Origin of the sequence: Virgibacillus oceani (assembly GCF_041521345.1) — a bacterium.
GTDB classification, from domain to species: domain Bacteria; phylum Bacillota; class Bacilli; order Bacillales; family Amphibacillaceae; genus Virgibacillus_N; species Virgibacillus_N oceani_A.
Genome location: NZ_JBGOHB010000008.1, coordinates 57,672 through 115,342, shown reverse-complemented (window position 1 = coordinate 115,342; position 57,671 = coordinate 57,672). Strand labels below are relative to the sequence as shown.

Annotated in this window: 51 protein-coding genes and 1 pseudogene (1 of these 52 only partly in view); 40 read left to right on the top strand and 12 right to left on the bottom strand. The window is 36.9% G+C overall.

Annotated features, from left to right (window positions below; all coding sequences use genetic code 11):
- The 7 genes from ACDX78_RS08145 to ACDX78_RS08115 all read left to right on the top strand — a co-directional run.
- On the top strand, positions 1-388 hold the 3' portion of the coding sequence (locus tag ACDX78_RS08145; RefSeq protein ID WP_486026856.1) for a TRAP transporter small permease. Its footprint begins 104 nt before the window's first position; only the last 388 of its 492 coding nucleotides appear in the window; the start codon falls outside the window, past its left edge; it ends in the stop codon at positions 386-388.
- A gap of 13 nt (positions 389-401) precedes the next feature.
- Positions 402-1,679 carry a TRAP transporter large permease gene (locus tag ACDX78_RS08140; RefSeq protein ID WP_486026854.1) on the top strand — a complete coding sequence of 426 codons (1,278 nt, stop codon included), beginning with the start codon at positions 402-404 and terminating at the stop codon, positions 1,677-1,679.
- Between the two features lie 149 nt (positions 1,680-1,828).
- Positions 1,829-2,869 (top strand): zinc-dependent dehydrogenase, encoded by a 1,041-nt coding sequence (locus ACDX78_RS08135; protein ID WP_486026852.1) that lies wholly within the window; start codon positions 1,829-1,831, stop codon positions 2,867-2,869.
- Between the two features lie 22 nt (positions 2,870-2,891).
- Complete coding sequence (locus ACDX78_RS08130; RefSeq protein ID WP_486026851.1) at positions 2,892-3,719, top strand: class I fructose-bisphosphate aldolase; 828 nt, start codon at positions 2,892-2,894, stop codon at positions 3,717-3,719.
- 41 nt (positions 3,720-3,760) lie between these two features.
- Entirely contained in the window at positions 3,761-5,227 is a 1,467-nt protein-coding gene (locus ACDX78_RS08125) for a xylulokinase (protein ID WP_486026849.1), read from the top strand.
- A gap of 26 nt (positions 5,228-5,253) precedes the next feature.
- The gene (locus ACDX78_RS08120; RefSeq protein ID WP_486026848.1) at positions 5,254-6,213 is read left to right on the top strand and encodes a 2-hydroxyacid dehydrogenase; all 960 of its coding nucleotides are present in this window, start codon (positions 5,254-5,256) and stop codon (positions 6,211-6,213) included.
- Between the two features lie 25 nt (positions 6,214-6,238).
- Positions 6,239-7,183: a ribose-phosphate diphosphokinase gene (locus tag ACDX78_RS08115; RefSeq protein WP_486026846.1), complete on the top strand. Its 945-nt coding sequence runs from the start codon at positions 6,239-6,241 to the stop codon at positions 7,181-7,183.
- Positions 7,184-7,743: 560 nt separating this feature from the next.
- Here ACDX78_RS08115 and ACDX78_RS08110 read toward each other — a convergent pair.
- Positions 7,744-8,055 carry a helix-turn-helix domain-containing protein gene (locus tag ACDX78_RS08110; RefSeq protein ID WP_486026845.1) on the bottom strand — a complete coding sequence of 104 codons (312 nt, stop codon included), beginning with the start codon at positions 8,053-8,055 and terminating at the stop codon, positions 7,744-7,746.
- A gap of 828 nt (positions 8,056-8,883) precedes the next feature.
- Entirely contained in the window at positions 8,884-9,042 is a 159-nt protein-coding gene (locus ACDX78_RS08105) for a hypothetical protein (protein WP_486026843.1), read from the bottom strand.
- A gap of 337 nt (positions 9,043-9,379) precedes the next feature.
- Here ACDX78_RS08105 and ACDX78_RS08100 point away from each other — a divergent pair, with 337 nt between their 5' ends.
- From ACDX78_RS08100 to ACDX78_RS08055, 10 genes are all read left to right on the top strand, one after another.
- Complete coding sequence (locus ACDX78_RS08100; RefSeq protein WP_486026841.1) at positions 9,380-9,862, top strand: TRAP transporter small permease; 483 nt, start codon at positions 9,380-9,382, stop codon at positions 9,860-9,862.
- A gap of 48 nt (positions 9,863-9,910) precedes the next feature.
- Positions 9,911-11,191, top strand: coding sequence for a TRAP transporter large permease (locus ACDX78_RS08095; protein WP_486026840.1), 1,281 nt, complete (start codon positions 9,911-9,913; stop codon positions 11,189-11,191).
- Between the two features lie 124 nt (positions 11,192-11,315).
- Positions 11,316-12,377, top strand: a complete 1,062-nt coding sequence (locus ACDX78_RS08090; protein WP_486026838.1) for a TRAP transporter substrate-binding protein — start codon at positions 11,316-11,318, stop codon at positions 12,375-12,377.
- A gap of 98 nt (positions 12,378-12,475) precedes the next feature.
- A complete protein-coding gene (locus ACDX78_RS08085) occupies positions 12,476-14,548 on the top strand; it encodes a hydantoinase/oxoprolinase family protein (RefSeq protein ID WP_486026836.1) in 2,073 nt (690 codons plus the stop codon).
- Position 14,549: 1 nt separating this feature from the next.
- Positions 14,550-16,223, top strand: a complete 1,674-nt coding sequence (locus tag ACDX78_RS08080; RefSeq protein WP_486026835.1) for a hydantoinase B/oxoprolinase family protein — start codon at positions 14,550-14,552, stop codon at positions 16,221-16,223.
- 196 nt (positions 16,224-16,419) lie between these two features.
- Entirely contained in the window at positions 16,420-17,544 is a 1,125-nt protein-coding gene (locus tag ACDX78_RS08075) for a tyramine oxidase subunit B (RefSeq protein ID WP_486026833.1), read from the top strand.
- A gap of 296 nt (positions 17,545-17,840) precedes the next feature.
- Complete coding sequence (locus ACDX78_RS08070; RefSeq protein WP_486026831.1) at positions 17,841-18,212, top strand: magnesium chelatase domain-containing protein; 372 nt, start codon at positions 17,841-17,843, stop codon at positions 18,210-18,212.
- Positions 18,194-19,222: an ATP-binding protein gene (locus tag ACDX78_RS08065; RefSeq protein ID WP_486026829.1), complete on the top strand. Its 1,029-nt coding sequence runs from the start codon at positions 18,194-18,196 to the stop codon at positions 19,220-19,222. Before ACDX78_RS08070 ends, ACDX78_RS08065 begins: the two co-directional genes overlap by 19 nt.
- A 15-nt stretch (positions 19,223-19,237) precedes the next feature.
- Positions 19,238-19,372 carry a magnesium chelatase subunit ChlI family protein gene (locus ACDX78_RS08060; protein ID WP_486026828.1) on the top strand — a complete coding sequence of 45 codons (135 nt, stop codon included), beginning with the start codon at positions 19,238-19,240 and terminating at the stop codon, positions 19,370-19,372.
- A gap of 123 nt (positions 19,373-19,495) precedes the next feature.
- Positions 19,496-20,173: a transposase gene (locus ACDX78_RS08055; protein WP_486026827.1), complete on the top strand. Its 678-nt coding sequence runs from the start codon at positions 19,496-19,498 to the stop codon at positions 20,171-20,173.
- A 450-nt stretch (positions 20,174-20,623) separates the two neighbouring features.
- On the opposite strand, the gene hutG is transcribed toward ACDX78_RS08055, so the two are convergent.
- The 6 genes from hutG to ACDX78_RS08025 all read right to left on the bottom strand — a co-directional run bounded on the left by hutG (position 20,624) and on the right by ACDX78_RS08025 (position 28,338).
- Entirely contained in the window at positions 20,624-21,580 is a 957-nt protein-coding gene (hutG, locus tag ACDX78_RS08050) for a formimidoylglutamase (RefSeq protein WP_486026825.1), read from the bottom strand.
- The gene (gene hutI, locus ACDX78_RS08045) at positions 21,577-22,833 is read right to left on the bottom strand and encodes an imidazolonepropionase (RefSeq protein WP_486026823.1); all 1,257 of its coding nucleotides are present in this window, start codon (positions 22,831-22,833) and stop codon (positions 21,577-21,579) included. Before hutI ends, hutG begins: the two co-directional genes overlap by 4 nt.
- Before the next feature lie 15 nt (positions 22,834-22,848).
- A complete protein-coding gene (gene hutU / locus ACDX78_RS08040) occupies positions 22,849-24,504 on the bottom strand; it encodes a urocanate hydratase (protein WP_486026822.1) in 1,656 nt (551 codons plus the stop codon).
- Positions 24,497-26,026, bottom strand: coding sequence for a histidine ammonia-lyase (gene hutH, locus ACDX78_RS08035; RefSeq protein WP_486026820.1), 1,530 nt, complete (start codon positions 26,024-26,026; stop codon positions 24,497-24,499). Before hutH ends, hutU begins: the two co-directional genes overlap by 8 nt.
- Positions 26,027-26,509: 483 nt before the next feature.
- Positions 26,510-26,950 (bottom strand): hut operon transcriptional regulator HutP, encoded by a 441-nt coding sequence (gene hutP / locus ACDX78_RS08030; protein WP_486026818.1) that lies wholly within the window; start codon positions 26,948-26,950, stop codon positions 26,510-26,512.
- Between the two features lie 68 nt (positions 26,951-27,018).
- Positions 27,019-28,338, bottom strand: a complete 1,320-nt coding sequence (locus tag ACDX78_RS08025) for a Na+/H+ antiporter family protein (protein WP_486026816.1) — start codon at positions 28,336-28,338, stop codon at positions 27,019-27,021.
- Positions 28,339-29,878: 1,540 nt separating this feature from the next.
- On the opposite strand from ACDX78_RS08025, the gene ACDX78_RS08020 reads away from it, so the two are divergent.
- From ACDX78_RS08020 to ACDX78_RS08005, 4 genes are all read left to right on the top strand, one after another.
- Positions 29,879-30,037, top strand: coding sequence for a hypothetical protein (locus ACDX78_RS08020; RefSeq protein WP_486026814.1), 159 nt, complete (start codon positions 29,879-29,881; stop codon positions 30,035-30,037).
- Between the two features lie 36 nt (positions 30,038-30,073).
- On the top strand, positions 30,074-30,334 hold the full coding sequence (locus ACDX78_RS08015; RefSeq protein ID WP_486026813.1) for a signal peptidase I: 261 nt from the start codon (positions 30,074-30,076) through the stop codon (positions 30,332-30,334).
- Positions 30,335-30,510: 176 nt separating this feature from the next.
- A complete protein-coding gene (locus ACDX78_RS08010) occupies positions 30,511-31,098 on the top strand; it encodes a TasA family protein (protein ID WP_486026811.1) in 588 nt (195 codons plus the stop codon).
- A 340-nt stretch (positions 31,099-31,438) separates the two neighbouring features.
- On the top strand, positions 31,439-32,830 hold the full coding sequence (locus ACDX78_RS08005; protein WP_486026810.1) for a M14 family zinc carboxypeptidase: 1,392 nt from the start codon (positions 31,439-31,441) through the stop codon (positions 32,828-32,830).
- A gap of 255 nt (positions 32,831-33,085) precedes the next feature.
- Here ACDX78_RS08005 and ACDX78_RS08000 read toward each other — a convergent pair whose 3' ends face one another.
- On the bottom strand, positions 33,086-33,784 hold the full coding sequence (locus ACDX78_RS08000; protein ID WP_486026808.1) for an N-acetylmuramoyl-L-alanine amidase: 699 nt from the start codon (positions 33,782-33,784) through the stop codon (positions 33,086-33,088).
- Between the two features lie 408 nt (positions 33,785-34,192).
- On the opposite strand from ACDX78_RS08000, the gene ACDX78_RS07995 reads away from it, so the two are divergent.
- The 11 genes from ACDX78_RS07995 to solA all read left to right on the top strand — a co-directional run bounded on the left by ACDX78_RS07995 (position 34,193) and on the right by solA (position 46,765).
- Complete coding sequence (locus ACDX78_RS07995) at positions 34,193-34,363, top strand: hypothetical protein (RefSeq protein WP_486026806.1); 171 nt, start codon at positions 34,193-34,195, stop codon at positions 34,361-34,363.
- A gap of 83 nt (positions 34,364-34,446) precedes the next feature.
- Entirely contained in the window at positions 34,447-34,836 is a 390-nt protein-coding gene (locus ACDX78_RS07990) for a DUF4277 domain-containing protein (RefSeq protein WP_486026804.1), read from the top strand.
- Complete coding sequence (locus ACDX78_RS07985) at positions 34,721-36,160, top strand: IS1634 family transposase (RefSeq protein ID WP_486026912.1); 1,440 nt, start codon at positions 34,721-34,723, stop codon at positions 36,158-36,160. Before ACDX78_RS07990 ends, ACDX78_RS07985 begins: the two co-directional genes overlap by 116 nt.
- Positions 36,161-36,320: 160 nt before the next feature.
- The gene (locus ACDX78_RS07980) at positions 36,321-36,578 is read left to right on the top strand and encodes a hypothetical protein (RefSeq protein WP_486026911.1); all 258 of its coding nucleotides are present in this window, start codon (positions 36,321-36,323) and stop codon (positions 36,576-36,578) included.
- Between the two features lie 1,275 nt (positions 36,579-37,853).
- The gene (locus ACDX78_RS07975; RefSeq protein WP_486026802.1) at positions 37,854-39,404 is read left to right on the top strand and encodes an ABC transporter substrate-binding protein; all 1,551 of its coding nucleotides are present in this window, start codon (positions 37,854-37,856) and stop codon (positions 39,402-39,404) included.
- 557 nt (positions 39,405-39,961) lie between these two features.
- On the top strand, positions 39,962-40,879 hold the full coding sequence (locus tag ACDX78_RS07970) for an ABC transporter permease (RefSeq protein ID WP_486026800.1): 918 nt from the start codon (positions 39,962-39,964) through the stop codon (positions 40,877-40,879).
- Between the two features lie 10 nt (positions 40,880-40,889).
- Complete coding sequence (locus tag ACDX78_RS07965) at positions 40,890-41,804, top strand: ABC transporter permease (protein WP_486026799.1); 915 nt, start codon at positions 40,890-40,892, stop codon at positions 41,802-41,804.
- Positions 41,805-41,845: 41 nt separating this feature from the next.
- Complete coding sequence (locus ACDX78_RS07960) at positions 41,846-42,844, top strand: ABC transporter ATP-binding protein (protein WP_486026797.1); 999 nt, start codon at positions 41,846-41,848, stop codon at positions 42,842-42,844.
- 1 nt (position 42,845) lies between these two features.
- Positions 42,846-43,850, top strand: coding sequence for an ABC transporter ATP-binding protein (locus tag ACDX78_RS07955; RefSeq protein WP_486026796.1), 1,005 nt, complete (start codon positions 42,846-42,848; stop codon positions 43,848-43,850).
- A gap of 423 nt (positions 43,851-44,273) precedes the next feature.
- Entirely contained in the window at positions 44,274-45,341 is a 1,068-nt protein-coding gene (locus tag ACDX78_RS07950; protein WP_486026794.1) for a threonine aldolase family protein, read from the top strand.
- A gap of 278 nt (positions 45,342-45,619) precedes the next feature.
- The gene (gene solA, locus ACDX78_RS07945; protein WP_486026792.1) at positions 45,620-46,765 is read left to right on the top strand and encodes an N-methyl-L-tryptophan oxidase; all 1,146 of its coding nucleotides are present in this window, start codon (positions 45,620-45,622) and stop codon (positions 46,763-46,765) included.
- Positions 46,766-47,191: 426 nt separating this feature from the next.
- On the opposite strand, the gene ACDX78_RS07940 is transcribed toward solA, so the two are convergent.
- Positions 47,192-47,500 (bottom strand): hypothetical protein, encoded by a 309-nt coding sequence (locus ACDX78_RS07940; RefSeq protein WP_486026791.1) that lies wholly within the window; start codon positions 47,498-47,500, stop codon positions 47,192-47,194.
- 517 nt (positions 47,501-48,017) lie between these two features.
- Here ACDX78_RS07940 and ACDX78_RS07935 point away from each other — a divergent pair.
- From ACDX78_RS07935 to ACDX78_RS07925, 3 genes are all read left to right on the top strand, one after another.
- On the top strand, positions 48,018-48,758 hold the full coding sequence (locus tag ACDX78_RS07935) for a GntR family transcriptional regulator (RefSeq protein WP_486026790.1): 741 nt from the start codon (positions 48,018-48,020) through the stop codon (positions 48,756-48,758).
- Positions 48,759-49,556: 798 nt separating this feature from the next.
- The gene (locus ACDX78_RS07930) at positions 49,557-50,738 is read left to right on the top strand and encodes a pyridoxal-phosphate-dependent aminotransferase family protein (protein WP_486026789.1); all 1,182 of its coding nucleotides are present in this window, start codon (positions 49,557-49,559) and stop codon (positions 50,736-50,738) included.
- 3 nt (positions 50,739-50,741) lie between these two features.
- Positions 50,742-50,933, top strand: coding sequence for a hypothetical protein (locus ACDX78_RS07925; RefSeq protein ID WP_486026787.1), 192 nt, complete (start codon positions 50,742-50,744; stop codon positions 50,931-50,933).
- Positions 50,934-51,215: 282 nt separating this feature from the next.
- Here ACDX78_RS07925 and ACDX78_RS07920 read toward each other — a convergent pair whose 3' ends face one another.
- Positions 51,216-51,599, bottom strand: coding sequence for a helix-turn-helix domain-containing protein (locus ACDX78_RS07920; protein ID WP_486026785.1), 384 nt, complete (start codon positions 51,597-51,599; stop codon positions 51,216-51,218).
- 352 nt (positions 51,600-51,951) lie between these two features.
- Between ACDX78_RS07920 and ACDX78_RS07915 the strand changes: the two genes are divergently transcribed.
- The 4 genes from ACDX78_RS07915 to ACDX78_RS07900 all read left to right on the top strand — a co-directional run bounded on the left by ACDX78_RS07915 (position 51,952) and on the right by ACDX78_RS07900 (position 55,966).
- Positions 51,952-52,980: a TRAP transporter substrate-binding protein gene (locus ACDX78_RS07915; RefSeq protein WP_486026783.1), complete on the top strand. Its 1,029-nt coding sequence runs from the start codon at positions 51,952-51,954 to the stop codon at positions 52,978-52,980.
- A 24-nt stretch (positions 52,981-53,004) separates the two neighbouring features.
- A complete protein-coding gene (locus tag ACDX78_RS07910) occupies positions 53,005-53,475 on the top strand; it encodes a TRAP transporter small permease (RefSeq protein WP_486026782.1) in 471 nt (156 codons plus the stop codon).
- Positions 53,476-53,498: 23 nt separating this feature from the next.
- Complete coding sequence (locus ACDX78_RS07905; protein ID WP_486026780.1) at positions 53,499-54,773, top strand: TRAP transporter large permease; 1,275 nt, start codon at positions 53,499-53,501, stop codon at positions 54,771-54,773.
- 83 nt (positions 54,774-54,856) lie between these two features.
- Positions 54,857-55,966: a M24 family metallopeptidase gene (locus tag ACDX78_RS07900; RefSeq protein ID WP_486026778.1), complete on the top strand. Its 1,110-nt coding sequence runs from the start codon at positions 54,857-54,859 to the stop codon at positions 55,964-55,966.
- Positions 55,967-56,335: 369 nt separating this feature from the next.
- On the opposite strand, the pseudogene ACDX78_RS07895 reads toward ACDX78_RS07900, so the two are convergent.
- Positions 56,336-56,484 (bottom strand): annotated as a pseudogene (locus tag ACDX78_RS07895) (IS5/IS1182 family transposase); the annotation flags it as partial.
- A gap of 297 nt (positions 56,485-56,781) precedes the next feature.
- On the opposite strand from ACDX78_RS07895, the gene ACDX78_RS07890 reads away from it, so the two are divergent.
- Positions 56,782-57,555, top strand: a complete 774-nt coding sequence (locus ACDX78_RS07890; RefSeq protein ID WP_486026776.1) for a creatininase family protein — start codon at positions 56,782-56,784, stop codon at positions 57,553-57,555.
- Positions 57,556-57,671: the final 116 nt, after the last annotated feature.

Genomic DNA, 57,671 nt, shown 5'->3' with positions numbered 1-57,671 from the left:
TATTTTACAGGTTTTTGGCAGGTTGATAGGAAGTCCTGCTCCATGGACAGAGGAAATGACTCGATATATTTTTATTTGGATGATTTTTCTCGGAATGGGGATAGGATTCCGTAAAGCAGAGTCTCCAAGGGTAACGTTTGTACTTAAATTGATGCCGACATCAATGCAACATGTAGGGAGATGGATTTATGCCATTGCAACTATTGGTTTTCTTGTATTCATGGTTATATATGGAATCGACCTTGTAATGCAACAAATCAATATGAACGAAATTAGTTCTGTACTATTAATTCCAATGTGGATTATTGGCATTAGTATTCCAATTTCAGCACTTCTTGGGATAATCAATACGGTCCAATCTTTAATTTATCATCGTGATTTAATTTAAGGGGTGAATACAGGTGTCTATCTTTTTATTAATATTGTTTTTTATTCTATTATTCATAGGAATACCAATTGCAGCATCTCTTGGTATTTCTGTTGTGTTAACTATTTTACTTTTTACCGATGTCCCCTTAAGCATTGTTATACAATCCATGTATAGTTCTATGAATAGTTTTGTAATGGTTGCCGTGCCGCTTTTCATTTTAGCTGGAATTATTATGGACGAGGGTGGAATTGCAAAACGGATTTTTGAATTTGCGAAAAGTGCTGTTGGCTGGATGCGTGGAGGACTTGGTCATGTAAACGTATTTGCAAGTTTAATATTTTCTGGTATGGCAGGGTCTTCGATTGCTGATGTGGCAAGTACTGGCCGTATGACAATCAATGCCATGGCGAGTAATGGTTATCCACTAAAATATTCAACAGGTTTAACCCTGATTTCTTCCATGCTAGCATCTGTTATACCACCTAGTATATTAATGGTAGTAGCTGCTTCTACAGCTGGAGTATCAGTAGGTACAGCTTTAATTGGCGGAATAATTCCCGGTATAATTTTAGCTGTCTTTTATATGATCTACAATTACTTTTACTGTAAAAAACATGATATAGGGGCACCGGTTAAGTTTGAACTAAGTGTACTGGGTAAACAGTTTGTGAAAGCGGTCCCGGCTTTACTTGCTCCAGTTATTTTAATTGGCGGTATTATGAGCGGAGTTTTCACACCTACAGAAGCTGCAGCAGTTGCGGTGCTTTATGCATTAATTGTGACATTATTTGTTTATAAGGATATTACCTTTAAACAGTTGCCTAACATGTTTTTCAGAACAACGAACATGACAGGTACGATTTTATTTATTGCAGTAACAGCACAACCCGCGAGCTGGGTATTTGAATATGATGGACTCCCGACTCGTATTGCTACATCAATTACAAACTTTAGTGAAAGTCCAATTATCATTTTATTGCTTCTGTTTGTTTTCTTAATTATTATTGGTATGTTTATGGATGCTACTGCAGCTATCTTTCTACTTGTTCCGATTTTAATGCCGACAGTAACCGCTGTAGGTATAGATCCAGTGTTTTTTGTGATTTTTATGGTTATGTTACTTTCCTTTGGATTAATAACACCGCCTGTCGGGGTAGTTTTATATACTGCTAGTAGTGTAACCGGGTTATCCGTAGAGGAAGTTTCCAAGACTACAATTCGATGGATTATTTTAACATTCTTGATTCTATTGATTTTTATTTTCTTCCCGCAATTAATCACAGTACCACTGGAATGGTTTAGTATATAGCGTGTATCATAAGAATCCAATAATTTATATACAAGTCAGTTTATGAATATAATTTTCGTATTTTGTTTTATAAATTTGAAGGAAATCACCAACAAGTGTATAATAAATTTGGTGAAGAAACTTTACAAAAAATGAGGGGTGAGATTAAAATGAAAGCAGCTGTATTTTATGGTCCGAATGACATGAGATTAGAAGAAATAGCGACACCAGAAATTACGGAAGATGAATTATTAGTTAAAGTAAATATAGCCGCTGTATGTGGCACTGATGTAAGGATATATCAAGGTAAGAAGACAAAAGGGGTTCGGACTCCATCAATTATTGGTCATGAATTGGCTGGAACCGTTGTTGAAGTTGGGAAGAATATAAACGATTTCACAGTTGGAGAACGCGTTGGTGTGGCACCAGTTATCCCTTGTGGTAATTGTTATTACTGTCAAAATGCAATGGAAAATGTTTGTGCAAATCGTACTGCCATAGGTTATGAATATGATGGTGGTTTTGCAGAATATGTTCGTATTCCAAAGACTGCACTTCAATCCAAAAATATTTTAAAGATTCCTGAGCATATTACATTTGATGATGCCGTTGTCACAGAACCATTAGCTTGTTGTTTAAACGGTATAGAAAAAGCAAATGTGAAGATAAATGATGTAGTGGTTATTATTGGAGGAGGTCCGATTGGTTTATTGCACGTACAGCTAGCAAAAATAGCAGGTGCAAAGACAGTTATTTTAAGTGAATTAGTAGAGCATCGCCGGGAAAAAGCAAAAATTGCCGGGGCAGATATTGTAGTAAATCCTAGTAAAGATTCCCTTGATGAAGTTGTATTAGATGCAACAGACCAACTTGGAGCAGACGTTGTAATTATGGCGATTGGTGTGCCGCAATTAATCAATGAAAATCTCGTTTTACTGAAAAAAGGCGGCACTTTGAATCTGTTTGCCGGGTTTACTAAAGGTGTCTTAGCTGAAATAGATCCAAATATTATTCATTACAATGAAATTAATGTTAATGGAACCTCTTCCTTAACACGTGCTTATTTTCAAGAGGCTTTATCTTTGATTGAATCCGGAAAGATCAATACGGAAGTAGTTACAACACCCGGTTTTACACTGGAAACAATTCAGGAAGCGATTGAATCCGTGCGTGATGGAATTGGAATGAAGTCAATTATCCAAATAAATTAATATACAAAAGGAGAGTTTTCACATGTTATTAGGTAAACAAGTTCGTTTAAATCGTTTGTTACATGAAGATGGTCGTCTGCTGGCCGTTGCGGTAGATCAAGCAACAGCTCGGGGTGTTTTTGATGAGTTAATGCCGATTGATAGAAAAATCAGCGAAATTGTTGCCGGTGGGCCTGATGCAATGACAATGCACAAAGGGATTGCAGATGCTTGTTTTCACCGTCATGCAGGCAAAACAGGCTTGATTTTTAAAGCATCAACATTTTCACCATACCAACCAAATTCAGATGTTCCTACTGCGACTGTCGAAGAAGCTCTTCGCTATGGTGCTGATGCTATTTCTATGGGGGCTATCGTTGGTGGAGAGGATCAACCGGAACAATTGTACAATCTGTCAAAACTTGCTGGTGATGCACATGCGCAAGGCCTGCCCGTGATTGCACATATATACCCTCGGGGAAATTTGATCCCTGAAGAGGAAAGAAATGATTGGAGAAATACTGCTTATGCTGTACGCACGGGAGCTGAATTAGGGGTAGATATTGTTAAAACAAAGTATACCGGAGATCCGGAAACTTTCCATAAAGTAGTTTCTTCTACCCCAGCACGTGTTGTGTGTGCAGGTGGAGATATTGGTGACAATATTGAGGATTATTTCCAGATGGTGTACGATGTCATTGATGCTGGCGGCACAGGTATTACTTTTGGCCGTATTGTATGGAATCGCCCAAATCCAACAGCTGTGGTAAAAGCATTTAAACATATTATCCATAATAATGGAACAGTGAAAGAAGCGGCAGAACTGCATGAACAATTATTAAATGAGTCCGGCACTGCTTCAGAAAAATAAAATACCAGCGAGCTGAATTATAAATGAAAAGGTGATACAACATGTCTCACATCATCGGAATTGATATAGGAACAAGCGGAATTAAAGTAGGGGCAATGGATCAAGAGGCTGACCTTGCTTTTATCACAAAACAATCGAATTCTCTCCTATATCCGAAAAATGGATGGGTAGAGATTGATTTTCAAGTTGTATGGAATAAAACAAAAAAGCTTATTGAAGAAACGATGAATAAGGTGAGTGAAATTGGCGGAGAAGTGGACGCTATTTCACTCTCCACTTTTTGTAATTCTTCCATTCATATGGATGAACAAGGCAATCCTTTAGGTAATGGTATTATCTATTTGGACAGGAGAAGTATTGACCAGGCGAAACAAATACGGGAAAATATTGGGGATGAGACGATCTACAATGTCACCCGCAATCGATTGGAGCCTGGGATGTATACGGTTACGTCACTTTTATGGATGAAAGAGACCCACCCTGAAATTTATGAGAACACTTATAAATGGGGAAATTTATCTACATATATATTATATAAACTTACAGGCGAATTTGTAATGGACTGGACACAAGCATCTTATACAGGGCTTTATGATGTCATTAATTATGAGTGGTCTGATGATATAGGTGAGACATTGGGAATAAATAAGCATATTTTACCTGAAGTAGTATCGCCATTTGAAGTTATTGGAAATTATAAAGGAATTTCTGTTGTTGCCGGGGCTGCGGATACGGCATGTTCCAGTTTTTCATTAAGTTTAGCACCAAATCAAATGTTTGAATCAGTAGGCACATCCAACGTGCTAACCTTATGCACAAGTAATCCGGATTTTTTAGATACGCGTTTTTTAAACCGCTGTTATGTTTGGCCGGGTCAATGGTTATCCCATGGTGCCATGTCTACGCCGGGGGCAGCCGTTAATTGGTTCTATAACAACTTTTTAGAAAATGAAGGATCAAAAGCTTTACTGGAAGCATTGCCGGATGACTCGGAAATTGGTGCGAATGGTGTTTTCTTTTTGCCCTATATGCTCGGGGAAAGAAGTCCAATTTGGGATCCTAATGCTCGCGGTGTCTTTGCCGGATTACAGCTTACTACATCAAAAGCAGATATGTTACGTGCCATCTTTGAAGGTACTGCCTTTGGATTAAGACAAATAGATGAAATCATTAAAAAAAATTATCAATTGCAGTTTAAAAAGTTTCAGTCCATTGGAGGCGGTTCAAAAAATAAGGCTTGGGCCCAAATAAAAGCGAATGTACTGAAGAAAGAAATTGAAATCAAAGAAGTTTCCGAGACCGGTGTGTATGGTTCTTGCTTAATTGCGGCACAGGCAATTAGTTATTTTGATAACGCGGACCATAACGGATCGATTATCAAGAATAAAACAATATCACAAGTACTGCCTGATGAGTCAACTTATGAGAAGTATGAAGATCTGTATAACAAATTTAATTTGTTATATCCATCGATGAAAGATTTCTTTCAAGCTGCAGCAAATAATTGAAATTAATAGAAAAGAGGTGTGTTGTCTTGTTACCTAAAGTATATGTTACGAGGAAATTGCCGGAATCTGTTATCAATAAATTAGAAGCTTCCTTTGAAGTAACTATGTGGGAGGAAGATTCGCCTGTTCCCCGTGAAATACTTTTAAAGGAAATAGAAGATGTGGAAGGATTGTTTTGCCTTTTAACAGAAAGTATTGATGAGGAAGTCTTTGCGCGCGCAAAAAACTTAAAAGTTGTTGCTAATATGGCAGTTGGTTATAACAATATTGAGGTAGAGGAAGCAGCCAAGCGGGGGATTCAAGTTACTAATACACCTGGGGTGCTTACAGAGACTACTGCTGACTTAACTTTTTCTTTATTAATGGCAACTGCCAGAAGAATTGTGGAGGCTTCAGATTATTTACGTCATGGCAAGTGGGAAACCTGGTCCCCGATGCAATTAACAGGACAGGACATTCATGGTGCAACTCTTGGAGTTATAGGAATGGGAAGAATTGCACAAGCTTTAGTGAAACGTGCAAAGGGTTTTGATATGAATGTGATTTATTATAACCGATCCCAAAAACCTGACCTTGAAACAGAATATGAAATGCAATTTACAGATTTGGATACATTGCTAAAAGAATCGGATTTTGTATGTATATTAATTCCATTTAGCCCAGAAGCATATCATCTTATTGGGAAAAAAGAATTATTAATGATGAAAAAATCTGCTATACTCATAAATACAGCCAGAGGTGGGATAGTAGATGAGGATGCACTTTTTTATGCATTAAAAAATAATCATATTTGGGCGGCCGGATTAGATGTATTTGAAGAAGAGCCCATAAGTCTAGATCACCCTTTGCTGGAATTGCCTAATGTGGTCACGCTGCCGCATATTGGCAGTGCAAGTAAAAATACACGATTAAAAATGGCGAATTTAGCAGTTGATAATCTGCAAAGTGTTTTAACGGGGAGAAACCCAATAACACCAGTGAATTAACTTAACTTTTGGAGGGTAAAAACGAATGAGTTATAATTCAAATCTGAGAATTTTTTCATTAAACTCAAATAGACAGCTTGCACAAGAGATTGCAGAGATACTTGGGGTGGAATTGGGTAAAAGCACTGTATCGCGTTTTAGTGATGGTGAAATTCAGATTAATATCGACGAAAGTGTTCGAGGCAGTGACGTTTATGTTGTTCAGTCCACTTCAGCACCTGCCAACGAGCATTTAATGGAATTAATTGTTATGATTGATGCATTAAAACGAGCATCAGCAAAAACGATTAATGTGTTAATTCCATATTATGGATATGCGCGTCAGGATCGGAAAGCACGATCCCGGGAGCCGATTACTTCCAAACTGATAGCGGACTTATTGGAAACATCCGGTGCTCACCGTGTCATTACACTGGATTTGCACGCTCCACAAATTCAAGGTTTCTTTGACATACCAGTTGATCAGCTGCTTGGGGTTACAATTCTATCAGAGTATTTTAAAGAAAAACAGATGGATGATGTGGTAATTGTTGCTCCTGATAACGGCGGAGTCATTCGTGCCCGGAAAATTGCTAGTATTTTAGATGTACCAATTGCCTTTATTGATAAGCGTCGTCCGGAACCAAATGTTTCAGAAGTGATGAATATTATAGGGGACATTGATGGGAAACGTGCTATTATTATTGATGATATCATCGATACTGCAGGCACATTAACATTGGCAGCCGATGCACTAATGGAGAATGGTAGTATAGAAGTATATGCATGTTGTACACATCCTGTACTATCAGGACGTGCAATTGAAAGGATAGAGAACTCTGTAATAAAAGAATTGGTCGTTACCAACTCTATCTTTTTGCCGGAAGAAAAAAGAATAGATAAAATTAAAGTACTATCAATTGCTTCCCTTCTAGCAGAAGCCTTACTACGCATTCATAACAATGTTTCAGTCAGTGAATTATTTGATTAAGCAGTGTTTAAAGCATGAGTCCAATATTAAATTGTGCTCATGCTTTTTTTACAGGGTTCTTTACAATAGAATTGCTGCAGTCGACCAGCTTGTTTGGCATGCGATGAAGCGGGCATTGGATCGTGGTAAAGCAAACTGGGGCTAAGATCTGGTTTAAACTGCAAATGGATTAGAGAAGGAGTGGATATCGTTGGGTCAAGTGGTATATAACGGAAACTTTAGCGAAGAAGGAAATATATATGTACTTGCTGCCGGTCAACTCACTACTGGCATCAATATGTGAGACTGCACCTGACGAAAAGAAGGTTATTTTTTCTCTAACTTCATCTAATAGATTATTTGCATAAATATGAATTGTAGTTCTTAGTTTGGAGAGGTATACAGGGAAGGCTGGCTTTTCAGTGGAGAAGGTTAATCGAGGTTTTATAAAAGTAGTAGAAGTTTGTTTCATTTCAATTGCCAGGTCATCAATAAAACGAGATCGTTTAATAGCTGATAATAAAAGAGGCTGAGTTAAAAGTAGTAACCTTTGACTTAGCCTCTTTTAGGTGTATTCATATTTAATCTTTCATCAGCTGCAAAAATTCATTCAGTTTTCTTCGAGCTTCTGGACTTAGCGTCTTTAAGGTATCAATCAGTTGAATTAAATCCTCCGGCAAATCCTCATCGCCTGCAAAGAAAGTCGATAAGTCTGTACCAAGTGCTGCGAGTATTCTTTCCAGTAAATCGATATCAGGAATCGCTCGGCCATTTTCAAAACGACTAATATACGACTGCGAGATACTTACTTTATCAGCCACTTCCTGTGTTGTCATTTTTTTAGATTTTCTATATGCCTTTAGTTGGTTGCCAATTCTATTACTGTTTACCATATGAGACTCCTTTGATATTGGTTGCTATAAGTCTAGTTTAGCTGGATTCGGGAAAAAGGATAGAAATAATTATAATTTAGAACTAATAGTTATAAAGTTATTGACAAATAGAACTATGTGTCATAAAATACTGATTAATAGCATTTTTACAAAATAATAATGCACTTATAGGCTTAATGAATCAAGTATATTTACGGGTTATTTTTTGCTTATTCATCAAAGTTGCAAAATAAAAATTTTAAATATTTATTTTAATCGAATTATTTTTAGGGAGGGGATAACTAAATAATTATATAGGCTCTCGGAACCTCTAAAGAGAAATTATTCGATTTTCTAAAATGAATGGAGATAGAGTGAATCTGATGGGGAGGTGATCATTTTCATAGTATTTTCAAAAAAGCATGCGAAATAAGCCTAACCTATTATTTTTATTAAAAGACAATTAGAAGACTGTACCTATAATATGGTCTTTCAAAAATGCAAAATCATCTATTTGAGGGCTATCCAAGTATCCATGATTGGCGTGCAATCACCGGCAACTTTGAGTTGTTCCGTGTTGCCAAGCAGTCCCAGATTAGCTGAGACATTACGAATCTTGCGTCTGAAAAAAATTGAATACACGATCGGATGGAAGTTCCATATTCTGATCCAGTTTAGGAATGGTAAAATCCATCAGTCGCTTAACGCGACCGGGTTTTATTGGTAACTTCTTGCCTCCTTTTCTTTTTTGGGGTTTACGTCGGGATTTTTTACTTTTCTTTTTATGGGTCACATTCTTTTTTTCGCTTGCCACTCAGAATAAAGAGGCACGTGATGAAGTTCATTTACTCATTCCGTAACTCCAATAGTTGGATTCGTTAAAATCATCAAGAGATAGGAACGAAGCATAAATTCAGGACCCCGTGGCAAAGATCCTCTTGCGTTGTACAAATCATTTAGCGTTACAGTGATTTGGGAAAGATCAGTGATCCCCAGTTTGGTGGTCACTGGCCTATCCTTGTTTTACCAGTTAGTACACCACCATAATAGAGGGTATGAAGTTGTTGTCATGAAATTTTGATATGATTCATGCGAAACAAAAACCGGTTCAATAAAAACACCTCAATCTTGGTTAGTAAGGAAAAAATCTCCCTTCAACCGCGATTATTGGGACATTTTTGAAATAATTTAAGGCGATTTTTCAACAATCTATTTCTAGTTTGAAGAATTGATCAAATAAAAACTTCTACAAAGTAGGAGGAAATTAAATGAATGGGTCAGGGAAACCCGTGTCCCGTATAACTCGGCGAATGCCGAGAGTTTATATAATTGAAAGGAGGATTATATGAGTTATGTAAAAAATGCTATTAATCATTTATCGACAATAATTGAAAAATTGTTGCTGTTATTATCAATTACCGTTTTAATTTTATTGATCACTTCGGTAAGCTTACAAGTTTTTGTTCGGTACATATTACAAGACTCGTTGCCATGGGTTCAGGAAGTTTCTAGTGGGTTGTTGATTTGGTTAACTTTTATAGGGTCTGCCTATTTAGTTAGAGGAAATCTGCATTTAAGCGTTGATATGTTTATAAAAAAAATACCTCAACGTATAAACCAGGTTATCACACGCATAATCTATTTACTTAACCTTGTGTTTGTCATTGTTCTTGCAGTGGTTTCGTTTCAGTTATTTAATACACAAGTCAACGCTCCGCTTGGGGTTTTGGGAATTCCGAGGGCTTATTACTTTGCACTTCCTATTTTGTTATTTTCCATTACAACTCCTATTTATTTGTTAGAGTCTATGCTGAATAAAAAATCTTAAAATCATTGGTGTGAATTTTGGTGAAATGATAAAAGGGGGAGTATATCGTTGGTCATATTAGTATTAATTGGTTCTTTCTTAATTCTCTTGTTACTAGGTTGTTCACTTGGCTTTGCAATGGGGATATCTACATTATTATATATGATTTTGTTTGATGGGACTGCTCTAATCATGTTGGCGCAGAGATTAACCGAGGGAGTTTATTCATTTCCTTTATTAGCAATTCCGTACTTTATTCTAGCAGGTGTACTCATGAATCATTTTGGGATAACCGATAGAATATTTACTTTTGCGAGAACTTTGGTAGGTCATATTACAGGAGGGTTAGGTCATGTAAATGTTTTGGCAAGCATGATGTTTGCCGGTATGTCGGGTTCTGCACTAGCTGACGCAGGAGGTTTGGGAGCGGTTGAGATAAGAGCTATGCGTGAAGCCGGGTACTCCAAACGGTTTAGTGCTGCCATTACTGCATCTTCTTCCTGTATTGGACCGATCATTCCTCCAAGTATTATTATGATTGTTTATGCCGTTTTGGCTGAGGTTTCTGTTGCAGATATGTTTGCTGGGGGAATTATTCCAGGCATTTTAATGGGATTGACTTTAATGGTCACGATTTATATAATGGCAAAATTCAATATAGAGACGTGCCCAAAGGATTCAAAATCAACGATGAAAAAGGTTTTAAAAGCGTTTAAGGGTGCTATCTTACCGCTTATGACACCGATGATACTTGTTTCAGGAATACTTTTTGGTGTTTTCACTCCTACGGAAGGTGGAGCAATTGCGATTCTTTATACGATAGTAGTTGGTATTTATTATAAAACGTTTACGTTGAAAGTGTTATTGAATTCAATGATTGAAACGATAAAAACGTCCGCTCAAGTGCTTTTTTTCATGGCATCAGCAAGTGCCTTTTTATGGGTGTTAACGATTGAACATGTTCCATCTATAATTGTTAATAGTTTATTATCCCTTTCTGAAAATAAATTTATCATCTTATTTTTATTAGTCATTGCCTTGATGGTCATTGGAATGTTTATGGCGATTGATGCTGCGCTTATATTGCTCGTCCCGGTTCTTTTAGCACTTGCCGAGGCACTGTCCCTTGACTTGGTTCATGTGGGGGTATTTGTAATTGTCGCGTTAATGATCGGTTTAATCAGTCCGCCAGTAGGCCCAGCATTATTTATTGTAAGTAGCATAGCAAAGATCGAATATGGAGAACTTGCAAAAGCATCTCTTCCATTTATCATTCCGTTAATTGTAGTTGTATTTTTAGTTGCTTACATTCCTGCTTTAGTAACATTTTTGCCTAGCATAATCCCTTAATAGTGTAGTTGCAAAGGGCGTAGAGAGGAAAAAGGTGCTATACAAGGGGGGATTATATAGATTCTATGGCAATGTGAGTGATGGTTTGAGTAATAAGCGAAAATATTAATAGGAGGGCTAAAAAATGAGAGAGTATATTTTAAAGGTTCCGTTAGTCATTTGTTTTATCTTGTTGATTTTATTTACAGTAGGATGTTCTTCGGATAGTGCGGCTGACAATGCTCAAAATGATTCGAATGAAGAAGGAAGTGGGGAAGAAAGCGGACAAGGAGAAGCGATTACGATGACAGCTGGTTCCATTAATAACCCGACTTCCGTTGCCTCGATCGTAGCAAATGAAATGGTAGATTCCATTGCGGAAGCGACAGATGGGAACGTTCAAATTGAATATTACGATTCAGAACAACTAGGTAATGGAGAGGCGCAATTAGAAAATTTAAGAACGGGTCTTCAAGATATGGCTGTTAGTGATCCTGGTTGGTTGTCAGCATTGGATAAGGATATTAACGTATTGGGTATGCCTTATGCTTTTAGAGACATAGATCATATGGAAGCGTTTTTAAACTCACCGTTATTTGATGAAATTAAAAATGGAATAATAGAAGAATGGGGAATAAGAATACTTGCGACAAACTGGTATCGTGCTCCAAGAGTTCTCCAGACTACAGAGTTAGTCGAAACTCCTGAGGATGTGGAAGGTTTGGCATGGAGAGTTCCGGATATACCTATATTTGTCGAGCACGCAAATCAAATGGGTGCTACACCAACCCCGATTGCCTATGGAGAAGTGTATATGGCTTTTCAACAAAATTTGGTAAAAGGGCATGATCCTACATTGGAAGAAGTATACCCTATGAAGTTTCATGAAGTAGCACCTTATATGTTGGAAACGGAAAGTACTTACGGGAATATCTTTATCTTAATAAGCGAAGAATCCTATCAAAAGCTTAGTAGTGAACAACAAGATATTCTTATCGAAGAAACTGAAAATGCTGGTGATCTGCATGTTGAACTCATTGAAGAACAACTAAATGAGCATAGAGAAATAATGATGGAAGAAGGAGCAACATTTACAGCGGGAGATCGCGATGCATTTCGTGAAAAAGTCATTCCTATGGTTGAGAAAATGGAAGAAGATGGATTATGGAGTGAAGGGCTTTTTGAAAAAATACAAGAAATTGAATAAATCTAGATTAACCTACGTTATTGTGGGAGAACAGAATTGGACGTGCCTTTAATAGGTAGCTATATAAAACTAGATAAATAATAAGGAGAAGAATACAGATGGGATATCGTTTAGGAATTGATACTGGAGGAACTTTTACAGATATTGCTTTATTGGATGAGAAAAGTGGGTCATTTTTCGTGGACAAGGTACCTTCTACACCACATAACCCATCAGAGGCAGTTATAAATGGCATACACCGTATTTTGAAAAAGCGAGGAATAGATGAAAAGGATATAGCCTATTTTATTCATGGATCCACAGTAGCTACAAATGCATTATTGGAGAAAAAAGGAGCAAAAACGGCTCTGATTACAACGAAAGGATTTCAGGATGTACTGGAAATTGGCAGACAATCACGCCCGAAGCTTTATGACATTAGGGCAAGAAATCCAGAGCCTTTAGTTTCGCGGCAATATCGTTTTGAAGTAGATGAAAGAGTATTGTTTAGTGGTGAAGTGTTAACTTCTTTGCAGGAAGAACAAGTGAGAGATATTGGAATAAAAATGCAAAATGAAGGTATAGAAGCAGTTGCTGTCTGTCTTATGAATTCTTATGTTAATGATACACATGAAAAAATGATCAAGGAAATACTTGAAGAATTTACTGGATTTTACGTAACCATTTCTAGTGAGGTTTTACCTGAGTATAAGGAATACGAACGAACAAGTACGATTGTTAGTAATGCTTACGTCATGCCAAAAATGCAAGGGTACATTAAACATTTAGAAGATTCATTGGAAGAGATGGAGATCCCGTCAGAACTATATGTTATGCAATCCAATGGTGGGATTATCAAGGCAGAGACCGCTCGTGAAGTACCTGTAAGAACACTTCTTTCCGGACCTGCGGGTGGATCTGTTACTGGTACTCTTTTAACGGAAATGACACAATTTGAAAATATAATAACGATTGACATGGGTGGAACAAGTCTTGATACGAGTTTAATAAAAGATGGAAAAGCACAACATACGACGTTATCTAAAGTTGGTGAATATCCGATAAAAATGCCAATGGTAGATATGCATACGATAGGTTCAGGTGGTGGAAGTCTAGCATGGATAGATTCTGGAGGTGCCTTACGTGTTGGTCCAGAAAGTGCTAGTTCAAACCCGGGACCCGTCTGTTATAACTTGGGAGGTACGGAATTAACAGTGACGGACGCCAATGTGATTCTAGGCAGGTTGAACCCGAAATATCTATTGGGTGGAGAAATGGAAATCAATTTAGATAAAGCCAGAAAACTAATGGAAGAAAAGATCGCCCAACCACTTGGCATGTCTATTGAAGAAGCGGCGATAGGTATTTTGAAGGTCGTAAATGCAAATATTGTTCGAGGAATTCGAGTTATTTCACTGGAAAAAGGACATGATCCAAGAGATTTTTCATTAGTAGCATTTGGAGGAGCAGGACCAGGTCATGCGGTAGATTTAGGAATGGAAATTGGCAGCAAACAAGTTATCATCCCTCGTCATCCAGGTGTTGCCTGTGCCGTAGGTATGTTAACAGCAGATGTAAGACATGACTATGTGCGGACGATGGTTACAACGATCGCAGCATTAGACTTGAATACTTTAAAAGCCGCTGTAGATGACCTTTGGACGGAATCTGTCGACCAATTACAGCATGAAGGATTTTCACTGGATGAAAATATTATTCTACAAGGTTATTTAGATTTACGGTATATCCACCAAGCCTATGAAATATCTGTTCCGGTAGACATTAACAATATTGGTATGAAGAACATTGAAGATTCAATTGTGAGATTTCACCAAATGCATGAGTCGATGTATGGGTTTAGTCGTGAGGAAGAAGAAGTGGAATTAGTAAATATTCGTTTAGTAGCTACCGGCAAATTTGAAAAAGTTAATTTTGAGGGAGAGAGCAATTTTTCAAAGGGACAAGCGGAGGCTGAATCGGACGAAAAACGAAAAGTATTTTTCGATGATCAATTTATTAGCACACCTGTTTACAAAAGAGAAAGTTTACTTGAAGGTGAAATGATTATAGGACCGGCAATTATCGAGCAATTGGATTCTACGATCGTTATTTACCCTTTACAAGAAGCTGCTCTGGATGCTTTTGGTAATTTAATTATTCATTTAAATAATGAGAATGAAGGAGTTTTATAAAATGATGTCGGAAAAAATTGATGCCGTAACGTTAGAAGTTATGAGGAATGCATTTCAATCCATTGCCGAGGAAATGGGTGTAACATTGGTTCGAACTGCGTTATCTACTAATATTAAAGACCGTATGGACTGTTCTACGGCTATATATACAGGGGATGGTAAGTTAATTGCACAGGCAGAACATGTCCCTTTGCATTTAGGTTTGATGCCTTCCGTAATAACTGAAACTCTAAAGATATTCCCTTCAGAACAATTGAAGGAAGGGGATGTAATTTTAATTAACGATCCATACATAAGTGGTTCTCACTTACCGGATATTTTTTTAATATCACCAATTTTTTACGAAGGAAGATTGGTCGCATTAGCCGCTAATATTGCTCACCATATTGATGTTGGCGGAATGGCACCTGGGAGCATGTCTGTTAAAGCAACCGAATTATACCAGGAAGGTTTGAGGTTGCCGGCAATTCGACTATGTAAGGAAGGGGTTATGGATGAAGAAATTTTACGTTTAATACAAAAGAATGTTCGAACGGATAAGGAAGTAATCGGTGATCTGTACGCTCAACTAGCAGCGAATAATGTTGGAGAAGATCGACTAAAAGAAATGTTTTCTCATTATTCCATGGACTATGTCATTGCATGTATTCATGAAGTGATGGACTATTCTGATCGCCGTCTTCGCTCAGCAATCAAGGATGTTAAAAACGGTGAGTATAAATTTGAAGATTTTCTTGAAGGAGATGGAATTACCGAAGAGTTCATTAAAATTGCAGTTACGGTGAAAGTGGATAACGAGAGCATGGAGGTTGATTTTACCGGAACGAATCCCCAAGTAAAAGGGCCGAATAATTCCACGCAAGGTGTAACACAGGCCTGTGTTTTTTATGCCATTAAGTCGTTGTTAGATCCTGAAATTCCATCCAATGATGGGACTTACCGATCCGTCTGTATTCATGCTCCTAGAGGAACGGTAGTAAATCCGAATCCACCGGCTCCTGTTTCAAATGCAAATGGAAACACGGCTCAAAGAATGGCAGATGTGATGATTGGTGCTCTTGCAAAAGTTTTACCAGAAAGAGCAATGGCCGCATGTACCGGATCAATGAACAGCTTTGTTATTGGAGGAATTGACCCACAAACAGAAAAATCTTTTTCCTATGTTGAAACGATGGGTGGAGGACAAGGCGCAACCAACGGACTAGATGGAATGGATGGCGTACACACAAATATGACAAACACAAAAAATACCCCTGTGGAGGTAATTGAGCAATCGTATCCATTGTTTATTAAATCTTATGCGTTAGTAGATGGTAGTGGTGGTTATGGTGAATACCGTGGTGGAATGGGAATAAGACGTGAAATTGAGATTTTAAGTGACAATTCAGTGGTTACATTAAGTACGGAACGCCAAAAAATTGCACCATGGGGATTATTTGCTGGAGGTAATGGAAAGACATCTCAGAGTCTTTTAATTACGGCGGATGGCAAGAAGACTCCGTTGTCATCAAAAGTGACAATGAATGTGGAAAAAGGGAGTACTGTTATATTAAAAACTGCCGGTGGCGGTGGTTATGGAGAAGTTGAAAAGCGACAGCAGGAATGTATCGAAGAAGATATTACTTCAAGAAAAATTGACCAAATGGAAGCTGCTGAAAATTATAATTATCAATAATGGGTAAAGGTGTAGGTACTAATGTGGAGGGGATAAATGGGAATCAACCCCTCTACTGGAGGTGAATCCAAAAAGTTGAAAAAATGCAGCAAGCATATTCAAAACAAGATATAGGTTCCAGGAACATTGATCAAACGAAAGCTATAGAATAATACAATTTTTTTATAGATAAATTGAAGAAAGGCGTGGATATTGCGTGGATAACAGAAATAAATTCCTATATTTAAAGGAAGAGGATATGATTAAAGCTGGTGTTTTGGATGTTGCAAATTGTGTTCGAGTGATTGACGAAACTTTTCGCTTGGTCGGTGAAGGGGACTATTTAATGGGAGGTCCCAGAGAAAATGAACATGGGATGATGATTTGGTTACCGGATTCACCAAGAACGGAGAGAATGCCCGTAACCGGGCCGGATAGGCGCTTTATGTCACTGATAGCTTATTTGGGGGGAAGGTTCCATGTGTTCGGTAATAAGTGGTATGGTTCAAATGTTGAAAATCGTAGTAAAAATTTACCCCGTTCCATTCATACGGTTACTTTGAATGACCCTGATACATCCGAGCCGTTATCCATTATGTCCGGAAACTTAATCAGTGCGATGAGAACTGGAGCTGTTCCTGGTGTAGCTGCTAAATATTTAGCACATGAAAATTCAAAGGTTGTTGGGATTATTGGAACCGGTGTTATTAATCGTTCCAGTTTGCTTTCCATATGTGAAACACAAAAACAATTGGAAAAGGTGAAAATATTTGACTTGAACATGGGGCGTGCAGAGAGTTTTAAAAGAGAAATAAGTGAACAACTTGCTGACATGGATATAGAGGTTTGCTCTTCCTTGGAAGATTGCATCGTTGGTTCTGACATTATAAATATTGCAACATCCGGGGTTGTAAAGCCTGAAATCCGTACAGAGTGGCTGAAAGAAGGTGTATTATTAACCTTAACAGGAGCCGCAAAGTTATCGGAGGATTGTTATATAAACAGCAAAATAGTCGCTGATAATTGGAACATGCATGAGGCGTGGCTGCAAGATGGAAAAGAACATCCAAAAGGTGTTAACAGTGTAGTTGATTGGGCACCAACAGGAGAGTTACTTCTACTGTATAATGAAGGGAAAATTAGAAAAGAAAGCATATCCAACTTGGGCGATATTGCTTTAACAGGAAACAGCCCTCGTACTGGTGATAAAGATAAAGTGATTTTTGTAACAGGTGGCTTGGCTGTCGAGGATGTTGCTTGGGCTTATGAGGTCTATCAAAATGCATTAAATAATGAGATAGGACAGACATTATCGTTATGGGATAGGCCGCATTGGGTGTAGGTTATTGTTTATTTGAAGAGGACCACAGGGACAGGCACCCTGGTCCACAATTTTAGTAGTACAGGCTGAGTGTTCTTATACTCGGTCTATTTTTTTTGGACTTTTAACTTTAATATCTTTTTAAATTGTACCAAAATTGTATTTTGGCTCTATTCGTAGTGCTAAAAACTCAATTTTCTCTCCAATAATATTGAAAATTACTCACTCTATACATATCTAATTTTAGATTTTGGGTTTTTGACATTGGTTCTGCGTTCGATTAATTTATACCTATCTAACTTACTTAAAAATAGGGGTTGAAAAAATGCAACAGTGATTTCCAGTATTGGCTTAAAAGGTATGGAGGGATACCGTGTTCAAGTGGAGGTGCAACTCGTTCCTGGAATAGAAAGTGTGAGTATTGTTGGTCTTCCAGATGCCTCGGTAAAAGAATCGAAGGACAGGCTGATTGCTGTATTGTATGTGAAATACGGGATAAGAAAATAGTTATTAATCTATCGCCTGGAGAACAGAAGAAGAATAGTCCGATTTTTGACTTGGCAATGGCGATTGGGGTGATGAAGGAGGCAGAAGAGATAACGGATGAAATTCCCGACAATGTTGCATTGTTAGGTGTGCTTTCGCTGGATGGATCAATTAAATCGGTAGAATGCTCCCGGCTATCATAGCTGCTAAAAAAGAAGGTTTCGATACGCTGTATCTGCCTAAGATGAAAGATATGCCCCTGGAATCCATTCATGGTATAGAGCTCAGGTTTGTTGAAACGCTCGAAGAAGTGATTGAATCTTTTTCCGGACAGTTGTCTGTTTTTACTATTACCCCAACTACCTTAAAAGCAACCTCTGAGATAAAGCTTCCTACCTATGATAAAGATTTCAAACATGTTTTAGGACATCAGAAAGCAAAACGAGCGTTGGAAATTGCGGCTGCTGGTGGGCACAATGTTCTGATGGTAAGTCTACCTGGTTGTGGGAAGAGCTTGCTTTCTGAAACATTCTCATCGATTTTACCGCCATTAAAACAAGAAAGTCGATTTGATATGATGGGCATTTATCAATTGGCTGGAATGAGACCATCAAATGCTTCTATTCCTCCGTATAGATCCCCACACATTTTCGCATCTGCTGTATCCCTTATAGGTGGTGGGACGTATCCAAAGCCTGGTGAAGTATCTCTTGCACATCGTGGTGTGCTTTTCCTGGATGAGATGGCCGAATTCTCCAAGCGAACATCAGATATGCTGCGCCAGCCAATGGAATCTGGAGTAGTTATGATTAGCCGGGTAGCATCCACTGTCACATACCCTGCCGATTTTTTTCTCATTGGTGTTATGAACCCTTGTCATTACGGATATTTAGGTTCTAAGTATCGCTACTGTACATGCAGTTCCAAGAAGATTACTGCGTATAATAACCGAATTTCCGGTCCCATTATGGATCGGATAGATATTTTACTCAGATTAGACACCGTTTCATTAGAGAATGAGTCTGCAGATAATGAAACTTCAAAAACTGTTCGTGGACGGGTGATATTAGCAAGAGAAAGGCAATATCAAAGATATAGAAAGGAGACATGCAATGCCACTGCAGATAATGAGGAATTAACGGAATGTACGAAAATGGAATTAACAAAAAGGCAGGAAAAGATGATGCGTAGCTGGGCAAGTAAATATAACTGAAGCACACGGGTTCAAATGAAAATAAGAAGGCTTGCCAGGACGATTTCTGATTTGAAGGGAAAGGAAAACATTGAAAATAAAGCAATATGGGAAGCGGTTACCATGAGGCGTGTGCAATCTATCCATACCCAAAAAGGGATGGTGAAATAGCAGCAAACCCCAAATGTTTTCCACCCGAGGTGATTTGTTAATGCCAAGAGGTCCTAGAAAAAAACCATAGTAGTATCTATCATATCATGCTAAGAGGTATTAATAGACAGGCGATCTTTGAAGATGATGAGGACAAGATTTTTAGAGACATTAAAAAAATACAAAACCATTAGTGAATATCAAATGTATGGCTTCTGCTTAATGGACAATCACATCCATTTATTATTAAAGGAGACGGGGGAAAGTCTTTCAGAAATCATCAAGCGAATTAGTTCCAGTTATGTGTATAGGTATAACATGAAATACGGTCGGTCTGGACATTTATTTCAAGAAAGGTTCAAATCGGAGAACGTAGGGTCAACTGCATATTCTTTAACCGTACTCAGGTACATTCATCAAAATCCAGTAAAAGCAGGACTAGTGAGAAATGTATTTGAAAGCAGGTGGACAAGTGTCAACGAATATATTCATCGAGTACAAATCGTGGATATAGATATGGGTTTGGATTTATTTTCACCTGATAGGAACAAAGCAATTGGATTATATATCGAATATATGAACCAACCAAATAATGATCAATGCCTGGAGGATATCGTCAAAATAAGAAGATCGGATGCTGAAGTGAGAGAACTTTTATATCAATTAGGAATTCAGAATAAGAGTACACTGCAGCAAGTGGATAAAGAAACCAGGGATGCGGTACTTGGAAAATTGAAGGCACTGAAAGGCGTATCACAAAGGCAATTTTCACGAATAACAGGAATATCTAAGACAGTAATTCAGCGTGCTGGGGGGTCATAGATTCGTACGTACAAGAATTCATAAGAGCATGGACCATAGGCCCAGGTGGACTGATTGGACTGGGGAACCTGTCCCTGTGGTCCCTTTTTCACGCAACCGGTGGCTCAAAATTACGCCTAAGTGGCTCATTTCATCCGCAATAAACAGATCTAAATTTATGGATCAAAAGGTAATTGAACTAGACTGTTTGCGTCCAACCGCTTTGCATTACCATATGAATTTTAAAAAAGCCGATATTCTTTGTGAACATAATATAATGAATGGACTCAAAGAATGCCGGCCTTAATCTTTTTTTAATCATTAAGAAAGAAAAATCTTAGTTGTCCTCTTACCCTGTTATTAGACGAGAATTTTTACTTCATAGCAGCACTTTAAATAGTAAAGTAAACCGTGTGGATTTGAACTAACTAGATTGTCCAACAGTAGGGTATGAATTAAATCAGGATTGGCTTAACCATCCTTTGTCGTAGACAATTTCCCTTTCATAAATTGCAGCATCACATAAGCCGCTACCCTGCTCGTCATATTACGAAAGTCAATCGTTGGATCAATCTCCACAATATCTATTGCTTTCACTTTTTCCTGTTTACCTGCAAATAAAATCCCATCCAATAAAGTTTTCGAATCCATGCCTCCCGGCCCAATCGCCGGACAACCCGGTGCAAAAGCCTGATCAAGCACATCCATATCAACTGATACATATAAACAATCGGTTTGTTCAGAAAGCCTTTGAATCTCCTTTTCCATTATTTTTATCAGGGTCATATCTTCAACATCTTTCATTGTATAAACCGTAACCCCTTGCGCTTTGGCATATTCATCATAAGCAAAAGCATTCATGAAATCACGGATTCCTATTTGCACTAGATGTTCTCCTTTAATCACCTGATCCTCCATCAGACGTCTAAATGGAGTCCCATTTGTCGGGCCTCCGTCCTCTGTATTACGCAGATCATGGTGAGCATCAAACTGAATAACACCTACTGTTTTTTCTTCTGCTAATGCTTTAATGGAGCCATAACTGATGGAGTGATCACCGCCCAGTATCATCCAATGATTAGCAGCTCCTGTAGCAAATACATCTGTTAAGCTATCCTCCACCCGTTTATGGTTTCCAATGACATCTGTTGGATCCATCATCATATCACCAAAATCCAAAATGCTGTCCGTTAGTTCCAAATTTTCTTCACCGGAATAGGTGGAATAGCTTTGCAATGCGGCACGGATCGTCTCCGGAGCAAAAGAGGCACCCGAATGGCTGATGGAAGGCTTGGAAAAGGGTACACCAACCAAGCCAAACTCTCCCATTTTCCCATTGTTCCAGTGTGTAAGTAGTTCTTTTGCTTTTGTTGTATAACGGTCTTTAAAAATCGCTTCACCGGCAGGTTTTAGATGGCGCAACTTCATGATCCAATCTCCTGCCTTTCATATAAAATAACCCCACTTTTTATAACTGTATTTGTATGGTTCACCCCATAATGATACGGAATATACATATGGTTTGGCGCATCCCAGATCACAATATCTGCATCACCGCTTTTACGGATGCTCCCAGCCTCATCTCCTTTGCCAATGGCGTGGGCTGCATTAACGGTAACTGAATGCCATATCTCGGCCGGGGACATTCTTAATTTCAGAGCGGCAAGCGTCATGATAAATTGCAGGTTTTCTGTTACGGAACTTCCCGGGTTAAAATCAGTAGAAATTGCAATGGCAGCACCAGCATCAATCATTTTCCGCGCTCTTGCATAGGTTTCTTTTCCGAGATAAAAACTTGTTCCCGGCAGGATAACCCCGATGGTATTCGATTCACTTAATTGTTTAATCCCTTCATCTGTTGCAACAGCCAAATGATCACCGCTTATGGCTCCCATTTCCACTGCCAGCTGCGTCCCTCCAAGCGGATCAATTTCATCTGCATGGATTTTCACATCAATTCCTTTATCCTTCGCCTTTTGTAAAAACTTTCTTGATTGTTCCACCGTAAACACACCGGTTTCTGTGAAAATATCTACAAATTCTGCTAGATTCTCCGCTTTGATTTCATCGAATAACGCAGCCATTTCATCCAAAAATGCATCCGGATCTTCTTTATATTCTTTTGGAATGGCATGGGCTCCTAAGTAAGTGGATACGATATCAAGTGCATGATTCTCTTTTGCCTCTTTAACTACCCGAAGCTGCTTCAGCTCAGTTTCTTTATTCAACCCGTAGCCGCTTTTGGCTTCCACTGTTGTTATCCCGTAAGTTGCCATGCGGTCAAGGTGGAACAGTGCTTTTTCCAGCAATTCTTCCTCTGTTGCTTCCCTTGTTGCTTCCACGGTAGATAAAATACCGCCGCCCTGCTTTAAAATCTCCAAATATGGAACACCCTGCTGTTTCAGTGCCATCTCGCCTTCGCGGGAACCGCCAAAAACAAGGTGGGTATGCGCTTCGACAAGTCCAGGCGTGACAAGTCTTCCTTTTGCGTCGATCGCTCTTTCTGCTTTCATACCAGCAGCATCTTCCGAGCGGCCAACCCACGCCACTTTTCCGTTCTTAATTGCAATGGCCATATTTTCATGCACCTGTAAGTCATTCATTTCCGTTCCTTTTACCGGCCCGATTTTATCCATTGTTAAAAGCTCTCCAATGTTCGTTATTAGTATATCAACTTGCATATTCCAATCTCCTTTCTATTTATCCTGCATTGGCAGTCGGATACTATTACTTTTGGCAAAATCTATGGCTGATTCATAGCCTGCATCCGCGTGACGGATTACTCCCATTCCGGGATCGGTTGTCAGCACGCGTTCCAGCCGCTCCCGGGCAAGATCCGTACCGTTTGCAACTGCAACCATTCCGGCATGGAGCGAATAGCCCATCCCAACACCCCCGCCATGATGAAAAGAAATCCAGGATCCGCCTGCTGCTGTGTTGACGAGCGCATTTAATACAGCCCAGTCGGCCACCGCATCACTGCCATCCTTCATCCCTTCTGTCTCCCTGTTGGGCGAGGCAACCGAACCACTGTCCAGGTGGTCACGGCCAATAACAATAGGTGCTTTGATTTCTCCTTTCCTCACCAATTCATTGATCGCCAGTCCCATTTTCATTCTTTCCCCGTAGCCTAGCCAGCAGATTCGTGATGGAAGCCCTTGAAAAGATATCTTTTCACTTGCCATATCAATCCAGCGGATCAGTGCCTTGTTTTCAGGAAAAAGTTCTTTAATCAGCTCATCGGTGCGATAAATGTCCTCCGGATCTCCGGATAATGCGGCCCAGCGGAATGGTCCTTTGCCCTCGGTGAATAACGGGCGTATAAATGCAGGTACAAAACCCGGAAAATCAAATGCTTCTTTCAAACCCTCATCGCTTGCCACCTGCCGGATATTATTTCCGTAGTCAAAAACAATCGAACCATTTTTCTGAAATTCCAACATAGCTTCTACATGTGTCTTCATGCTGTTTTTTGTTAATCTCATATAGTTTTCCGGATGATTTTCACGTAAATTTTCCGCCTCTTCCAACGAATAGCCAACAGGAATATAGCCGTTTAATGGATCATGCGCTGATGTTTGGTCTGTCACAATGTCAATTTGGATATCTTTTTCCAGTAGCTGATGATGGACTTCCGCAGCATTTCCTAACAGGGCAATGGACAACGCTTCCCCTTTTCTTTTTGCCTCCTTCGCCAAATTAACCGCTTCATCTACACTGTATGTCATCACATCACAGTATTTCGTTTTCAGTCTTTTTTCAATTCGGTTTTTATCAACTTCAACTCCAATAACAACCCCTTCATTCATAGTTACAGCTAATGGTTGTGCACCACCCATACCTCCAAGTCCAGCTGTCAATGTAATTGTGTGGCGTAATGTTCCATTAAAATGCTTCTTGGCAAGCGCAGAGAATGTTTCGTAGGTTCCTTGTAAGATTCCTTGTGAACCAATATAGATCCAACTCCCTGCTGTCATTTGCCCATACATCATTAACCCTTTCTGGTCGAGTTCATGGAAATGCTCCCATGTTGCCCAATTGGGAACTAGATTTGAATTAGCGAGTAACACTCTTGGTGCATGTTTATGTGTTTTAAATACTCCCACTGGTTTCCCGGATTGAACGAGCATCGTTTCATCATTTTCCAAGTTTCGTAGTGTTTTAACAATAGCCTCAAATGACTCCCAATTACGGGCAGCCTTCCCGATACCACCGTAAACAACAAGCTCTTCCGGGTTTTCAGCAACTTCTGGATCAAGATTGTTGTAAAGCATTCGCAATGCTGCCTCTTGCTCCCACCCCTTACATTCTAGTTCTAACCCCTTTTTTGCTTGGACTTTTATCCTATTCAAAAAAAACTCCTCCTTCTACACGATTTTGTTCAACACTACTTTCTTGTTCGTCCTTTAACCAATCGGATAACCTTTCAATATCTGTTGAAAATACACGATCCTTTGTAATCGATGGAACAATTTTTCTTGCTTTTTCATAAAAAGCTCTCGTTTGTGATGCCATTCGACCTACCCCACGATACTCTACCGCTTGCATAGAACAAATTAGTTCTATCGCAACAACCCGGCGTGTGTTTGACAACATTTGTAATGCATGTCTTGCAGCGATTGTTCCCATGCTCACATGATCTTCTTGATTTGCTGAGGACGGGATGGAGTCGACACTTGCCGGATGTGCTAGTGTTTTATTTTCCGAGACGAGGGACGCTGCACTATATTGCATAATCATCGCACCTGATTCAATCCCTGGATTTGGACTTAAAAATGCCGGCAAATCATTCAGCTGTGGATTAACTAATCGTTCGATACGCCGTTCTGCAATATTTGCGGTTTCAGCTATTCCCAGTTTGATAAAGTCCATCGCAAATGCAATTGGTTGACCGTGAAAATTACCACCGGATATCACCTTGTTTTCACCAGAAAAAATCAATGGATTATCTGTAACAGCATTGATTTCTGTTACCAGCTTTTCCCTAGCATAATAAACAGATTGCCAGCAAGCTCCCAGAACTTGGGGAATACATCGTAATGAATAGGCGTCCTGTACACGTAATTCTCCTTGGTTTGTCATAAGGCTACTATCCGATAAAAGTGATCTAATTCGTTGAGCCACCTCCATTTGTTCCTGATGGCCACGAACTTTGTGTAAGTCAGCGTCAAATGCAGTAATTATTGCGTGTAATCCTTCCAACGTCATTGCTGCAATGAGTTCACTTTGGCGTAGTAATTTTTCTACTTGTAAATACGTAATAATACCAACAGCAGTCATTGTCTGTGTTCCATTTATAAGTGCCAAACCTTCTTTTGCTTTTAGTTTTAAAGGGGTAATCCCTTCTTTCTTTAATGCCTTTAATGCGGGAATCCGATCACCTTTATAAAAAACCTCTCCTTCGCCTAACAAAGTTAAAGCAAGATGGGCTAGCGGAGCCAAGTCCCCACTCGCTCCCAATGATCCTTGTTCAGGAATCACAGGGTGGATGGATGCATTAACAAGATCTACAAGTTGCTCGACTAATGCTGTTCTAACCCCTGAAAATCCTTGCGATAAGGCATTTGCTCGTAATAACAGCATTGTACGGCTAATCTCCTCTGAAAAAGGTGAACCTACACCACAAGCATGTGAATGTATGAGATTAAGCTGTAGTTCATCCAAGTCTTCATCTGCAATGACAACATCGCTAAATTTTCCAAAACCTGTATTAATGCCATACATCGTGTTTCTTGAATCAATCATCTCATTTACCGTTCTTCGGTTACTTTTAATTTTGCGAATACTCGAGTCAGCAATAACTACTTTCTCATGGTTAAATACAACTCGATTTATTTCCTCAAATGTTAAAGCTTTTCCAGTTAACGTAACCATTTCTGTAAACCTCCAAAGTATGTCTTATTGTTTCTAATTTTAATTTATTGATCATGTCGTTGTGACTTAACAAATACAGGTTGACAGACTCTTAGTGTAAGCGTTATCTATCCGAAACATAAAAGGGCCACATAACACAAATGTGTTACGCGGCCCCCTAAATTACTAAACACTTTGGGCTATTTATTATATAAAGGATGTTAGCAACTTCAAATTTCTTAGTGCAGCAAAGGAACTTCTGTCAAACTTCCCAGAATCAGTAGGAAATATAGAATCCAGTCAGTTATTACAATTCCGATACTGAAAGCTGCGAAACCTTGAACTTTAAACATGCAACCCCTGTTAGTATCAGCATTGAACTTGTGGTATTGGTAAGACCAGTAATCGGAGTACGAAATGTTTTCGGTGGGACAAGTAATCCTCAGTCCTGGGCTGTTACGGCCCTAGCCTACGTGCCTCTTATTATCTTTTTTAAATTCGTACTTATATATGATTAATTCCAAGTCCAATTGCTTCATGCTCAAGACCTCTAACAGGTGCACCAATCGTACCATAGAAAGCAACAGCAATCCATTCTCCTTCTTTTTTGTCATCATACGGGTTACCACGAATAATTGCAAATTGCAATCCGACAGTCCGGAGTACCGTACCAATCTGATTATTGCCACGAGTTACACCGCTCAAAGCTTCCATAATTGCATGGTACATTGCATGTGCTTCCCTGTACAGCCCAGATTGAATAATCCCCTGATTTTTTGCTGCCGTTTCTACCGCTGCCACAACTTTCTGTCCATCCATTGACCCAACTTTTCCTTTGCAAAACTTCCAATCTAGTTTTTTTACATTGTTGGACAACTTATTATCATTATTAAGCAAAAGTAATATAGCCTCTTTGCCAATTAAATGGTTATGATCTAATGACATAAAAATTCACTCTTTTCTAATTACTAATAACTGATTTTAGTCTATTTCATTCTAATTAAAAAGTCAACTTACAATATTACTGCGGCAATCGTACCAAAAAAGATTAGTGGGATATTATAATGCAAAAAGGTCGGAACGACAGTATCCCAAATATGATGGTGTTTACCGTCAGCATTTAATCCAGCAGTAGGTCCAAGTGTACTATCTGATGCAGGAGAACCCGCATCACCTAATGCACCGGCAGTACCAATTAATGCAGCAGTGGCCATTGGTGAAAATCCGGCAGCTATACAAATCGGGACAAACAATGCAGCAATAATCGGAATAGTACCAAAAGATGTTCCGATTCCCATTGTCACAATAAGCCCAACCAAGAGCATGATGAAGGCAATAGTAACTTTACTGCCACCATCAATGATGCCAGTAGCAGAATTCACAAGAGCTTCAACGCCGCCAGTCTCTTGCAGAACGGTTGCATAACCGGAGGCTATTAACATAACAAAGGCAATCATACCCATCATAGTAATCCCGTCCGTAACCACCTTTTCTCCTTTATGAAATGGAACTACTGTAAACACGAACATGAGGATAATGCCTGAAAGCGCCCCCAAAACAAGAGAATCAGATATAAGCTGTACAGCCAAAGCAGCAATTATTGCTATAATTGTGAGTAAATGAAGCCTAGTAAATGGCACTACATCATCCTCGGATGCAGCTATTTCATTTATTGACTCCCGTTCATCATTGGATTGAGTTGCTACGCGATCTTTCCGGTAAGAAAATAAAATTGCAATCAATAATCCGAAAAGCATACCTAGTACAGGAATAATCATTGCGAGTGTTACTGAAGAGAGCCCAATTGCCATCCCATTTGCATTCATTTCATCAACGATAATACCCTGAAATATTAGCCCAAATCCTGCTGGAATGAGCATATATGGAGCCTTTAATCCAAATGTCAATGCAGCAGCAACCCCTCTACGATCAACCTTCATTTTATCAAATAAATAAAGTAAGGGTGGAATTAAAATTGGGATAAAAGCAATATGAACGGGTACCACATTTTGTGACAGGCAAGCGACTCCGGCAATTGTAAACAACATAATTGCACGTTTCCCTTTTATCACTTTTATAAGTCTTTTAACAAGAAATCCTGTAATACCAGAATAGCCAATCATGACAGCAAACATTCCAAGCAAAATATAACTAAGTGCTGTGTTTGCCTGTCCTCCCATTCCGGAAACGAGTATGTTCGTTGCTTCCACAAGGGATAACCCTTCCATTAAACCTGCAACACCCGCAGCAATTAAGATTGCGAAAATTACGTTGACACGTAAAAGACTCAATACTGCTAAGACAATGACTGAAACAACGACTGAACCAAACATCAAACCATCTCCCTTTATTAAACATTTTTTCTTGAGGTTCTTATGAAAAAATTATTAACAGATTAAATTTTATTATCTTTATCTGGTGAGATGTATTGATTGTAGCAGGAATAATATCAATGAATAGTTTAAAACAGAGTGTCCTATTTACGTTGAAAAATATACAAGTATTCTTATTCAAACAAATTTCCCCCCGCAAACAATCAATTTTCATTGGTGAATTTACTCTTAATCAAGTGCTAATTTTTATATTAAAATTTCATGACCCACCCCTTATCACCACATTTTTAACTTAGATTCTAGGGTTAGATTTTTCTGATATCTAAAATGAACATTAAAAAGAGCCATACTAAAAAAATTTTAATATCGCTCCCTATTCACTAAGTACTATAAGCTTTAAATTAACTAGCTAGTGTGAATCCTCCGCGCAGATTATGCACCGAAATTATGTGACCTTTTTTAAAGAAATAAATAACTTTTCCTAAAAATAACTAAAATTTATTCTAATAACTAATTAACTAGAATCTTGTTAGGTGGTTTCATTAGATTATATGTCAAATTTTCTAACATGTCAATATATTCTTTACTTTAAATTAACCTTTTAGTGAGATTAATTTTTTTGTTTTATGCATCCTTAAAGGTTTTATAATTTTTACTGCAGGAGGCAATTTCCAGCATAATAAACATAGCTCATTAATGCTTTTATTTAGATATTCTTTTCAAAACATGAATCTTTAGCTTTACGTGATACAGATTGACACAAGGATTTTTTGTATAGTTTCCAATTCCGATGAAAAAAGGAAATAGTTAATTTGATCATTTGCTTTAATATGGTTACTTGTTGAAATACACTGTGAAATTTATCTATTGGCACGGCAGTCAAAGGCAAGCAGAAATGCTGTCGCTTTTATTAAGCTCTAACTTATAAGTGGATCTCTAATGTCATAAGTGGTTCTATTTTATGGCATTAATGGATCAGTAAAATGGCAAAGGTGGATCAACTCCATGGCAATATTCATTGTGAATTTATTTGTTTATTTACTTCACTGCTTCTTCATGCAGAACGTATACTTCATATATTCGGAATCTAAAATTATTTTTGTTTTCTAGCAAATGAATTTAAGGGGTTTCCTAAATTCAGAATCTATAAATTAAGGGGAATAGTCCTAAAAGTGTAATTAAACTAGGTATTATTACTTAATTATATGAATTCTGTGAATTTTGTGTTGACATGTTTTGAAGAAGAACATATAATCATTATAAATTACATTTTACACTAAATCTTTTGAAAATTGTCTAGCGTTTAGAATATAAGTTTAGAACAGAGTATTATTAGTCGGCACTAGATATATAAAGAAACTAAAAATCAATTTATACTCAATACATAACCCATAGTTTTTAGTTGATAGGGGGTTATATTAAACTCATGTGTTGCGTGTGTTTAATATAACCCCCTTTATTATGCGATTAAATATGTGAGTATTAGAGCTACTTTATTTTAATAGAATGTGTTGTAAATATATAGAAAAGGGGGTGATATATGACGATGTGGCGAGTTATGAAGAAATTAATCAGTGGACTTACAAGTGTGATTTTGTTCATAACACTGATTGGTATGGGATTTGCCGTTATATTGAATCAGGTAGTTGAAGGGGAACCGAATTTTTTTGGTTATCAGATTAAAACTGTTTTATCTTGATCAATGTAGTCGGAATTCCAAACCGGATCTATCATCGTGACTAAACCACAAGAGGACATCACTCAGTTTCAACAAGGAGACGTTATCACTTTTCAGAGTTCCAAAGGTACGATCATTACCCATAGGATCCAAGAGGCCAAACAGGGGGGTGAGCAATATGTGACCAAAGAGGATAATAACAATGCAGTGGATACAGAACTCGCCCAGGCTAAAAAAGTAGTTGGGCAATATACCGGATTTACCGTTCAGTATGTGGGTTATATTGTTCTTCGTCAGAAGGCTCACTTTTTTTGCTAGTTTTGCCTGGTGTTTTGCTCATCGTCTATTCGATAATCTGCCGTGGGTTGAAACAATATGAAATACCGTATGAAAAAGAATCAGATAGTCAGTAGGTATCGGTGTCATCGTCATATCAGGTTGAACAAACCTGATGATGCGTTTACACACATAACAAATTTATTGGAGGAATCAAGATGGGAATCAAAAAACAATTAAGCATGGGTGTGATGTCAGCGGTGCTCGGGATCACATTAATTGGTGGAGGTACGTACGCTTATTTCAGTGACAGTGAAGAAGCAACCGGGTCATTTGCTGCAGGTACCCTGGATTTAACAGCAGAACCGACAGAGATTATCGATGTGGATAACATGGCACCTGGGGATTCAATGGTTCGTGATTTCGAACTGCATAACACTGGGACAATTGATATAGACACAGTGTTTTTGGAAACCGAATATACCGTGATTGACGCCCAAGGAGATAACAACGAAGATTTTGGTGAACATATTGAAGTGGAATTTCTCTATAACGTGGACAACTTGGATGAGGTCATTTATCAAACCACCCTGGCCGAATTACAGGATATGACACCGGAAGCAATCAGTGAACATATTTTTTATCCGGCAATTGGTGATGATGGTTTGCCAGCAGGAGAATCCCATGACTTCGTTGTTCAGTTTAACTTTATTGAAACCGGAGAAGATCAAAATCAATTCCAAGGTGATTCCTTGAACCTTACGTGGACTTTCATTTCAACACAGGGTGATGGAGAGGAAATATAAAAAGTAAAAAAAACGGTGAAGAAATATGAACTCCGTCGAATGGGGTACTTTAGTATCAAATAAAAGCAACTCGATCGATATAGTTTCTACCTTACGCTTGGAACAGCAATCTCAGCAGTATGTGTCCTTTTAAAAAATAATATTCGGAAGGACTCTAATTATTGATCCGTTGCATTTCGGGGTTGTTGTTTATGCTGAAAAGGGAGGTGATTATGATTGAAATAATTTTTTGAAAGTGTTTTCATAAACGCAGCATGAGATACGATAATGTACGTTTTGTAGTCTGGTAGCTACTATCTTTAGAAAGAAAAAGAATCAAAATATCAAAGGAGTGGGAGATATGTTTACTAAACGGTTATTTTACCTTGTATTTTTTGCTTTGGTGGTTTTCTCTACTACCGGAATAGTAAGTGCTGCAGCAGAAGAATCAGTTGTTAGTTCAGAAGTCATTTTATATGATGAAATGGTTGATACACTTCAAATACTGGAAGAAAGAAGCGATGGGGATCTTGAAGTTATTAATCTCAGGGAGTTCGGTAATGAGGGAGGAGTGAGTGAGGCAGGACGTGACCTTTATGTAGCAAAAATAGGTAATGGTGACAAGGATATATGGGTTCAAGGGCGAATTCACGGGAATGAGCCATATGGTACTAATGGAACGTTACGAATCATTGAAAATCTAATAGAAGAAAAAGATTCTTCTTACGAAGAAATGATGGAAGAGTTAACGATTCATTTTATTCCCATGTATAACCCAGATGGTGCTGAGAGAAATGAGAGAGGCACGAGAATATTAGATCCTGAAACTGGAGTATTTGGACCTCAACAAGATTTGAACAGAGACTGGCATGAAGATAGATTCAATATGGTGGAAACAGCCTCTTATTTTGAATATTGGGCAAGTATTCAGCCTGAATTTACAATGGACGTTCATCATCATGGTACTCCGAATTTTCACGAATCAGATATCCCTGTGACGATGTCACTTGGTATTGCTTTGGCTCCAGGAGGTCCTACCTTGCCTTATCTTACAAATGGAGAGGAGTACGAAACTGTTGCTAAGCAAGCGAATGTATTAATGTACGATGCCCTTGAAGCGTATCCACAGTTCACGGTAGATCATTACCGCGTGGGTCAAAATCGTACCGGTGAAATTGACCATCGAGGCGGTATTTCATCTGGGGCGATGCGTGGTGAACACATCAATTATAACGGACATAATCCTGATGGGCATAGCAATCCAGGAGTCTTCTTAGAAACCGCTGGTCAATTTTTGGATGGCGAAAGAGAGCCTTTGATAAAACAAAATATTGTTGCCCTACATGCGTTTCTATATGGTCTTGCTTCAGGAGAATTATATGATCAGGATCCTGACCGATTTTATGGAGAAATTCCTCATCCACCACTAGAATCGTACACCACAGATTGGGATGGAACTTTCCCAGTTGATAATCCAAGACCAGCTTTATATCTTGAAACATCTGCAGCAGATGTCAAAGAACTTTTTGAGTATTACGATGAAGCGGGCAAATTTGAAAATGATCAAGTCGCTCGTTCTCTAGATGTACATTTATCTGCGGTAAACCATTACGAACAAAATGAACAGATGGATAAGTTTCTTAAACACATGCCAGGACTTAATTTATTACTCGACCAACAGAGTGAGTTTATGACTGATGTGACGTATAGTACTCTAACTGCCTATACTGATTATTTAATTGAGCAGAATTAATCACCTTTAGTCAGGTAAAAACCCCTCTTGTGGTAGATTAATAGTTTACTACAAGGGGGAGCTAAATCTGAGACGAATCCGGAACAAGTTCGTTCAACGGTATATACTTGATATATAACTTAACAGCATTGGGGTCAGACCCCCGCCACGTTACAGTCTCCTTCTCAAAAAGAGGATTTTTATTACTGAAAGAGGGTTTTTGAATTACAGCATACCTATCTTTTTAATCCTATCTTTTTTGGGAAACGCTTTTACTTACTCTTGCACGATATAAACGTCAAACCCTGCATTACTTGCTTGATCAGCAAGTGCTTGAGCATTGCCTCTGTCGCTAAATGCACCGATTTGAACTTTATAAAGGCCGCCTTCGTGCACGATAAAGTTATCAAATCCTGCTTCTGTTGCTTGATCGGCTAATTGCGCGGCATTTTCGCGTTCACTAAATGCCCCAATTTGAACTTTATAAAGCGTGGGTGGACCTTGGTTTTCGATACCTGCTTTAAAATTATCCCATGTTGGCAATAGCTTTCTTGGACAATATTTACCACTCCAATGGCTATGGGAAACAACATTACCTAATGAAATATTATTCGTGCTCATCAACTGATTGATAAGCCATTGCGCATTTTCTGTCGCCCTATTGAAGTTACCATCACTATTCTCGCAAATTTCAATTCCAATAGACCTGGTATTACCACTGCCAGAGCCATCACCTGCATGCCAACCTTGCTGAAAGTCTTCAAGCGTTTGCCATATTTCCGTGTCATCTACAGTGTAATGCCAACTAGCTTGTCGGCCACCACTGCCATTATGCAGATAATTTTTATGCATTTCAGCATTTGCTCCATGTGACGTATTAGCCGTATTGTGAACGGTAATATAAAGTGGTGTCATTGTACGCCCCGGAACATTTGAAGCGTTTTGTGGCAGAATAGCTCTTCTAATTTGAACCATTATTGATCATCTCCTTCACAATATAATCTACGTTCTATAAAAATGCCTGTACATTATAAACAACCAAAAAATAGTAGACATATATAACCGTCAAGTGAAAATGATTTTTACGCACATTTGGTGAATAAACTAGTATCCATGAGTTTAAAAGTAAGTGTAAAATAATAGGAAACGGGGTTCGTCCATGCGATCAACTTCTTAGAAATCAAATCGGGGGGTTATGCGATGATCCTGAACAAAAATTGAAGGTGAGCATGGATGCTTGTTTATCATATTAGAGGGCAGTGTTTCGTCTGTTGAGTGATCAGCATTGAACGGTCATGCTACTGTGAGTAGACAGTTTGAGATCACAATGAAAGAAATAATTATGAACATTACCATGATTTCTTATTACATGATCTATTTTTTATGAAGCCGATTGACGGAGAAATGATGGTTAACGACGTTTATGAAGTACGTAATTTTCATGATGAAAAAGAGTGGAGGTTTATTCCCGAATTTAATACAGTAGATACCGAACTACCTATGGTTATTGATAAACTGCTTCTTAAAACCCACATTCGGCAGGTGAAAAAATAAATAAAAACAATTTTAAAAGAAAGAAGGTTTTCCCCTATTTTCCTCGAAATTAGTAGTAACAACTAAAAAACGGGGGAAACAGGATGAATCCAAAAGATGAGATTAAGATGCTCTCTTCAGGACCTTCTCAACTTATATCTGCCATTTGCGATGAAATAGGTTTTGAGAAGCTCATTAACAAACAGTTGGAGTGGGATGAAATTCGTTGTAATCTATCGCCTGGTGCGCGTTTAAAAGCACTGGTTATCAATATTCTCTCTGATCGGGAACCTTTGTACCAGGTGTCGCAATTTTTTGAAGATCAAGATGTGGAAATGTTGTTTGGTTCTGATGTAGAAGCCTCAGATATAAATGAATATGCACTTGGTCGTGCACTGGATGCCTTGCATAAGGCCAACCCTTGGAAGGTGTATATCAACCCTATCCATTTCATCTTGCCGTCAACTCGGCTTACCACTTGGCCCGTTGCATAATGATACGACATCCTACTCCCTTTACGGGGATTACAATACGAAAGAAAAGGTACCAGCATCAGAAAAATCACCGGAGGATTTGGATATCACTTATGGACACAGTAAACAACATCGGCCAGATTTAAAACAGATAGTACTTGGTATGAGCGTAACACCAGAACGTATCCCAATCCTGTCTACGGTTGAAAACGGAAATAAAGATGATAAAACGTGGAATGTGGAATTCATTAAAAAACTTCGTGGCATAATGTCAGAGGAAGAATGGGGACAACTGATTTATCAAGCTGATTCCGCCCTAATCACCACGAATAACCTGCGGGAAATACGAGATAATCTCCAGTTTATCTCCCGGCTCCCAGAAACGTTCAACTTAAGCTCTGAATTAAAAGAAAAGGCATGGCAAAAGGACAATTGGGAAGAAGTTGGTCAATTAAAGCCACAAAAGAAAGCTGCTTCCTATAATCTCCAGTCCTTTACAGAAAAGTTGGATGGTTATATGTACCGCTTCGTTGTAGTCTATTCGGATAAGCTCAATGAACGAAAGGAGAAAACTTTCCTGCGTAAATTGACAAAGGAACATACGAAACTTGAAAAATCAATAGCTGCATTTGAAAATACGGTTTATCATTGTGAGTCAGATGCCTTAGAAGCTTTAGAGAAGTTTAAAAAGGAAAATTCAAGTCATTATTTTCAGTATTCATTCCAGGTTAAGCCCGAGGAACAAATGGAAAAGCGCAAGAAACGGGGACGTCCGAAAAAAGGTGAGACTCCCAAAACCATCACCGTATATCGCGCTCACCTCCAACGGCTGGAGGAAATAGAGGAAGCAATCGAGGAAAAGAAACGTAAATTAAGTACCTTTACCCTCATCACGAACAAATGTGACGATCAAGAGATGACAGACTTGGATATTCTTCAAACCTATAAAGGTCAAGAAGCTGCAGAAACACGTTTTCGTATTTTAAAAAACCCACAGATGATTGATGGATTCTTCCTAAAAAAACCAAGCCGGGTGGCTGCGTTAGGAATCGTTTTTGTGATGGCGCTTCTCGTGTATGGCATTCTGGAAAATCGGGTTAGAGAAAAAATGAAAGAGGAGAAAAACCCGCTCGTCTTGGGTGGAAAACGAAAATTATTCAGACCAACAGGGCAAGTATTATTGAAAGAGCTGCAGAAAATTAAAATCATACACATCCGACAAAACGGAGAGATACTTCGCTTTCTGCCGGATAACATCAATGAACAATGTAAACGAATCCTTGAACTTGCGGGTTATGATATAACGATTTATCTGTCGAAGCAAGGAGAAAAAGTAGAACGTTAAGTGAGAAATGGGGGATTGTGAAAATGAATTGTCGAATATAATGGAATAATAAGGAGTAAAGTCGATTATTTAAGAGTATACAAGAGAAAGATACCATTTTTTAAAAACGCACCTGAAAATTAGGGGAAAGTTTACCCTTCAGGTGCGGAATGTGGAATTTATGGCTACTTCGACAATAATAAAAGTCTTATTCTTACCATTTATTGCTTTTTTTGCTTTGCATTTAATTGAGATGGACAGCACTATAGGGAAGATAATTATCTTGCAGGCAGGCATGCCAACTTTTTTGCTTGCAACAGTATTATTTAGCCGGTATACAAAATCTGATGATTTGGGAGTGGTAAATATAATTATAACTTCTGCCATATCCTTACTTTCCATACCACTGTTAATTATTGTATCTATTAATTATTTATAAAGAACCTCTCGGTAATAAGATGGAATATAAAGAAGAGGGGGTTCCCCTTACTAGGGGGCGGAGATGCCACCTTTATGTATGTCTTGCAGCACAAACTTCTACCCGTGTTCGACAGCCACTAGGTAAATATTAATCCCTCAATTCCTTGACATACAAGGGATTGAGGGATTAAAAGGGCATGCTTATCGTATTACTAGCTCTTCCAGGATTTCCGGCGGCAGATCTACCCCAACTTTTTGAAACACTTCCTTCTGCTTTAGCTGTTGGCGTTGTTGTGCGGTAGAGATCCCTGATTACCGCCATTGAAATGTGCCACCAGTGACATAGTTTTTACAATCAAAATCCAAAGATTTTATTCAATAATCACTTTGTATAAATAATGAGCACACCGCCGGGTGTGACATTATTTAGATGAAGGTGTTTTTTTATTATTCATTATCGAAAGATACTGGAATTATACGATGAGGGAATCAGTTTTAGAGGTATTAGTGCAAGTATGAGCAAAAGGGATATCATACGATTAGCTGACAAGCAGGGATTAGTCTGTACTGGCGGTATAACACCAATTATCGTACAGCATAATCTTAAAACGAGTGTGTAACAAAAACATAATATTGCTCTATTATAAATTATAAAAACATTAAAAATAGTAATAATTATGATTGACTTGAATATAATTATACTATATAATAAATTTTAAAATATTATATAATATTATATACAGACATAGTTAGTTTTGCTTTCAACACTACTATCTTACTCTAAAAAGTAAATATTAATAAAGGAGACACCAAAGTTAAAAAAGTCGGAAAAATTGAAAATCAATACATAACTACATCGAGAAACTTATATACAGAAATTGTAAACGTTATCAATGTAATCAACTAATATAATATCCAACAAAAAATTGAAACACGAGAAAGTGGAATTTTTTAAATTATTGATCATTTCATTTTACAGTAGGATGAATAAGCAAAACATTCACCGTTTCAATTTTTTATACTCAATCACATATCCTTGGAGGGGGTGGTCATTATATGCAGCATGGACGATATATAGTAAATTAGCATATTTTTATGCCACGCAAAATTGCCAAAAATGAAGACTAGACCGTATACCCTTTAAAAAAGAATACAACCACACATATGAAATGAAAATACGAGTCTTTATTAAGGTAACTATGACCTAAGTTACTTTTTGCAACAAATCAAAACGTATTGAGGAAAAAAGATAATTAACCTGAATATATTTAGCCACGAATGGAGGGAACGCTAAATGAAAGTGTATTTTAATAAATTATCAATTTTTTCATTAATAGCTTTACTATTTATTGTAGGTTGTAATACGGAAACCTCAGAGGGTAACACAAATGATGGAGCTGCAGATAATGACAATAGACTGATAATCGGTCAATCTTCGGATGTAGAAACTATGGATCCACAAGCTGTATCAAGTACTACTGCAGATAGACTGTTTAAGAATATGCACGCCTATATGTTTTATTGGGATGAAAATGTGGATTTAAAAAATGGTATCGTTGAAGAATACGAGCAAAAAGACGATGAAACGTGGGTGTTTACTTTAAAAGAAGGGGTAAAATTCCATAATGGTGATCCTTTAACAGCCGAGGATGTACAGTTCTCATTAGAACGAGTGATGGAGGATTCATCATTAAAACAATTTCTCTATTTTAATCAACTTGAAGAAGTAAATGTTTTAGATGAATATGAACTAGAAATTAAAACTGACGGTCCCATGACCACATTATTGACTTTACTGGCCAAAAGCGGATCAGAAATCCTCCCGAAAAACTATATAGATGAATTAGGGATGGATGAATACCAAAATAATCCTATTGGAGCTGGTCCTTATAAATTTGTTGAGTGGCAGAAGGATGCACAAGTTACGCTTGAACCTTATGAAGATTATTATGATGGAGACCCAGAGTGGGACGAAGTGATTTTAAGATCTATACCAGAAAATTCTACGCGCGTTGGTGAGTTAATTAGTGGTGATATTGATATTATTACAGATGTACCACCAAATGAATGGGAAAGGGTTAATGCCGAAACTGATAAAGAGGTAATAGAAGGAGCTACCACCCGTGTAATGCTTTTAATAGTACGTCTAACTGAAGGTATCGTTACATCAGATCCAAAAGTAAGAGAGGCTATTGAATTAGCTATAGATAATAAAGCGATAGTTGATAATCTATTTGACGGTAAAGCTGTACCCGTGCGTAGTAGGGTTCCTGAAAATGTATTTGGATCAGATCCAGATTTATATGACGATTATCTTTATGATGTAGAAAAAGCAAAAGAGTTATTAGAGGAAGCAGGTTATTCTGATGGTATTGAAATAACTATGACTGCTCCGAATGGAAACTATCCACTAGATGGAGAAGTGGCTGAGATGATAGCCGCCATGCTGGGAGAAGTAGGGATAAATGTGAATTTAGAACTACTTGAATCAAGTGCGTTTTCAGAAGTATATAACAATGGTACAAATGAAGAATTACTTATGATTGGTTTAGCTGATGGATTACTAGATGCATCTTACTCACTAACTCACTACACAGAAGATCGTGCTACAGGGCAAACTGATTTTTATAATGAAGAAGCTGAAGACCTTTATTATAGTGCTATAGGTAATAGTGATGAGGAAGAACGTATCGAACAATATCAACGAATTCAACAAATAGCAGCGGAAGAAAGGCCACACATATTCTTGTATCAATTACCAGCATTTTATGGTGTGGATTCCAATGTTGAATTTGAACCAGAAATTTATGAGTATTTTAGATTTGACGATATTACAAAAAAGTAATTTAAACATCATGTCTTAAAAATAAATCTTATAGATGAATTCACCTAACTTTAGAGACTCTCTGGATTTTTTAGAGAGTCTCTAAAAGCCAAATTCCTTTTTTGTAGAATACCTAATAAAGTTTACTTATAAACAGATTCATATGACATTATAACTATCGTAAACTATAGGTTTTGTGTTGTTGGTAATGTGAACACCCTTGCTGGCCAAAGATATTGGGCTAAATAAAGACCTTTCTTTTATTGGCGGATCCTTTATTTTAACTTTTTCTTACGATTCAGTTATTTACCTCCTTACTGGGTATTGCAGATATGGATAGAACAGTTTTAATTAAACGCTTTGTAAATAAAAGTGGTTTGTAAGTAATCAACCTAAAAAACAAGAAAAAATTGAAAATAATAAAAATACATAGCATCACCTAATAACTGAAAAAGCAATAACTATTATATTATGATATTTTCCCCATTCATTTTTTCATATTTCTGGGCACTTATATCATTTATATTAATAAATTGAAAATCGTTCAAAACACTCTACTTAGAATAGGAGGGAATATTTTGAGAAAGTATTTACTTAAAAGATTAATTCAAATGATCCCTGTTTTATTTATTATTACATTTGTTGTCTTTGTTTTAGTGTATATGGCTGGTGATCCTGTCTCATTAATGCTTTCAGAAGGAGCCACTGAAGAGGACCGTGAAGCCATGAGAGAAGCTTTAGGACTAAACCAACCATTTTATGTTCAGTATTTCAATTTTGTAAGCGGATTACTTCAAGGGGATTTTGGAACCTCTTTTCGTTATAATCAAGAGGCTTTGCCTATTGTATTGGAAAGATTGCCTGCTACCTTTCAATTAGCTGGTGTTTCTATGATATTTGCTACTATCATAGCTGTCCCTCTAGGAATCTTTTCTGCTAGGAAACAAAATAGCACATTAGATTTGTTTATTACAGGAGGATCAGTTTTAGGAAAAGCAATGCCAAATTTTTGGTTAGGAATTATTTTGATTTTGATATTTGCAGTAAACTTGCAAATATTTCCTATATCTGGGAAAGGAACGTTTATGCATTTAATATTACCTGCAATTACTTTAGGAACTGGAGTAGCTGCAGAAATGACAAGATTAATCAGATCTAGCATGCTGGAAGTTTTAAATCAAGACTATATTCGCACAGCAAAAAGTAAGGGGTTAAGTGATATTTCTTTAGTTTATAAACATGCATTTAGAAATACTTTAATACCTGTTATTACCATTATGGCATTACAGTTATCTTCGTTGGTAAGTGGCGCATTAATAACGGAGAGTATTTTTGCCTGGCCAGGTGTAGGTCAATTATTGGTACAGGCAATAAATGGGAAAGACATGGCAATTGTTCAAGCCTCCGTATTTGTAATAGCCATACTAGTTATTTTAGTGAACTTAATCACTGACTTGATTTATGTTTTAGTAGATCCAAAAATCGCTTTTAAATAGGGGGGGGGAGATGAGAGTGCCTTTGGAAGTAAACACGACAGAAAACGTAAAATCAAAAGAAACATTTGTTAAAAAGGGAAAATTACTTAGCCTAATGAAACGATTATTAAAAAGTACAACAGGTTTAACAGGAGTAATAATTACTTTAAGTGTGATTTTCATCGCCATATTTGCAAATATGCTTACTCCTTATGACCCAACTGAAATCAATGCAGTAAATGCACTTATACCTCCTGTATGGCAAGACGGCGGATCCTTCCAACATATATTAGGAACAGATAACTTAGGCAGGGATGTTCTAAGCCGGGTTTTGGTAGGATCGCGTATATCATTAATAGTTGGAGTTTTTTCAGTAGTACTGGCTGGTATTATCGGAATGATTATAGGGTTGATATCGGGTTATTATGGAGGCTTAATTGATAATATTTTAATGCGTATAGTCGACTCTTTTTTGTCAATCCCTAGTATTTTATTTGTTTTAGTTCTATTGGCAGTGTTTAATCCAAGTGTTGGCGGTCTTATTGTTGTAATAGGAATAACTAATTGGGTTATGTATGCAAGAATGGCTCGGGGAGAAGTATTGAGTATTAAAGAGCGAGACTTTGTAAAAGCGTCTAAATCAATAGGTACGAAGGATAGTATAATTATTATAAAACATATTTTACCAAATGCGATCCCTTCTTTCATAGTTATATCGGCATTAAGTGTTGCCACTACAATAATATTAGAGTCATCCTTAAGCTTTCTTGGACTGGGCATTCAGCCACCTGATATATCTTGGGGTTCGATGTTGACTGATGGAAGAGATTATATGACTACCCATTGGTGGTTATCTACATTTCCGGGTTTGGCAATTACGATAACAGTTCTTGGAATTATGTTCTTAGGAGATTGGCTCCGCGATGTTTTAGACCCAAAATCCTAATATATTAGTCTAGCTTTAAGATAAATGAGGGAGGAAAAAACATGACGGATAAACTTCTCGATATAAAGAATTTAAGCACCCATTTTTTCACCGAAGATAGTACGATAAAAGCAGTTAATGATGTCTCTATCCATGTAAAAAAAGGAGAAATATTAGGGGTGGTTGGTGAATCTGGCTGTGGGAAAAGTGTTACAACATTATCAGCGCTGCGTTTAATAAATAAACCAGGAAAAACTGTGGCTGGGAAGGCGTTATTTAATGGGGTAGATCTTCTTGAAATACCCGAAAAAGAAATTAGAGAAATAAGAGGCAATAAAATATCTATGATTTTTCAAGAACCTTTGACTTCTTTGAATCCGGTATTTACTATTGGTAACCAAATCTCTGAAACTATCCGTAAACATCAAAAGGTAAATAAGAAGGAAGCTAAAGAAATTAGTATTGAGATGCTTCGAAAAGTTGATATGCCTAACCCAGAAAGACAGTATAATTCTTTTCCTCATTTATTAAGTGGTGGAATGCGTCAAAGAGTTATGATAGCAATGGCTTTATCTTGTAATCCAGAATTGCTAATTGCAGATGAACCAACAACAGCTTTAGATGTCACTATTCAAGCTCAAATATTAAAGTTAATGAAACACTTGAGAAAAAAAATCCAAACTTCTATTATTCTTATCACCCATGACCTAGGTGTTGTTGCTGAAATGTGTGACCGTGTAGTTGTCATGTATGCTGGTGAAGTTGTAGAAGAAAATAATGTTATTAGTTTATTCGAAAACCCTAAACATCCTTATACACAAGGTTTATTAAACAGTACTCCAAAGATCCATCAATCTGATTATAAGTTAGAATCCATAAAAGGAAATGTTCCGCCATCTGATAAAATGCCAACAGGATGTAAATTTCATCCCAGGTGTCCATTCGCAATGGAGATATGTAAATCCAAACCTCCTTTACTAAAACAAAAAGGGGATTCAAAAGTAAGTTGTTGGCTTTATCAAGATAATAATGTAGAAAATAAGATTGGAGAAAAGGTTTAATATGGAAATTACAAAAAAAAACGATGTTTCTACAGATTATTTATTGGAGATTAAAAACTTGAAAGTTCATTTTCCACTTGAAACTAGTTTCATGGGAAAAACCATTCAGAGCTTAAAAGCTGTAGATACAGTAGATCTCCATGTTAAAAAAGGAGAAACACTTGGTATTGTGGGTGAGTCTGGAAGTGGAAAGTCAACAATTGCTAATTCAATTCTTCAATTAATTGAACTTACCGATGGAAAAATTATGTTTGCAGGTAAAAATTTAGCTGCCCTAAACAAAAAGGAAATGCAAAAGGTAAGACTTGATATTCAAATGATATTCCAGGATCCTTTTTCTTCTTTAAATCCTAGGATGAGAGTCTTTGACATCATTGCTGAACCTTTACGTACCCACAATAGGGTAAAGGGCAAAGAACTAACTGAAACGGTGTATGAATTAATTGAGACCGTGGGGCTTGATCGCTCTATTTCCATGAGATACCCGCATGAATTTAGTGGGGGGCAAAGACAAAGAATAGGAATTGCACGCGCCATAGCACTTAAGCCTAAACTGGTTATTTGTGATGAGCCAGTTTCTGCTTTAGATGTTTCTATACAAGCCCAAATTTTAAATTTATTAGTTGAATTGCAAGAAAAGTTTAATTTGACCTTTGTTTTTATAGGTCATGGGATTCCTAGTGTTAAATATGTAAGTGATAGAATAGCGGTGATGTACAGGGGAGAAATTGTAGAAACAACTACCACTGAAAAGTTATTTAATGAAACAAAACACCCTTATACTCAAGGTTTAATTGCAGCAGTGCCCGTACCAGATCCTAATCTTAGAAAAAAAGAGGATGACGTATTAATTGAAAATGACATCCCAGATCAAAGCAGATTACCTAAGGGTTGCAGGTTTTATTCCAGATGTCCATTTGGAACAGAAAAATGTAAAAATGAAAAGCCGTTCCTGAGAGAAATAAAGGATGATCATTTGGTGGCATGCCATTATCCACTAAAATAAATATTTAACTCTAGTTTTTTCGATATAATTTTAATCTTTAATTTTTTAATTGCCTTGCAGTGGATATATACCTCTGTATTAAAGGCAGCTATGATTTATACTACAATGGCTGTTGGCGTAGTATTTAATGATTATAACTAGTCATATGGGATATTCTTCTTCTGTTGCAATTTATATATTTACAAAATTGGTTTGCAAAGTCTGGAGAAAAGATTGGTCTAGGTCAAGATGTTTATAGTGCTCAAGAAGTTTACTTGCAAAAGTTAAATTGTGATCATTATGAAATTTAAATGATGGAAAATGTAAAGAAAATTATTCTGATAGTAAATTGTTTTTCTATTGTTAATCACAACAATTTGCTATTTGGTTGCCCGAAAAGGCACATCTCTTACATTATATATTTTAATATTGGAGGATTGAGATGTGAAAAATAGAAATATAGATTTAAGAAGTGACACTGTAACATTACCTAAGCCTGAAATGATAAAGGCAATAGCCCAAGCTGAGCTAGGTGATGACATTTTAAGAGAAGATCCAACAGTAAAAAAATTAGAAAAAAAGGCAGCCGAAATACTAGGAATGGAAGATGCATTGCTCGTTATTTCCGGAACAATGGCAAATCAGATTGCTTTGATGAGTCTATCTCAAAGAGGAGAAGAGGTTATAATGGGATATAACTCTCATATGTATAACCTGGAGGGAGCAGGAATTGCTACATTATCACAAGTACAAGTAAGACCAATTAATATTATTAATGGTTATTACAATCCGAAAGATATAGAAGATTCAATTTCGGTAGGTGATATTCAAAAACCTAAAACAGCACTAATCTGTATCGAAAATCCTTATAACTTAAATTCTGGAGTAAATATAACAGTAGAAAACATGCGCCAAGTTAAAGAAATAGCAAATAAATATAATATACCTGTTTATTTAGATGGCGCTCGAATTTTTAATGCAGCCGTAGCCATGGATGTAAAACCTGTCGATTTATGTAAACATGTAGATGCAATGCAATTTTGTTTGACAAAGGGACTTGGTTGCCCTCTGGGTTCAATTTTAGCTGGTAATAAAGATTTTATAGAGCAGGCTAGAGTAAATCGTCAGCGTTTAGGCGGGGGAATGAGACAGGCAGGAATAATTGCAGCTCCTGGAATATATGCATTAGATCAAATGATTGAGCGATTAGAACAGGACAATAAAGGTGCGAAGCAATTGGGAAAAGGTATAGCATCAATTCCTGGTATAGAACTTAATCTAGATAGCTTACAAACAAATATAATTTCTTTTTCACTTACAAGTGAGGAGTGGGATGCTGATAGATTAGTTAAATATTTGAATAATAAAAATATCCAAGTAAAGAAAATAGGATCCAGAGAAATACGAATGATTGTACATTATCAAATAACCGAGTCAGATATAGATTATGTTATTTCTATATTTAATCGTCTTTTTAATAACGAAAATTATATCATGATGCATAGCACATAATATGAATAGACCTAACCTAAATTGAATATCCCCATATAATTTAACTAGCTGTATAGAAAGGAAAAGATAGTTTTTTTGAAATGCATGTTATAAAGAATACCTAAAGGTATAAGGGTGGTGAAACGAACAATAAACTGCATATTTTTAATATTTATATATATGGCTTTGATTTTTATGTATATTTAAACAATACATGGTAAATTTCTGTAAATGCTTGACTTAAATAATAAGTAAGTAATTTAAAAGATGTTTCTATAAAATTCAAAAGGAGAGATAGAATGAATGCAGAAGTAGCAGTAATTGGCTTAGGAACAATGGGAAGTATGGCGGCATGGCAACTTTCATCCAGAGGTGTTTCCGTATTAGGCTTTGAGCAATTTGGTATTGGACATGATCGTTCTGCTCACGCTGGTGGGTCCAGGAGATTTACCGTTATTTCAAATGCTACAAAAGAAATTCCTCTAAAAAGAGAATCTTATCGTTTGTTTCGAAATTTAGAGCGAGAAACCGGGCAACAACTGCTATCTAATGGTGGTACTTTAACTATAGGACATCCTGATTCCCCTCGTATTAAAGAGGTCTTGTCAACCATTGAAAAATATAGTTTACCACATGAAATATTAGAAGAAAATGAAGCCATGGAAAGGTATCCAATGCATCGTTTATTACCAGGGGAAATCATGGTATTTGATAAGCTAGGAGGAGTCTTGCGACCAGAGCAAACAGTAATTACTGCTGTAAATAGAGCTCGAAAATTAGGAGCTAAAATCTATTCACATACACCAATAAAAGATATACAATCGGATTCTTCAGGAGTTACGATTGTTTCTGAGAACAACGAAACATTTAGGGTTAATAAAGTAGTAATTACAACTGGTCCATGGGCAAATAAGTTATTTCCTGATTTGAATAAGGTTTTTACTGTGCAAAGAAGGCTCATGACTTGGTTTATACCAGAAACACCTGCTTTGTTTCATGAAAGTAAATTCCCTAATTTCGGGAGAACAAGTGATGGCATCAGTTTGGTAGGTGCACCAAGCATCGATGGACGATTAGTTAGGGTCAATGATCGTACGACTACTCCCGAGAGTGTTGCTAAAGTAGAAATGAAAGATGCTGATGACCTATGTAAAAACGTATCTGTAGATGAACTTGTAAATGTAAAAGAAACAGTGAAAAGATTTCTTCCAAATCTAAATCCAGACCCAGTTAACGCTCAGGCATTTATGGATGGTTTCACAACTGATGGCTTACCAATCGTAGGGTCACTTAATGGAAAAAATAATGTTATTCTAGTTTGTGGTTTCTCCGCTCGAGGATTTTCACAATCCCCGGCTATGGGAGAAATAGCAGCTGATTTAGCTATGAATAATAAACCATCCTACTCCATTGATCACCTTTCGCCGAGAAGGTTCTCTTTATAAGAAGTTTGTTCGAGTATAATTAATCGAATAAACTAGGATAAAGAAGATACCAAGCAATCTGGATATGGTTTTAAGGATTGTAAGTAATATGTGGTCCATATAATCACTAATTATCATTTAACTTCAGTTAGATAAGAGGCTGTTGGGAAAGAATCGGTGCAGAATTATAAGTGGGATCCATATGAAAAGAGGATTAATTATGTAGATCTTCGTTATGATGAAGAAATTTGCAACGTATTTGAGCGTTACATCTAGTTATCTGAGAAATTAATGAAGTTTTCAACTAAACTAAAAATATGGTGTAATTGCGTTAAACTTATTTCAAGACACATATTATTAAAATAAGGCGGGATCAATAGTTTTATTTCTTTCCCGCCTCCCCCTTACCCTGAAAAAGTTAATGCCTCAATGTGGAGAGGTCAATGATCAATATAACTGCAAACTTATTATTGAAAGGAGCATGATGATCATTTTATTATGGAGTTTTAGGAATACTGCCTTTAATCTTTTTTGATTTGATTTTTTATATAAGGTACGAATGGAGTCTGTTTCATTAATGTTCAGGTCTATAGGCTTCCCTTCATACGCTATGTAATCCTCTTGACCAAGCAATTTCTTCCATTTATCGAAAATCGGAGCTCCTGGCAGTTTAAAATGACGCTCAAACTCCTCTTTATTTACTTCTAGATTGGTTCGTAGAGTCCTTTTATTCTTGTATTTACCGTCTTGAAGCACATTAGCTTCTTCATCTCGAGCAAGTTGACAGAAATTAAACAAAGCACTGACTCAGTAAATTTTTATCTTCCTTTGCAGTATAGGTGTGTCTTATAATAGATTATCTGTTCTGGTCGGTTCCCTTTTATTAGACGTTTATCAATTTCCAGAGAGTGCTAGGTGAATACGGAAACAGATAAGAGGAAACGAAACAGACTGGTATTTTGGTCACCATAGGTATAGAGTTCATTACGGAGTATGGTATATTGCAAGTAAGAGGATAATGAAAAAGAAAAGCTTTAAACACATCGAATTAATAATCAAATTATTAATTTAAGTGCGGTTCAGGTAAACATAATAAATATTGAAGAGAAACCATTTATGCGGTTGTTCGTAAATATCGGGATAAAATTAAGAGAGTTAATCATAATAGTTTTCAAATATTGACTTATATGAAGCTAATTTGGAAGGTAGTGATACATTTAAACAAATTGCAAATGAATATCAATTATATGCAAATATAAGGAGTTGAAGGTTCATGGAGATAACAAGGAATAATGCAACCCCTATGTATATTCAAATTGCGGATAATCTGAGGGAAAAGATTTTGACCAATGAGTTAAAACCAGGAGAAAGTTTAGGTACCCAAACCGAATTTGAAAAAACATATGGGGTAAGTACGATTACGATACGACAAGCTTTACAAATATTAACCGAAGAAGGACTGATCATTTCTAGACAAGGTAAGGGGACTTTTGTAAAGCCAAATAAAGTAGAGCAGGAATTAATAGAATTACGTAGCCTTTCAGATATTATAAAGAAAAGCGGTTTTTCACATCAAATCAATATTTTAAAGTTCGAAAAAGTTGATCACTCCATAAATATGAATGATTTAGAAGACAGCTGCTTATATATAGAAAGGTTACACACGGTTAATGAGAAAAATATAGCATTAGCAACTATTTATATACCGTATAAATTAGGTAGTAAATTTACTATTGGAGATTTTGAGAAACATTCTGTGTATCATTTATTAGAAAACCACTATGAGATCAAATTAGGAGAAGCAGTTCAAATTATAGAATCAATTCCGGCAGATTCATTTTTAGCAGATTCATTAAATATAGATGTTGGAACCCCAATTTTAAAAGCAGAAAGAACTACGTTTGATAAAGAAAAAGTACCAGTTGAAAAAATTACTTTTTATTATAGGTATGATGAATTTTCTTTTAAGATACAATTACCAGTAGCAGATCATGGTAATTTATGGATGCCTTGATTAATTGATTATTGTATGCAGCTTTATAGGTTAATGGTTTTTATCATTCTGGTATGTTCCAAGCAGCAGGGTAATAAAACATTGTACATTCCAATAAAAGAAAATGGTTATTGTTTTGGAGTTAATCAAAGAGTCAAAATGCAGGTTGTTTATATCTTTATTAAAGAGTGATCAAAATAATTTAAGAAGTTATCCGAAATATTGCTTATAATAATTACCTCCTGCCCGGATGATTCGCAAGTTAGGCTGAAACTCTGAATAGAAATCAATAATGCAGTATTATTTCTTCTTTGGACTAAGAGATTAGACTCTTTGAATTTATATACTTTTCCCGTGACCAATAAACATGTGACTATGTGATTAAAAAACTTCTTTAAAGGTTTTTTTGCATTAAAGCAGATGAAAATGAAATCCTCTAGACAGTTAGTACCTGTTATCAAAGAGGAAATTTTGAAAGGTTTTACTGAAAAAACATCGTTCGGTACTGCGATGAACAGTGATGTAACCGTTTTATTGAGTTTTATATGACGCTGGTTTTTATCATGAGTAGTAAGTACATAACAGTTAAAAGAACACCGGACCATTTGGTTGATTCTATACTATTATTTCTAATACCAAAGCCTTTTGAAAAAGGTACTTTTCAAGAATCTGATTCAAAATACCTTTAAGGCAGTCTTAAAAAGTTTTGTTTATCGCGATTTAACAGTCACAAGATGGGTGAGTGGGATAATCATTTTAATTTTTAATCTAGTATACTAGAACATCCTAATAAAATATAAAAAGTGAGGGAATTCAAATATGATGCAAAATCCAGATTTACTTAGAAGTCCTGGACCAACTCCTATTCCACATAGCGTACAACTTGCGATGCAGAAGCCAATGATAGGGCGTAGAGGTGAAGAAATAAAGCATTTGTTAAATGAATTAAAACATAAAATAAAATCTGTTTTTGGTACAAAAGAGGATGTCTTGTTTATCTCCGGAAGTGGAACATCCGGGATGGAAGCATCTGTAGTAAATACTTGCTCTAGTAATCAAGAAGTTTTAGTAATTGTTACTGGTGAATTTGGGGAGCGTATGGCTGAAGTTTGTGAGGCTAATCAATTGATTGTTCACCGAATGCATGTTGAATGGGGCAGTTCGGTAAATCCCAATAATGTAAAAGATTTTCTGAAAAAGAATCGACAAATTAAATCAGTCTTTGTTACTTTTTGTGAGACGTCAACTGGGGTATTAAATCCCATATCAGAGATTAGTTCCGTCGTACGTAACTATTCCGATGCGTTAGTTATTGTTGATGGTGTGTCAGCAATTGGCGGGGTGGAAGCTAAAATGGATGAGTGGGGGGTTGATATATTTTTCACAGCCTCCCAAAAAGCTATGATGCTGCCACCAGGGCTATGTTTTATTGCTGTAAGCAGTCGCGCATGGAAAGTAATAGAATCAAATAAACAACCTAGATATTATTTGGATTTAAAAAAATACCGAAATGATTTGATGGTAAACGCAACTCCTTTTACACCCGCAACCTCATTGCTATTTGGATTGAAAGAAGTATTGGCTTTATTTGAAAAGGAAGGATTACAGTATGTTTTTCAAAGACATAAAGTAATGACGGAAATGCTGAGGGGTGCAATAAGATTATTAGGAATGCCCTTACTCGCTACAGACCAGGATGCTTCTCCTACTATTACAACGATATTGACAGAAGGTTTTAATGGAGAGGAATTACGTAAACAATTAAAAGGAAATTTTGGATTAGAAGTAGCAAATGGAATAAATCATCTGAAGGACAAATCTATACGTATAGGGCATATGGGGTACTGTACACCTGCTGATATTTTACAAATTGTTGGCTTGATTGAGATTGAGTTACTTCATTTAGGAATAGAAATAACTCCAGGTCAAGGAGTAGAGGTAGCACAAAAGATTTATTTGGAGCGGTTAAAGGAATATGGGAGGGGAAGTCAACTGGGTTAGGTAATGTTTAATGATATTTTTTGGGCAGGGGCTGCCGTCGATGATTTAACTTTTGTTTATGTTGTGGGTATAGCAGGTGTATTCCTGATTGAAGTTTTAAAAGCCTGGGTGAAGGACAATGGAAAAATAATTTATACAAGAGAGCGTTTGAACAGAAAACAAATAGTATTGTACGATGAAGCAGTTAATGTTTAACTTAAAAGGTAGCGGTATTACCTGGTCTAATAGGCTGATCCAAAAGTTATTATTTTTGGATCAGCCAGTTTTTGGTTGCGTAGCTACAGGTATTCTTTCAAGTAAATTAACATTAAGAATAGTTGAGCAATTTTTTAATAGCTGATATAGGACTGTGAGATATTGACCAGATCATCGGTGCTTTTGTCATGTTTTAGATTATTCTATAGCTTGAATCATAAAACAAAAATAAAATTACCCTGCAAATACTAGATTATAAGTAATTTGCAGGGTAATTTTATTTTACCTATTAAACTCCTGGTTTATAAATTCCCAATATCTAGCAAGCCGATCAACATTTCCTTTGGGCTGTTCACTTAACTCACTCAGTAATTCTACCTCTTTCATTTTCCGTACTGTAGCTATTTCCGATTCGCTCAAAGATAAGTCCTCTGAAACAGTAAATTGCACAGGATGAGTGGGAGTGTCAATGATGCCAAGTAAATAGTCTGTTGAAATTTGAAATGCCTCTGCAATTTTTCGAATGGTTTCCAAAGAAGGTTCATTTCTGCCTTGCTCATAATAGCCATACCCACTGGTAGTCACGTTTAATATTTTTGCCATTTCCTCTTGTTTGTAGCCATTCTCTATGCGTATATCTTTTAAGCGTTCTCTAAAAATCTCCATATTAATTCCCCTTAAAGACCCTCTTTTGAAAAATTATACAATCAGAAGTTGGTAAAACTTTATGATACAATTAATTGTTGTAAAATACATTGACACACAACATAACGTTGTTTATAATGAATGAAACTAGATGAAAGGAGAGAGGAAAGAACTAGATAATATTGTTGTTTAGGTCTAATGTAACGATTGTGTATGTAAGGGGGTTATATTTATTACAAACAATGAAAGCGCTTTATAAATAGTTAATTAAAACTTCGCTGGGCCACATAAACAGAAAAGGTTCAGGATTATAAGAAAATAATAAGTCTTTAGGGAGTAGAGTTAGAAAAAATAGAAAAAGAGGAGGAAAGCAATGAAAAATAAAAAACATATAGCGGTTTTATTATTTTTTGTATTAGGGTTTCTGGTTGGTTGTAATCAATCTGATACTTCTGGAGAGGCAGGTAGTGAGGGTGAAACTGTCAGTATTCAATTAGGCCACCATCATCCAGCAAATAGCCAGGTCGATCAGCTGGCAAATAAACTTTCAGAATTAACTGCGGAGATAAGTGATGGTGATATAGACATTAGTGTATATCCAGGAGGGCAGTTAGGGGAAGAATTAGAAGCTATTGAAAGCATTAATATGGGTTCGATGGATATGTCGATTATATCTCCGGGTTTAATGGATGATTATTCCGCCCTTTTCGGAATCGAAACAATGCCTTTTTTATTCGATGATTGGGATCATGCAGATCGTTCATTAAATGGGGAAGTAGGGGAATTCTTACGGGATAGTTTACTAGAAAGTAGTAGTATTCGTGTGATGGGATACATGCACTTAGGGTTTCGACATATGATAACTACTGAAAATCACCAGATTAATGGTTTAGATGATATGCAGGGCCTTTCAGTAAGATCACCAGAATCCTGGGTTTGGACAAGAATGTTTGAACTGTTAGAAGCAAATCCAACCCCTGTTACATGGGGGGAGGCATACACTGCTCTTCAAACTGGCGTAGTGGAAGGTATGGAGTCTCCCGCATCTGGAGTGATCGATATGAATTTCCATGAGGTTACCGATCACTTATTTCTTTCTCAACACATGTTCGGAACGATTAGTCTAGTAATTAATGAATCGGTATATGAGGGTTTATCAGAGCAACATAAAGATATAATGATTCAAGCAGCAGAAGAGGCGATAGATTATACAAATGAAGAGGTCACCCGCCCGGATGAAGAAAAATCTATTATTGAATTGGAAGAAGAGCACGATATGACAATAACTGAAATAGATGCAATTGAAAAATGGAGAGAGAAAGTTGAGCCGATGTACGATGAATTTATCGATCGTGTTCCTGAGTCAGAAGAAGTATTTAATATGGTTGAGAATGAAAGATAAGCATAATTGGGCAGGTGACGAGCTTTGAGAAAAGGGTTATCCATAATAGATTGGTGGTTTGAAAGTTTAGCAGTTTCTGCTTTTATGTTAGCAATTGGTGTAATGTTCATTCAAATTGTATCAAGGTATTTTTTCCAGTCCCCCTTTATGTGGGCTGAAGAGATAGCCAGGCTGTTATTTGTATGGATTGTATATCTTGGAGTTCCAGTAGCAATCAAAAGACATGCTAACATTGCAGTAGATTATTTTATACAGTATTTACCGGATAAATTTAATAAAAGGTTAAAAGTTACCCTTTACATTTTTGCTGCAGTTTTCTCACTCATTATTGCCTATTTCGGATTACTGATGATCCTGGAAAATATGCATATGTCCATTCGGACATTACCCATTTCACAAGCGATATGGTACATTCCTATCGTTTTAGGTTTCTTAATGATGGCTGTTAATTTTATTCGGGTTCTTCCAGATATATTAACAGGCCAAGATGAGTGATTACTGGTAAAGGGGGTTAAGCTATGACGCTAATTGTTTTATTTATTATTTTCGTACTATTAATGCTGTTGGGAATGCCAGTAGCTTTTGCAATGGGAATAGCGAGTTTAACAGCATTGATTGGAACAATGGATGTGCCATTATTAATTGTACCCCAACGCTTATTTGCATCTGTAAATTCATTTACATTAATGGCAGTACCTTTTTTTATTCTTGCAGGGTATCTCATGAACTCTAGCGGAATAACGAAAAGACTTGTTAATTTTGCTCGTACACTTGTTGGTCACTTAACAGGTGGATTAGCACAAACAAATGTCTTGACAAGTATGTTCTTTTCCGGAATTTCAGGTTCTGCCTCTGCGGATGCAGCAGCACTGGGTTCAACGTTAATCCCGGCAATGAAAAGAGATGGTTACAGTTCTTCTTTTAGCGCGGCTGTGACAGCTGCATCAGCTACAATTGGGCCCATTATACCTCCAAGTATCGTGTTGGTAATATACGGGTCAATGACTGAACTGTCGATTGGTGAATTATTTGTTGCAGGTATTATCCCGGGGATTTTAATTGGGTTAGCTCAAATGGGAACTGTGTATATTTATGCGAAAAAAAGAAATTACAAAAGTGAAAATAGAGTTCCTTTTTCTGAAGTAATACAAAAATTCAAAGAAGCTTTCTGGGCCTTAATAGCCCCGATTGTCATTCTAGGAGGAATTCTTGGAGGCATATTTACTGCTACAGAAGCAGGAGTTATTGCATGTGTGTATTGTTTTATCATTGGAGCTTTTGTATACAAGGAAATTCAACTAATAGACTTACGTAAAATTTTCCTTGATGCTACTGTGATGACATCAGTTCCCATCATAATTTTAGGAACAGCTTCTATTTTTGGCTGGATTTTAGCCAACCAACAATTTTCTAGTACACTTGTCAATTGGCTTACAAATTTAACTAGCCATCCAGACTTGATTCTATTGATTGTTATAGGCCTATTGCTTTTGGTAGGCCTGTTTATTGAAGCGATGGCAGCAATGATTATCTTTATACCGGTTTTAACACCCCTTGTAACTACTTTTGGGTGGGATCCTATTCACTTTGGGTTAATTTTTGTTATTGCCATGTTAATTGGAACAGTTACCCCACCAGTAGGAATTCAATTATACATTGCAGCATCAATTGCTAAAGTTCGAGTTTCTAAGATTAATGAAATTTGGGCGTTTGTTCTTGCTATGATAGTTATTCTACTACTTATAGCATATATCCCTGCACTGGCTACATTTTTGCCTAATTTGTTGTTTTGATGAGATTTGTGCTGATAGATGGAAGTATATTAAATTTTAAAATCGATATATGGCATTATGCCTAAACTTTGAGGAGGAAGAAAATGAATATTAAAAAACTTAATGAATTGATGGATAATTATGGAGTTGAAGCAGTAATTGGTTTGTCACCAGAAAATGTGTTATATTCCTCTGGAACAAATATTATTACACAGCAAATGGTAAGAGAGAGATTGGCTTTAACAGTATTCTCTCGTGGAGGAAAATCAGCTTTAATTGTATGTGGAATAGAAGAAAGTCTAGCCTCTGAAGAGTCATGGATAGAAGACATCCGTACTTATGTTGAGTTCAAGGAATCCCCAATTGATCCATTGGTTGAGGTATTAAAAGAGAATAACCTGGCACAATCGAGAATTGCAATTGAAGTTGATTATTTAACTTACAGATATGCAGAGGAACTAAAGAAACAGCTGCCGAATTTAGAAATACGTGCAGCAGAACCAATATTTAACCATTTACGTTCTATAAAAAGTGATAAAGAGGTTGAAATTTTAAGGCATGCATCCACTGTTACTACCAATGTAATGATGGAAGCTTTTAATGAGGCATCTCCCGGTATAACTGAGAAAGAACTTGCTTCAAATATGGTTAAAAAGCTTATTGATCAAGGGGCAGATAAACATGAATTTTTAGTTATAGGAACTGGGGAAAGAAGTCAAATCATTCATCCTTTAGCTGAGGATATATCAATAGAATCAGGGCATGTGTTAAAAGTTGACTTTGGAGGAAAGTTTGATGGGTACTATTCGGATGTCGCAAGAACTGTATTGGTTGGAGATTCAACTCCTCGACAGGAATATGTGTTGAGCCATTTAGCGGAAGTTCATCAAGAAATCATCCATTCTGTCAAGCCGGGGGTATACTTCCGTGATCTATATAATAAATGTAAGGATCTGTTCAAGAAGAAAGACCTTCCGTTTTTCATGCCGCATATTGGACATAATATGGGGGTCATGTTGCATGAAGAGCCAGTTATTAGCCCAGTTAACGATGAAGTTTTAGAAGAAAATATGGTTATTAATATTGAACCGATATGTATTGATGAAGAATCACTATCAGGCTACCACCTTGAAGATCTTGTTCGAGTTGGGAAAGATGGACCTGATATTCTTACGGGGTCTTCTTTGAAGGAACATCCGTTGAGGATTAGATAATAATATTTATTGAGAGTTTCGCTTTTAATAATATGAAGAGCTGTGAGCTATTTGAATGCATTCTAGTTCCAGCTCTTTTGTTTTTATATATGAACAAAAATGAAAACAGGTTAATGTAAGCATAAATAAATGCACACCTTTTGCTCGCGGGGGTGGTTTATGTTTGCAAAACATTTATAGCAGCTAAATCACGAATTCTAATATTTTTATAGAAGATGCTATTTATTATAAACTATCCCTTTTTACATAAATATTCATTTTTGTTAATTCCTCATATAGTATATCTGCTTTTTCTTCAACATGATTTAATTGAATATTAAACATTTTTATTATTTCTCCTCGCCTGTATCACTTATTAATATATTATACCTTGAGAGAGGCATTCACACTTTTAACGGCAGTGCGATAGTTTGAATATTTTTTCCAAGCTTGTGATCCATGTGTCGGGCATTATATTTACTTAGGTCTATCGTAATTTTTATTTTGTAAACTTTTTGGCAGATGATTTCATTATCCAACAGGTTCACTATCATTTTTCTAATTGTAAGCAAAAAGACATTGTTGCCCATTCAGTGCATTTTTCATGTATTGGATTATATTCATAACCGGAGTCCATGGCCTGTTAGTGTAACGATGGACGAGATAGTTAAAAGACTAATAACTAAATACGTTAAGTAAATAAACAGCAAAATTGAATTATTCATTATATTATTGACAGTTATATTTTGTCATGATAAGATGAAACCGATTTCAATATTCATCTGATGACCAGATGACAATGTTAAATATCAACTTAAACAAAGGGGAATGTGATTATGAATCAACTTAATGAATTGCAAATGGAGCGTTTGACATCACCACAAATTAAAAAATTAATTGATCAAGGTGTAAAAACAGCGATTGTACCAACAGGAGCCATCGAGCAACATGGTCCTCATCTTCCACTATTAATGGATTCTGCCCATGCTACTTACCAGGGAATAGAAGTAGCTAAGCTAATGGGCAATGTTTTAGTGGCTCCAACTATTAGAATTGGGTTTTCTGAACATCATATGAAATTTTCAGGAACTATTTCATATCGACGTTCAACCTTTAAATCTATATGTGAAGATTATTGTATTAGTCTTGCACAGCATGGCTTCAATACTATTTGTCTTTTTTCTTGCCACGGTGGTAATTTTCCAATTTTAAAAGAATTAGAATCCGAATTGAATTCTTTAGTAGGTGCTAAATGTCAAGTTATAGTTTTTTCAGAAATTAATTCTATGTACGATAGTTGGAGAGCAGTTGCAGAGGAATGGGGCGGACTTGGAGACAGAGTAGGCGGGCATGCTTGTATTGCTGAAACGTCTATTACTCTTGCTATTCACCCCGATTTAGTAAATCTAGATAAGGCCGAGTCGGGTTATTCCGGAGATATTTTCAAGCCGGGAGCTTATGAAAAAGTATTGAATGAAGGTTTACATGAGAAAGCATCAAATGGAGTTATAGGTGACCCAACAGGTAGTAATACGGAATTAGGTGAATTGTGTATTAATGCTTATACAAAAGAACTTTTTAAATATTTTCGTACAAGAATATCAAGATAATATTATTGTATCATTGCCATTAACTCTCTAAAAATAACATATTTCTTTAGCCAGACTAAACTTTATTATAAATAAAAAGGGGAGATTATTATCATAGAAGATTAAGATTATTGTTT

What these genes read in the sequence shown, in the direction of transcription:
- ACDX78_RS08135 (WP_486026852.1), top strand. Translation starts at nt 1,829, where the DNA reads ATGAAAGCAGCTGTATTTTATGGTCCGAATGACATGAGATTAGAAGAA.
- ACDX78_RS08130 (WP_486026851.1), top strand. Translation starts at nt 2,892, where the DNA reads ATGTTATTAGGTAAACAAGTTCGTTTAAATCGTTTGTTACATGAAGAT.
- ACDX78_RS08125 (WP_486026849.1), top strand. Translation starts at nt 3,761, where the DNA reads ATGTCTCACATCATCGGAATTGATATAGGAACAAGCGGAATTAAAGTA.
- ACDX78_RS08115 (WP_486026846.1), top strand. Translation starts at nt 6,239, where the DNA reads ATGAGTTATAATTCAAATCTGAGAATTTTTTCATTAAACTCAAATAGA.
- ACDX78_RS08110 (WP_486026845.1), bottom strand. Translation starts at nt 8,055, where the DNA reads ATGGTAAACAGTAATAGAATTGGCAACCAACTAAAGGCATATAGAAAA.
- ACDX78_RS08100 (WP_486026841.1), top strand. Translation starts at nt 9,380, where the DNA reads ATGAGTTATGTAAAAAATGCTATTAATCATTTATCGACAATAATTGAA.
- ACDX78_RS08090 (WP_486026838.1), top strand. Translation starts at nt 11,316, where the DNA reads ATGAGAGAGTATATTTTAAAGGTTCCGTTAGTCATTTGTTTTATCTTG.
- ACDX78_RS08085 (WP_486026836.1), top strand. Translation starts at nt 12,476, where the DNA reads ATGGGATATCGTTTAGGAATTGATACTGGAGGAACTTTTACAGATATT.
- ACDX78_RS08080 (WP_486026835.1), top strand. Translation starts at nt 14,550, where the DNA reads ATGATGTCGGAAAAAATTGATGCCGTAACGTTAGAAGTTATGAGGAAT.
- ACDX78_RS08065 (WP_486026829.1), top strand. Translation starts at nt 18,194, where the DNA reads ATGCTCCCGGCTATCATAGCTGCTAAAAAAGAAGGTTTCGATACGCTG.
- ACDX78_RS08060 (WP_486026828.1), top strand. Translation starts at nt 19,238, where the DNA reads ATGAAAATAAGAAGGCTTGCCAGGACGATTTCTGATTTGAAGGGAAAG.
- ACDX78_RS08055 (WP_486026827.1), top strand. Translation starts at nt 19,496, where the DNA reads ATGATGAGGACAAGATTTTTAGAGACATTAAAAAAATACAAAACCATT.
- hutG (WP_486026825.1), bottom strand. Translation starts at nt 21,580, where the DNA reads ATGAAGTTGCGCCATCTAAAACCTGCCGGTGAAGCGATTTTTAAAGAC.
- hutI (WP_486026823.1), bottom strand. Translation starts at nt 22,833, where the DNA reads ATGCAAGTTGATATACTAATAACGAACATTGGAGAGCTTTTAACAATG.
- hutH (WP_486026820.1), bottom strand. Translation starts at nt 26,026, where the DNA reads ATGGTTACGTTAACTGGAAAAGCTTTAACATTTGAGGAAATAAATCGA.
- hutP (WP_486026818.1), bottom strand. Translation starts at nt 26,950, where the DNA reads ATGTCATTAGATCATAACCATTTAATTGGCAAAGAGGCTATATTACTT.
- ACDX78_RS08025 (WP_486026816.1), bottom strand. Translation starts at nt 28,338, where the DNA reads ATGTTTGGTTCAGTCGTTGTTTCAGTCATTGTCTTAGCAGTATTGAGT.
- ACDX78_RS08020 (WP_486026814.1), top strand. Translation starts at nt 29,879, where the DNA reads ATGACGATGTGGCGAGTTATGAAGAAATTAATCAGTGGACTTACAAGT.
- ACDX78_RS08010 (WP_486026811.1), top strand. Translation starts at nt 30,511, where the DNA reads ATGGGAATCAAAAAACAATTAAGCATGGGTGTGATGTCAGCGGTGCTC.
- ACDX78_RS08005 (WP_486026810.1), top strand. Translation starts at nt 31,439, where the DNA reads ATGTTTACTAAACGGTTATTTTACCTTGTATTTTTTGCTTTGGTGGTT.
- ACDX78_RS08000 (WP_486026808.1), bottom strand. Translation starts at nt 33,784, where the DNA reads ATGGTTCAAATTAGAAGAGCTATTCTGCCACAAAACGCTTCAAATGTT.
- ACDX78_RS07995 (WP_486026806.1), top strand. Translation starts at nt 34,193, where the DNA reads ATGAAGCCGATTGACGGAGAAATGATGGTTAACGACGTTTATGAAGTA.
- ACDX78_RS07990 (WP_486026804.1), top strand. Translation starts at nt 34,447, where the DNA reads ATGAATCCAAAAGATGAGATTAAGATGCTCTCTTCAGGACCTTCTCAA.
- ACDX78_RS07985 (WP_486026912.1), top strand. Translation starts at nt 34,721, where the DNA reads ATGCACTTGGTCGTGCACTGGATGCCTTGCATAAGGCCAACCCTTGGA.
- ACDX78_RS07980 (WP_486026911.1), top strand. Translation starts at nt 36,321, where the DNA reads ATGGCTACTTCGACAATAATAAAAGTCTTATTCTTACCATTTATTGCT.
- ACDX78_RS07975 (WP_486026802.1), top strand. Translation starts at nt 37,854, where the DNA reads ATGAAAGTGTATTTTAATAAATTATCAATTTTTTCATTAATAGCTTTA.
- ACDX78_RS07965 (WP_486026799.1), top strand. Translation starts at nt 40,890, where the DNA reads ATGAGAGTGCCTTTGGAAGTAAACACGACAGAAAACGTAAAATCAAAA.
- ACDX78_RS07960 (WP_486026797.1), top strand. Translation starts at nt 41,846, where the DNA reads ATGACGGATAAACTTCTCGATATAAAGAATTTAAGCACCCATTTTTTC.
- ACDX78_RS07955 (WP_486026796.1), top strand. Translation starts at nt 42,846, where the DNA reads ATGGAAATTACAAAAAAAAACGATGTTTCTACAGATTATTTATTGGAG.
- solA (WP_486026792.1), top strand. Translation starts at nt 45,620, where the DNA reads ATGAATGCAGAAGTAGCAGTAATTGGCTTAGGAACAATGGGAAGTATG.
- ACDX78_RS07935 (WP_486026790.1), top strand. Translation starts at nt 48,018, where the DNA reads ATGGAGATAACAAGGAATAATGCAACCCCTATGTATATTCAAATTGCG.
- ACDX78_RS07930 (WP_486026789.1), top strand. Translation starts at nt 49,557, where the DNA reads ATGATGCAAAATCCAGATTTACTTAGAAGTCCTGGACCAACTCCTATT.
- ACDX78_RS07925 (WP_486026787.1), top strand. Translation starts at nt 50,742, where the DNA reads ATGTTTAATGATATTTTTTGGGCAGGGGCTGCCGTCGATGATTTAACT.
- ACDX78_RS07920 (WP_486026785.1), bottom strand. Translation starts at nt 51,599, where the DNA reads ATGGAGATTTTTAGAGAACGCTTAAAAGATATACGCATAGAGAATGGC.
- ACDX78_RS07915 (WP_486026783.1), top strand. Translation starts at nt 51,952, where the DNA reads ATGAAAAATAAAAAACATATAGCGGTTTTATTATTTTTTGTATTAGGG.
- ACDX78_RS07905 (WP_486026780.1), top strand. Translation starts at nt 53,499, where the DNA reads ATGACGCTAATTGTTTTATTTATTATTTTCGTACTATTAATGCTGTTG.
- ACDX78_RS07900 (WP_486026778.1), top strand. Translation starts at nt 54,857, where the DNA reads ATGAATATTAAAAAACTTAATGAATTGATGGATAATTATGGAGTTGAA.
- ACDX78_RS07890 (WP_486026776.1), top strand. Translation starts at nt 56,782, where the DNA reads ATGAATCAACTTAATGAATTGCAAATGGAGCGTTTGACATCACCACAA.